Origin of the sequence: Streptomyces sp. ACA25 (genome assembly GCF_028200735.1) — a bacterium.
Taxonomy (GTDB): Bacteria; Actinomycetota; Actinomycetes; order Streptomycetales; family Streptomycetaceae; genus Streptomyces.
Genome location: NZ_JAQKPV010000007.1, coordinates 1 through 55806, shown reverse-complemented (window position 1 = coordinate 55806; position 55806 = coordinate 1). Strand labels below are relative to the sequence as shown.

Sequence of the window (55806 nt, the reverse complement as noted above, 5' to 3'; positions counted from 1 at the left end):
CTCCGGCCGACCTGGTGCTCTACGCCGCCGACCCCCGGCAGGACGTCGGGGTACTGGCCGACCCGCGTCGCGTGGTCCTGCGGGGGCGTGTCGTCGCCTGAGCGCGCGCGTCCGCGGACGCGGCCGGTGCGGCGGCATTTCGGACAAGCGGTCGAGTTTGACTCGTCCGGGTGAAGATCCGAGAAATTCGGCGGTTGATCGGTTTGAACCGTCAACGATGGCGTGGTCCCGATCGCGGGGCAGGTGGACGCACCGTCCGCCTGCCCCGCGACGCCATTCCTCTGTGGGGGTCCACACGTGCATCACTCTGCTTCCCGCCGCTCCCGAGCACACCGGGCGGCCGTCCTGCTCACCACCGCCACGCTGCTGGGCATCACCGCCCCGGCGTACGCGTCGCAGAGCGACCAGGACCACCAGGGCTCCGCGAGCGCCGCGGTGCTGCGCGCCGACCTGAACGTCGCGCTTCTGAACAAGGCGACCGAGCTGCCGCTCTCGGTCGCGCTGAACGAGGTCTCCGCCCCTCAGGGGGAGGGCACCGCCGAGAAGACGGTGCTGACCGCGGCGCTGGACGGGGTGGACCGGGGCCGTCCCTTCGAGATGCTGCGCGCCGACATTGCCTCGGCCCGTGCAAGCTCGGACGCCGGCCTGGCCTCGGCGGAGGTGCAGCTCGCCGACGTCGCGGTGCATGTGCCCGGCCTGCCGCTGCTGTCCGTCATCGAACTCGAGGCCGTGCAGGCGAAGGCCAGCTGTGCCGCCGGTGAGGCACCGGCCGCCGAGGCGAATGCTCTGGGCGCGGTGCGGGTTCTCGACCAGGAGGTCACGCTGACCGCCGGCGGAGCCACCGAGGTCACGGTTCCGGGCGTCGGAGAGGTGCGGCTGGAGCTCTCCTCCCGGACCACGACGGAGGACACCGCGGCGGCCGCCGCTCTGGAACTCGAGGTGTCCGTGAATCCGCTGGACCTCAATGTGGCCGAGGTCGACGGACGGATCGCGCTGGCCGAGGTCAGCTGCACGACCCCGGCCGGGCTCCCCGACGAGTCCGGTGAGTCCGGTAACCCGGGCGACTCCGGGGACCACGAGGAGACGGAGCAGCCCGTGGACACGGAGGGCGAGGGACCCCGCACCCGGACCGGGGCTCAGGAGGAGGCCGAGGAGACGAACCTCGCCGCCACCGGCGGTGACTCCACCACCCTCTACGCCTCCGGTGCCGCCGCCGCGCTGCTCGGCGCGGGCGGCCTGCTGCTGTTCCTCCGCCGCCGGGCCGCCGCAGCCCGCTCCGCTGCCGGCAGCTGACGGCACCGGGGGGGCCTCCGCTTTCCGGGCCGGGGCGCCCGGAAAGCGGAGGCCGGTCTGCTGCGGCCGGTCCGGCGGCCGCCGGCAGGCCTGCCCTACCCGGCGCTGCCGTCATGACCCGACCGGGAACCCGTCCCCGGTGCATCGCCCGCCGCCGTGACCGCAGCCAGGAAGGCGTCGGTGGTCGCCCGGTCCCGGACCGCCAGCCGCAGCCACTGCGGCCCGAGACCGGGGAAGGTGTCACCGCGGCGCACCGCGAAGCCCTGCTCCCGGAGCCGCAGCCGCAGTGCTGCCCCGTCCGGGTGACGCACCAGCACGAACGGGGCCCGGGCCGCCACCGCCGCGGCCCGTAGCGGGACCGCCCCGGGCAGCCGCCCGAGGTGCTCCAGCAGGTAGTGGCGGTCGGCCGCCGTCCGCCGGGCCGCTGCCTCGGCCTCGGCCAGCGCTCGCGGGCCGCAACAGGCCTCGGCGGCGGCCAGCGCCGGACTGCTGACCGGCCACAGCGGCTGCCCCCGGGAGAGCCGGGTCACCAGATCCGTGTCCGCCAGCAGGTAGCCGACCCGCAACCCCGCCAGCCCCCAGGTCTTGGTGAGGCTGCGGAGCACCACCAGACCCGGCAGCGAGCCCGCCAGCCCTGCCACCGATTCGCGCTCCCCGGGGACGGCATCGATGAAGGCCTCGTCCACCACCAGAACCCGTCCCGGGCGGGCGAGCGCGGCCAGGTCCGCGGCCGGGTGGAGGACCGAGGTGGGATTCGTGGGATTGCCGACGACCACCAGGTCCGCCTCCGCGGGTACGGCAGCCGGATCGAGGCGGAACCCCTCCTCCTCGCGCAGGACCACCCGGCGCACCGGCAGTCCTGCCGCCCGCAGCGCCGCCTCCGGCTCGGTGAACTGCGGATGCACCACCACCGGATGCCGGGCGGCCACCCCCCGGGCGAGCAGCACGAAGGCCTCGGCCGCCCCCGCGGTGAGCAGTACCCGGTCCACGGGAAGGCTGTGCCGCCGGGCAACCGCGCGGCGGGCGGCCCGTCCGTCCGGGTAGGCGGCCAGCCCGTCCAGCGAAGCGGTGATCCGCTCCCGGAGCCAGGCCGGGGGAGTGCCGGTACGGACGTTGACCGCCAGGTCGGTCAGGGCCGCGCCGTCCTCCCGTACCTCTGCGTCCCCGTGATGGGACAGGTCGGGCTCCTGCTCAGTGCGCGTGGACATGATCACCATGTGTGTGGTGGTGTCCGTCGTCGTCGGGGTGGTAGTGCGGCTGCTGCGGCGCCCCGACCTTGTCCTCGAAGCCGGGCAGCGCGATCCGGTAGACGCAGGTGTCGCAGTTCATCCGGATGTCACCCTCCACCGCCTCCCGGTACCGGCGCATCACGAGGTCCGCCAGCTCCTCGGTGGGGCCGATGACCGCGGCCTGCAGGACCTCGGTGCCGGCGTGCGCCTGCGCCCAGTCCTGCGCCTGGCGCCGTACCCGCTCCGGCAGGATTCCGGTGAAAAGGAAGTACGGCAGCACCACGACCCGCTCGGCGCCCAGTCTGCGGCAGCGCTCCAAGCCGGCCGGCACATCGGGAGCGGCGAGGGAGACGAACGCCGTCTCCACTCCCGCGTACCCCCGGCCCTCCAACAGCAGCCGGGCGGCCTTGTACACCTCCGCGTTCGCGTCCGGGTCGGTCGATCCCCGGCCGACCAGCAGCACGGTGGTGCCGGCCCGGTCGCCCGGCCCGCCGCCCGCCCCGGCCAGCGCCTCGTCCACCCGCCGCTCCAGCACGCTCAGCAGCGCCGGGTCCGGCCCCAGAGGGCGGCCGTAGGAGTACCGGACGGCCGGGTGCCGCTCCTTCTCCCGGGCCAGGGCTGCCGGGATGTCGCCCTTGGCGTGCCCCGCCGAGACCAGCATCAGCGGTACGGCCGCGAACCGGTGGGCGCCCTGCCGGACGAGTCCGGCGACGGCGTCGGCCAGGGGCGGTGGGGACAGCTCGATGAAGCCGCCCGCCACCGGCAGGCCGGGGTTCCGCTCGCCCAGATCATGGACGAAGGAGCGGAAGGCGTCGGCTCCGGCCTCGTCGCGGGTGCCGTGACCGGCGATCAGCAGCGCGGGCAGGGATGTCACAGGGTCTCCTTCGGGTGCTGTGCGTACAGCAGTGCGTTGACGGCGGCGGCGGCCACCGCCGAGCCGCCCTTCTCCGAGATGTTGCTGACGGCGGGGAGACCGGTGGCGCGCAGCGCCGCCTTGCTCTCCGCAGCGCCGACGAACCCCACCGGAAGTCCGATGACCAGGGCGGGTTCGGCCTCCAGCGCGAGCAGCTCGAACAGGGCGGTCGGCGCGCAGCCGATCACCCACACCGCGCCGGGCCCCACCTGTTGCAGCGCCAGACGCACGGCGTGCGCGCTGCGGGTCAGCCCCGGGGCGGCGACCGCTTCGGCCAGCCGGCAGACGGTCCGGCGGCGAGTGATGCCGGCCGCCACCATTGCGACATCGGTGACCACCGGGGCCGCGTCCCGGTGCAGGGCGGTGTGCGCGGCCCGCAGCCAGTCCTCCTCGGTGACCAGGTCGGTGAGGTAGTCCGGGTCGGCGCTGGAGTGGATCACCCGTTCCACCACCGCCCGGGTGAGCGGGGGCAGGCCGGAAGTGTCGATCCGGGACCGCAGGATGCGGTACGACTCCTCCTCGATGGGGTGCACGGTGCGGTTCATGACAGCTCCTCGATCGCGTCCACCGGGCACACTTCGATGCATTCGGAGCAGCCGGTGCACAGGTCGTCCCGGACGAGCAGCCGCCCGCCCAGGGGGCGGATCGCGTGCACCGGGCAGGTCAGCAGGCAGGCACCGCAGCCGGCGCAGCGGCCGGTCACCGTCACGGTGACGGCACCGGAGGCGGCGGGTGTTCCGGGCGGACCGGTCACAGGCCCTCCTGCCAGCGGTAGCCGCGCGGGGTCACCATGCGTCCGGCGACCGTGCGGCTCGCGGAGTTCCCCACGGTGACCACCGTCATCATGTCCACGCTCTCCGGGACGAGGCCGCTGAGCGTCGTCACCGTGACCCGTTCACCGGGCCGGGACGCGTTGCGCACCACTCCGGCGGGGGTGTCCGGCGCGCGGTGCCCGGCGAGGATGTCCAGGGCCTTCGGCAGCTGCCAGTCCCGTCCCCGGCTGCGCGGGTTGTAGAACGTCACCACCAGGTCGGACTCGGCCGCCGCGCGGACCCGGCGCTCGATGACCTCCCAGGGCGTGTGCAGGTCGGACAGGCTGACGCAGACGTGGTCGTGCCCGAGCGGCGCCCCCAGGAGCGCCGCGGCGGCGAGCGCGGCGGTGACCCCCGGGACCCCGGTCACGTCGATATCGGCACCGGCTTCCGCGAGCGCGGGGGAGGCCATCGCGTACACCCCGGCGTCCCCGCTGCCGATCAGCGCCACGGCATGTCCGGCGCGGGCCTGCGCGACCGCGGTGCGGGCCCTTTCCTCCTCGGCGCCCAGCCCGGACTCCAGGACGCGGGTGCCGGGGCGCAGCAGGTCGCGGATCTGCTCGACGTACTGGTCGAGGCCGACGAGCACCGACGCGCGGCGCAGTTCCTCGCGGGCCCGCGGGGTCAGCAGGTCGCGGGCGCCGGGCCCCAGGCCGACAACGGCCAGCCGGCCGCGCGGACGGCGCCGGGCCACCGCACAGGTGGCCATCGCCGGCCGCCCCTCCGGCGCCGACTTCTGCTTGGGCACCACCAGTGCGCCGCCGGCCCCTGCGGCGGTCAGCGCGGCCGCCTCGGCGACGGACGGTGTGCCGACGGCCCGCAGCGGGTGTTCCGACGGATGCGGCACCTCGACACCGGCCAGCCGGTCGGCGGAGTACGTGGTGAGCGGCAGGCCGAGCCGCCGGGCCGCCTCCAGCAGCCCCGGCTCCCCGGCCTTGGCCTCGACGGTGGCCAGCCCGGCCACGCTCCGCGGGGAGAGCCCGGCACCGGCGAGCGTCCGCTCGAGCAGGGTGAGGATCTCGTCGGCCGGAACGCCCCGGCTGGCACCGACCCCGACCAGCAGGGACGGAGGGCGCAGGACGGCGGTGCGCCCCTCCGGCGGCAGCACCCGGTCCGTCACCGCCAGCGTGGCTCCCGCCGGCCCGGCGGGAGCCACGCCGGCGGGAGCCTTCGCGGGCGGCGCGGACAGCGAGGGGCCGAGCGGGGGCAGCGGCCACACCGCGTCCGCCCGCAGGGCCACCGGCTCGCCGTCCAGCAGGGCCCGGCCGACGGCGGCGAGCGCGCCCTCCACCGGCCAGCCCAGGGTGTCAAGGCCGGGGATGCCGACGGCGTCGGTGGCCGTGGTGACGACCGGCCGGCAGCCCGGCAGCACCCCTGCCACCGCGTGGGCCAGCTCGTTCGCGCCTCCGGCGTGGCCGCCGAGCAGGGACACCGCGTGCTGCTGAGCCTCGTCCACGCAGACCACCCCCGGGTCGGTGGTCTTGTCCGTCAGCAGCGGTGCCAGCAGCCGGACGGTCGCACCGGTGGCGAGGAAGCAGACCAGCTGCTCGCATTCCGCGAACGCGCGCGCGGCGGCGGCGCCCGCAGGCCCGGGATAGACCCGGGTGCGGTCCGGCCAGGCGGCGGCGAGCCGGTCGCGGGCGGCGGCGCCCGCCGCGGTCGCGGAGATGAGGCCGATCACGGGGCAGCTCCTTGAAGGCCGGGGCGGGTGCCCCACAGCACGAAGACGGGGTGGGTGGCGGCGAGGCGGGACACCTCGCCGGGGAGGGGGGCCAGCCGGGAGGAGTGCAGCAGCACCCCGTCCGTGTGGAGCCCGCCCGTGGCCAGGGCCTGCCGGGCGGCCGGCACCCGGTCCAGCGTGGCCAGCGTGACGACCACGCTGCGGCGCGCTCGGCGGGCGCAGACGTCGAGGATGCCGGGCAGCTCCCGGCCCCCGCCGCCGACGAACACCGCATCGGGGTCCGGGAGCGCCGTCAGCGCGCCGGGCGCGGTGCCGTGCACGACGTGCAGGTCCACGCCGTGGGCCGCGGCGTTGGCCCGGCAGCGTGCTGCGCCGTCCGCGCTCTGCTCCACCGCGGTGACCGCCGCGCCGAACCGGGCGCACTCCACGCCGACCGAGCCGGATCCGGCACCGACATCCCACAGCAGATCGCCGAGGCGCGGTCCGAGCCGGGCCAGCGCCAGGGCCCGCACCTCGGACTTGCTGATCATCGAGTCCCGGTGGCTGAACGCCTCCTCGGGCAGTGCCCAGCCCGCGGGCCCGGGCGGCGGCCCGGCGAGCGTGCGCTGTGCGGTGGCCAGGGTCCGGGACCCCGCGAGGCACAGCACCACGCTCACCGGGTCCGGCCAGGCCGTCCGGGCGGCCTCGGCCGGGGACATCCGGCGGATCCGCTCGCCGGGGGTGCCGAGCGCGGTGGCCACCAGCAGGGTGCGGTCCGCGCCGGCGCCGGCCAGCGCGGCCCCCAGCTCGGCCGGCCCGGCGCCCGGTCCGGTCAGCACAGCGGTCTTCGGGTGGGCGCGGCAGACGTGGACGGCGGTCCGCGGGTCCCGCCCGTGCGCGCTCACCACCACCGCGTCGTCCCAGGGCAGCCCGGCCCGGGCGAACGCCAGGGCGACCGACGGGACGGACGGCCGCACATGCAGCGCGCCGGGCCCGAACCGCTCGGCGAGGGCCCGCACGATGCCGAAGAATCCGGGGTCGCCGGAGGCCAGGACCACGACCCGGGCGGAGTGCCCGCCGGCCGCCGCGAGATGCGCCGCGATGGTGTCCAGCGCCGGGGCCAGCGGCCCCAGTTCGACGCGCGCGGTTCCCGGGGGCAGGCCGGCCGCCGCGAGATGACGGCGGGCCCCGGCCACCAGGGTCGCGCCGCCCACGTCCGGCGGCGCGCCGGGGGCGGTCCCGGTCCCGATGACGGTGATCACGGCAGCAGCCCTCCGTCCTGCGGCGGGGTGGAGGCGATCACGGTGCGGCCGGTGAAGTCGACCATGGCCGCCTCCGCCGTCACCCGGTGACCGGTGAAGCGGGACAGCACCGCGGCGACCCGGCGGCACAGCTCCGCGCCGGCGTCCGGGAGCAGCCCGGCGGCCTCCCACACCTCGAATGCGTGCCGCGCGGTGTTCGCCCCGGCGACCGCGGTGGCCACGGACTCCGGACCGCCCACCGCGCGGGTGATCCCGGCCAGCACGCCGGGGTCCACCTTCGAGCGGGTGTAGTGGGTCATCAGCACCCCGGACGCCAGCTTCGTCAGCTTCCCCGCCATCCCGACGAACACCACGCGCGGCACCCCGAGCTCCACGGCCCGGCGCAGCGCCGCGCCCGTGAAATCCCCGACCTCGATGAAGCAGACCGGCGGCAGCTGCGGCAGCAGCTCCCGTGCGCCCTTCTCGGTGCGCCCCCCGGTGCAGAGCACCACCGCGGGCTGCTGCTGCGCGGCCGCCACCGCCACCGCCTGTTCGACGCTGGCGCGCCAGGAGGCCGTGGAGAACGGCCGAACGATCCCGGTGGTGCCGAGGATCGAGATGCCGCCCAGGATCCCCAGCTTTCCGTTGGTGGTCTTCCGGGCCCGCAGCTCGCCGTCCGGCACGCTGATCGTCACCTCGACCCCGTGGGCCGCGGTGTCGATGACCTCGTTCACGGCCGCGCTGATCATCCGGCGGGGCACCGGGTTGATCGCCGGCCCGCCGACCTCCAGGCCCAGCCCCGGCCGGGTCACCACACCCACGCCGACCCCGCCGTGCAGCACCAGCCCGGCGGTCTCCCGCCAGCAGACGGTGGCGGTGAGCTCCGAGCCGTGGGTGACGTCCGGGTCGTCGCCGGCGTCCTTGACCACCACGGCTTCGGTGCGGCCGGGCCGCAGTTCCGCGGAGCGCTCGACGGCGAACGTCACCCGGCGTCCGGACGGCAGGGCGACCTCCACCCAGGGCTGGGGGGAGCCGGTGGTCAGGTGCAGGGCGGCGGCCCGGGCCGCCGCCGACGCGCAGGTGCCGGTCGTCCACCCGGTCCGCAGGGCGCGCGGGCGCTGCTTCATGGTTCGCGGCAGGTCCGGTTCCCGCAGCTCCGGCCCCTCGGCGGGCTCGCCGCTGTCAGGCATCGCCGGTCCTGGTGGCCCGCAGCGCCCGCCGGGCGGCCGGGTCCGCGCGGCGGAAGCCGTGGAAGTGGCCCGGGTGATACAGGTGGGAGCGGGTTCCGGACGCGGACAGCGCCGGCCCGACGAGGAACAGGGTGTGCTTCCACAGCCGGTGTTCCTTGACGGTCTCCTCCAGGGTCCCGACGGTGCAGTGCAGCAGCAGCTCCTCGGGCCAGGTGACCTGGTAGGCGATGATCACCGGGGTGCCGGTGGGGTAGCCGCCCTCCAGCAGCTCCGCCGCGAGCTGTCCGGAGCGGGCGGCGGACAGGAACAGCGCCATGGTGGTGCCGTGCCGGGCGAACTCCCGGACCTCCTCGCCCGGCGGCATCGGGGTCTTGCCGCCGCCGAGCCGGGTGAGGATCACCGACTGGGCCACCTCGGGGATCGTCAGCTCGCGCCCGGCGAGGGCGGCGACCGCCGAGAACGACGACACCCCGGGGATGATCTCCACCGCGATGCCCAGCTCCCGGCAGCGGTCCACCTGCTCCTGGGTGCCGCCCCACAGCGACGGGTCGCCGGAGTGCACGCGGGCCACCCGCAGGCCGTCCCGCCGCGCCTCCTCGTAGACCGTGAGGACGTCCTCCAGCGCCATGCCGGCGGAGTCCAGGACCCGGGCGTCCTCCCGGGCGTGCTCCAGTACCTCCCGCTGGACCAGGCTGGCGGCCCAGATCACGATGTCCGCCTCGGCGATGGCCCGGGCGGCCCGGAAGGTGAGCAGGTCGGCGGCGCCCGGTCCGGCACCGACGATGGTGACCCGGCCGCCTGTGCCGGGGCCGTCCGGGCCGACGGGTCGTGCGGACGCGGCGGGGTTCGCGTTCCCGGTGCTCACAGTTTTCCTCCTCGGGTGTCCCGGCGGGCCGGGGCGATCAGGGTGGAGAGATACGGGAGCGTGCCCCCGGTGGGCTCGGCCGCGGAGCGGATCGACTCGCCGGGCAGGCCCAGGGCCGAACCCCACACGGCGCCCTCCGTCCGTCCGGTCTCCCGGAGCACGGCCGCCACCTCGGCCGCGTGCCTGCCGAACTTGTAGGCCACCACGGTCCCCGGTCCCCGCAGCGCCTGCCGCAGCGCGGCGGACCCCGCGGTCACCGGCACCAGCGTCAGCGGCTCGGTGCCCTCGGCCAGCACTGCCCCGCTGCGGGCCGCGAGATCCTGCATCGCGGTCACCCCCGGCACGGTCTCGACCCGGACGTCCGCCAGCAGCCGGCGCACCGTCTGCGCGAGGTAGCTGAACGTGGAGTACACGTTCGGGTCACCGATCGTCGCGAACGCCACCGTGCCGTGCTCGCGGAGCAGCCCGGTCACCCGTTCGCCCGCCGCGTCCCAGGCCGCCTCGCGGCGCGCGGCGTCGCTGCGCTCGTTCAGCGCGAAAACGACCTGAACCACCTTCGCCGGGTCCACGTAGTGCAGGACGGTGGCCTCCGCGCGGCCCATGCCCGCGTCCTCCATCACCGGGACCACCACGGCACCGGCCGCGCGCAGCACACCGACGCCCTTGACGGTCACCAGCTCCGGGTCGCCGGGGCCCACCCCGACGCCGGTCAGCAGATACTCGCCGCTCATCCCGCACACCTCTCCACGAAGCGCTGAGCGAGGGACGGCTCAGCTGCCCAATGCACATGCAGGTACGAGGCGTGCACGTTCCCCCGCACGAAGCCCTCGACCCGCCGTTCGGGACGGACCAGCCCCCAGGCGGGGGCCTCACCGGCGCCCGGCTCGACGGCCGTCCGGTGGAACTCGTGCCCGCGCACCCGGGTCCCCGGAGCGGCCAGCACGCTGTCGCCGACGGCGACCGCCTCCCGGTACCCGAGCGTCAGCCGGCCGGTCATCCGGGCGGATGCTGCCAGCAGTCCGCACATCGGGGCCCCGTCCAGCTCCCGGGTCAGGTAGAGCAGTCCGGCGCACTCCGCCGCGAGCGGCCCGCCGAAGCCGGCCACCGCCGCCCGCAGCGGTTCGTTCGCCGACAGCCCTGCGGCGTGCTCCTCGGGGAAGCCGCCGCCGAGGACCAGACCGCGGGTGCCGGCCGGCAGCGCCTCGTCGCGCAGCGGGTCGAACGTCACGACGTCCGCTCCGGCCGCCCGCAGCAGCTCGGCCTGCTCGGTGTAGGAGAAGGTGAACGCCGGACCGCCCGCCACCGCCACCACCGGACGGGCCCGCCCGGTGGCGGTGGCCGGCCGGACGGCGGGAGGTGCCCAGGGCTCGTCCGGCAGTGCGGGGGCGCTGCGGGCCAGGCTGAGCAGCGCGGGCAGGTCGCAGCCGGACCGGATCCGGTCGGCCAGCGCCGTGACCGTGCCGGTGGCCTCGGGGCGGCGCTCCGCCGCGGGCACCAGCCCGAGGTGGCGCGCCGGGGTGTGCAGCTCCTCGGCCCGGCGCAGGACGCCGAGCACCGGCACCCCCGACTCCTCCAGTGCCTCCCGCAGGAGCTCCTCGTGCCGGTGGGAGCCGACCTTGTTGAGGATCACCCCGCCGATCCGCACCCCGGTGTCCCAGGAGGCGAAGCCGTGCACCAGCGCGGCCACCGACCGGGACTGGGAGGAGGCGTCCACCACCAGCACCACCGGTGCCCCCAGCAGCTTCGCCACCTGGGCGGTGGACGCCAGCTCGCCGTGCCCGGCCGCGCCGTCGTACAGGCCCATCACGCCCTCGACGACCGCGAGCTGCGCACCCGCCGCGCCGTGCGCGAACAGCGGTGCCATCAGTTCCGGCCCGCACAGGTACGGGTCCAGGTTGCGGGCCGGCCGGCCGGTGGCCAGCGCGTGGTAGCCCGGGTCGATGTAGTCCGGGCCCACCTTGTGTCCGGACACGGTGAGACCGGCGGCGGAGAAGGCGGCCATCAGGCCGGTGGCGACGGTGGTCTTGCCGCTGCCGGAGGCCGGGGCGGCGATGACCAGACGGGGGAGCGGAGCGGTCACCACTCGATGCCCCGCTGGCCCTTCTGGCCGGTGTCCATGGGGTGCTTGACCTTGCCCATCTCGGTCACCAGGTCGGCGGCGCCGAGCAGCGCCTGCGGCGCGTTGCGACCGGTGATCACCACGTGCTGGGCGCCGGGACGGTCCCGCAGCACGGACACCACCTCCTCGGTGTCCACCCAGCCCCAGTGCATCGGGTACGCGAACTCGTCCAGTACGTAGAGCCGGTAGGTCTGCGCGGCGAGGTCCCGCTTGACCTGTGCCCAGCCCTCCCGGGCGGCTTCCTCGCTGGATGCGAGGTCGCGCTGCACCCACGACCAGCCCTCGCCCATCTTGTGCCAGGCCACGGAGCCGCCCTCGTCGGCGGCGCCCAGCACGCGCAGCGCCCGCTCCTCGCCGACCTTCCACTTCGCGGACTTGACGAACTGGAACACCCCGACCGGCCAGCCCTGGTTCCAGGCCCGCAGGGCGAGTCCGAACGCGGCGGTGGACTTCCCCTTACCGGTGCCGGTGTGGACGATGACGAGCGGCCGGTTGCGGCGCTGCCGGGTGGTGAGCCCGTCGTCGGGCACGGTGCTCGGCTGTCCCTGTGGCATTACGCGGCCCTCCGCAGGTCGTTGACGAGCGCGGACACGGTGTCCGCGCGGAGTTCGGCGAGCGTCACGGCCGGGCCGCCCAGCTCTTCGGCGAGCACACCCGCCAGTCCCAGCCGGACCGGACCGGACTCGCAGTCGACGACTACCGACGCGATGCCGTCGTTTGCCAGCAGGCGCGCCGCCCGCCCGGCCCGGGCCACCGGCTCGGGCCCGCCGGTGGCCCGGCCGTCGGTCACGGTGAGCAGCAGCGGGCGCCGGGAGGGGTCGCGCAGCCGCTCCACCCGCAGCACCTCACGGGCCTTCAGCAGCCCGGCGGCCAGCGGGGTGCGGCCGCCGGTGGGCAGCCGCTCCAGCCGGGCCGCGGCCGTGTCCACGGAGGAGGTGGGCGGCAGCGCCAGTTCGGCCTCCGCCCCCCGGAAGGTGACCAGGCCGACCTTGTCGCGGCGCTGGTAGGCGTCCAGCAGCAGGGACAGCACGGCACCCTTCACGGCGCTCATCCGCTGCCGCGCGGCCATCGACCCGGAGGCGTCCACGACGAAGAGCACCAGGTTCCCCTCGCGGCCCTCCCGGACCGCCTCGTGCAGGTCGTCGCGCCGGATTTCCAGCCCGGGACCGGAGCGCCGGCGGGCCCGCTGGTGCGGGGCGGCGGATCGCACCGTGGCGGCCAGGTGCAGCTTCGTCAGCCGCCCGCGGGGCCGCCGGGAGCCGGTGGTGCGGCCGGTGGCCGCCCGGGCCCGCGACCGCCGGCCGGCCGCGCCCTCCCCGATGCCGGGGACGCTCAGCGTGCGGGCCCGGAACGGCTCGGCGGCGGGCGCGGGAGCCCGGTCGCCGCCGGGGGCGGATCCGCTGCCCTCCTCGCCCTGGGACTGCCCCGGGACAGCTGCCCCCGGACCGTCCTGCGGCGGCTGCCCGTCCGGGCCGTCCGGACCTCCGTCCTCGGGTCCGTCGCCGTCGCCGTCGCCGTCGCCGTCGCCGTCGCCGTCGCTGTCGCCGCCGGGACCGTCCGGGCCGGCGTCGGGGCCGTCCGGATCCGGATCGTCCCCCGTGCCGTCTCCGCCGGCGTGCTGCTCCAGCGTCTCGTCGAGCTTGTCCTCGTCCAGGCCCGGAGCGTCGAAGGGGTTGCGGCGCCGGCGGTGGGGGAGGGCCAGCAGCGCGGCCTGCCGCACGTCCTCGGCGAGCACCGCGTCCCGTCCGGCCCAGGCAGCCAGCGCGGTCGCGGTGCGCGCCATCACGATGTCGGCTCGCATGCCGTCCACCTCGAACGCGGCGCAGGTCGCGGCGATCTGCCGCAGCGCGGCGTCGCCGAGCCGTACCTGCGGCAGCAGTTCCCGGGCGGCGGCGATCCGCCCGCGCAGCGCGGACTCCTCGGCCGCCCAGCGGGCTGCGAACTCCTCCGGGCCGGCGTCGAAGGCCAGCCGCCGGCGGACGACCTCGACGCGTTCGTCGGTGTCCCGGGAGGCGGCGACCTCCACCGTCAGGCCGAACCGGTCCAGCAACTGCGGGCGCAGCTCGCCCTCTTCGGGGTTCATGGTGCCCACGAGCAGGAAGCGGGAACTGTGCCGGACCGAGATCCCCTCCCGTTCGACGTACGAGGCGCCCATCGCGGCGGCGTCCAGCAGCAGGTCCACCAGATGGTCGTGCAGCAGGTTGACCTCGTCGACGTAGAGCACGCCGCGGTGCGCGTCGGCCAGCAGACCGGGCTCGAAGGCCTTCACGCCCTCCGACAGCGCCCGCTCGATGTCCAGCGCGCCGACGAGCCGGTCCTCGGAGGCACCGACCGGCAGCTCCACCATCCGGGCCGGGCGCACGGTGCGCGGGCCCGCTGTGTGCGGTCCGTCCGGGCAGCCGGGGTCCGGCGCTCCCGGGTCACAGGAGAACCGGCAGCCCGGAACGACCGGCACCTCCGGCATCAGCGCGGACAGGGCACGGACCGCCGTGGACTTGGCGGTTCCCTTCTCACCGCGCACCAGGACGCCGCCGACGGCCGGTGACACGGCGTTGAGCAGCAGGCCGAGGCGGAGGCCGTCCATGCCGACGATCGCGGTGAAGGGGTACGGAACGCTCATGGGGTGATCACTCCTTCGAAGGGCCGGCGGCGCCCGGGGCCCGCCGCTTCCCGGGAATCCGCCCGGCGGTCCGTGGGCCGGACCCGGCCGGCCGGGTTGCGGCCGGAACTCATGCCGGACTCCCCGGACCGCCGTCCGCCTCACCCTCGAGGTCGCCCTCGAGCGCGAGATAGGTCTGCCGGAGCTGCTCCAGCGTCTTCGGATCCGGCTCCGCCCACAGGCCACGCTCGGCGGCCTCCAGCATCCGTTCGGTGATGCCGCGCAGCGCCCAGGGGTTGGACTTCTTCATGAAGTCCCGGTTCTCCGGGTCGAAGACGTACTCGCTCGCGAGCTTTTCGTACATCCAGTCGTCGACCACGCCCGCGGTCGCGTCGAAGCCGAAGAGGTAGTCGACGGTCGCGGCCATCTCGAAGGCGCCCTTGTAGCCGTGCCGCCGCATCGCGGCCATCCAGCGGGGGTTGACCACCCGGGCCCGGAACACCCGGTGCGTCTCCTCGCCGAGCGTCCGGGTCTTCACCTGGTCCGGTACGGCGGAATCCCCCACGTATGCCTCCGGCGAGTCGCCGGTCAGGTGCCGCACCATGGCGACCATGCCGCCGTGGTACTGGAAGTAGTCGTCCGCGTCGGCGATGTCGTGCTCCCGTGTGTCGACGTTCTTCGCCGCCACCTGGATCCGACGGAACGCGGCCTCCATGTCACCGCGGGCCGCCCGTCCGTCCAGATCCCGGCCGTAGGCGTACCCGCCCCAGACCGCGTACACCTCGGCCAGGTCGGCGTCCGAACGCCAGTTGCGGGCGTCGATCAGCGGCAGCAGACCGGCGCCGTAGGCGCCCGGCTTGGAGCCGAAGATGCGGGCCGTGGCCCGGCGGCGGTCGCCGTGCCCGGCGGTGTCCTGGTCCGCGTGGGCCCGTACGTGGTTCCGGTCGGCCGGTTCCTCCAGCTCCGCCACCGCCCGTACCGCCTCGTCGATCAGGGCGATCACGTGCGGGAAGGCGTCGCGGAAGAACCCGGAGATCCGCACCGTCACATCGATGCGCGGGCGGCCCAGCTCCGGCAGCGGGATGATCTCGAAGCCCGTCACCCGCCGCGAGGCGTCGTCCCACACCGGGCGGCAGCCCAGCAGGGCCAGGATCTCGGAGATGTCATCGCCCTGGGTCCGCATGCACGAGGTGCCCCACACGGTGAGGCCCACCGACGCCGGGTAGCTGCCGTGGTCGGCCAGGTGCCGGGCCAGGAGGGAGTCCGCCAGGGCGCAGCCCACCTCCCAGGACAGCCGTGAGGGGATCGACTTGGGGTCCACCGAGTAGAAGTTCCGCCCGGTCGGCAGCACGTTGACCAGCCCCCGGGTCGGTGACCCGGACGGCCCGGCCGGGACGTAGCCCCCGTTCAGGGCGTGCAGGACGTTCCCGATCTCGTCCCGGGTGCCGGCCAGCCGGGGTACCAGCTCCTCGGCCGCGAACTCCAGCACCGCGACCGCCCCGGGCAGTTCGGTGCCGAGCACCTCCGTCACCACATTCCGCACCGCCGGAAGCGCCCAGTCCCGCTCCTCCATGCCGAGGACCAGCCGGCGGGCCAGCTCCTCCAGCAGATCGACGGCGTCCGAGGCGGTGCGGGCCGGGCCGGCGGCCAGCGAGGTCAGCGCCTCGGGCACCGCCAGCCGGGCACCCGGCTCGGCGAGCAACTCCTTCTCCACCAGCCCGGCATGCTCGGCCAGCACTGCCCGGAGGCCGGGCAGCGCGCCCCCGACCCCGCCCCACATCTGTGCCGAACGCAGCACGGCAAGTACCAGGTTGACGCGCGGCTCGCCCACCGGGCCGTCGCCCAGGATGTGCAGGCCGTCGCGGATCTGCACGTCCTTGATCTCGCACAGCCAGCCGTCGACATGCATCACGAAGTCGTCGAAGGAATCCTCGTCCGGCTGCTCGTCCACGTGCAGGTCGTGGTGCAGCTCCGCGGCACGTACCAGCGTCCAGATCTGACTGCGCACCGCCGGTGCTTTCGCCGGGTCCAGGTCGCACACCAGCGCGTACTCGTCCAGCAACTGCTCCAGCTTCGCCAGGTCGCCGTAGGAGTCGGCGCGCGCCATCGGCGGCACCAGGTGGTCCACCACGGTCGCGTGCCCTCGACGCTTGGCCTGCGTGCCCTCGCCCGGGTCGTTGACGATGAACGGGTACACCAGCGGCAGTTCGCCGAGCACCGCGTCCGGAGCGCAGCCGGCCGACAGCCCGAGCCCCTTGCCGGGCAGCCACTCCATCGTGCCGTGCTTGCCCAGGTGGACGACCGCGTCCGCGCCGAAGGTGTGGTCCAGCCAGCGGTAGGCGGCCAGGTAGTGGTGGGAGGGCGGCAGGTCCGGGTCGTGGTAGATGGCGATCGGGTTCTCACCGAAGCCCCGCGGCGGCTGGATCATGACCACCGCGTTGCCGAACTGCAGGGACGCCAGCACGATGTCGTCACCGTCCACGTACAGCGAGCCGGGCGGCTCGCCCCAGTGCTCCCGCACCGCGTCCCGCAGCCCGGGGTCCAGGGCCGCGAACCACTCCTGGTAGTCCCGCAGCGGTACGCGGGCGGGCGCGGAGGCCAGCTGCTCCTCCGTCAGCCACTCCACGTCGTGCCCGCCCGCGGCGATCAGCCGGTGGATCAGCTCGTCGCCCTCGCCGGGGTATCCGGGCACCTCGTAACCCGCCGCCCGCAGCGCGTCCAGCAGCCGCACCGCCGAGGCCGGGGTGTCCAGGCCGACCGCGTTGCCGACCCGGGAGTGCTTCGTCGGGTAGGCGGTGAAGACCAGGCCGAGCCGCTTGGTGCGGTTCGGGGTGTGCCGCAGCGCCGCGTGCCGCACCGCGATCCCGGCGACCCGGCGGGCCCGCTCCGGGTCCGCCGCGTAGGTGAAGATCCCGTCGCCGTTCTGCTCCTTGAACGAGAACGGCACCGTGATCAGCCGGCCGTCGAATTCCGGAATCGCCACCTGCATGGCGGCGTCCATCGGTGACAGCGCCGCGTCCGAGTCCTCCCAGGCCGCCCGCGAACCGGTCAGGCACAGGCCCTGCAGTACCGGCACGTCCAGCTCGGCGAGCGCCCCGATGTCCCAGGCCTCGTCGTCCCCGCCCGCCGAGGCGTCACTCGCCCGGGTGCCTCCGGAGGCCAGCACCGTCGCGATCAGCGCGTCCGCCCGGCCCAGCAGCCGGTACAGCTCCGGGTCCGCTCCCCGCAGCGAACCGCAGTAAACGGGCAGTGCGTTGGCGCCGCGCTCCTCCAGCGCGTCACACAGTTCGTCGATGAACGCCGCGTTCCCGGACAGCTCGTGAGCCCGGTAGAACAGCACCCCTACGGTGGGCCGGCCGGGGCGCTGCTCGCGCTCCCCGCGCACTCCGAAGGCGGGCATCCGCCGCGGCTCGGCGAACCCCTGGCCGGTCAGCAGCACCGTGTCGGACAGGAAACGGGTCAGCTCCGCCAGGTTCCCCGGTCCACCCTCGACGAGGTACTTCAGGGACTCCGCGACGACACCGGCCGGCACCGTCGACTCGGCCATCAGCTCGGCGTCCGGCACCGACTCACCGCCCAGCAGCACGGTGGGGATCCCGGAGGCCCGCAGCGCGGCGATGCCGTCCTCCCAGGCGCGTTTGCCGCCCAGCAGCCGCAGTACCACCACGTCCACCCCCTCCAGCAGCGCGGGCAGCTCCCCGGCCACCTCGACCCGGACCGGGTTGGCGATGCGGTACGGGGCGCCCGACGCCCGGGCGGCGAGCAGATCGGTGTCGGCGGTGGACAGCAGCAGAACGGTGGTACCCGTGCTCATGGCGCTCCCGGAGGTACGAAGGGGAGGCCGCTCGGGGCGCCCTCCTCGATGAGCCGCAGCAGTGCCGCGGTGTCGGCGTGTTCCTCGATGAGGTCTCCCAGCCTCTCGAGCTGTTCCTCGCGCAGTCCGGCGAAACAGGTGTGGGGTGCCGGGACGAAGGCACGGCCCGCCTCGGCGGCGACCCGCCGCAGAAACGCCCGGCGGAAGCTGTCGCTCTCCAGGGAGCCGTGCCAGTGCGTCCCACGGACGGCCCCGGACCGGCAGCCGTCCAGGAAGGGCTCCCCGCCCCGCACCTCGGCCACACCGTGGTGGATCTCGTAGCCCTGCACCGGTTCGCCGAACTCCTCGCCCGAAGGCCGGGCCAGGGTCTTCTCGGGGCTGAAGCGCACCCGGACCGGCAGCAGACCCAGCCCGCGGACCGTCCCGGCGCGGGACTCCACCTCGTCCTCGATCCGTTCGCCCAGCAGCTGGAAACCGCCGCAGATGCCCAGCACCGGCCGGCCCTCGGCGGCCCGCCGGGAGAGCGCAGCGGCCAGGCCTCGGTCACGCAGCCACTGCAGGGCCCGCACGGTCCCGCGGGTACCGGGGATCACCACCAGGTCGGCGTCCGCCAGCTCCTCGGCCCGGTCGGTGAACCGGACGGCCACGCCGGGCTCGGCGGCCAGCGCGTCCACGTCGGTGAAGTTGGACATCAGCGGCAACGGCAGGACCGCGACCCGCAGCACCTCGGCGCCGTACGGCGCGGCAGCGGTGTTCTCCCGGAAAACGCCGCGCGGGGACAGACCCAGACCGTCCTCCTCGTCGATGCCGAGCCCGTCACGATGGGGCAGCACCCCCAGGAACGGCCGCCCGGTCAGCCGGCTCAGCATCTCCAGCCCCGGCTCCAGGAGCGACACATCGCCGCGGAACTTGTTCACCAGATAACCCGCGATCAGTTCCTGGTCCCCGGCGGACAGCAGCGCTGTGGTGCCGAAGAACGAGGCGAACACACCACCACGGTCGATGTCGCCGACCACCACGACGGGCAGCCGCGCCGCGCGGGCCAGCCCCATGTTGACGATGTCTCCCTGCCGCAGGTTGATCTCGGCCGGACTGCCGGCGCCCTCGCAGATCACCGCGTCATGAGTGGCGCGCAGCTCGGCCAGGCAGTCGGTCACCGTCCGCAGCAGCCGGCCGCGCCGCTCCTGGTGGTAGCCCCGCGCCGTCAGCTCCCCGGCGGGCTTCCCCAGCAGGACCACCTGGCTGCTGCGCTCACCACCGGGCTTGAGCAGCACCGGGTTCATCAGGGCGTGCGGCTCCACGCGGGCCGCCGCGGCCTGCATGGCCTGCGCCCGCCCGATCTCGGCACCCTCCCGCGTCACGTACGAGTTGAGGGACATGTTCTGGGCCTTGAACGGCGCGACCTTCAGACCCTGACGGGCCAGCCAGCGGCAGATGCCGGCGGTGACCACGCTCTTGCCGGCGTCCGAGGTGGTCCCCGCCACCAGCAGCGCGCCGGTCATCCCCGCACCTCCGGTCCCGCAGGCCCCGCGGCCCGACGTGACCGCCGTGCCCGCAGGGCGGCGACGGCCGGCCGGGCACCTGTGGTGACCAGCAGCGAGAGCAGGCCCACGCGTCGCGAGAGCCGAACGGCCCGCTCGATGTCCGCGGGGGCGACGGCCCGGCCCGCCGGGTTGAGGACCGGGCGGTGCTCGGCCCGGCCGCCGTAGGACAGCGCACCGCCCAGCCGGACGCCCAGGGCGCCGGCGAAGGCGGCTTCCACCGGACCGGCGTTGGGACTGGGGTGCCGGGCCGCGTCCGCCCGCCAGGCCCGGACCCCGCCGCGCGGGTCGGGCCCGGCGGCGACGGCAAGCGCCGCGCCGAGCCGGGAACCGGGCAGCCCGGCGGCGTCGTCCAGCCGGGCCGACGCCCAGCCGAACCGCAGGTGGCGCGGCGAACGGTGACCGACCATCGCGTCCAGGGTGTTGACGGCCCGGAACCCGGCCAGCCCGGGAACCCCGGCGACCGCCCCCCAGACCAGGGCTCCCACCACGGCGTCCGAGGTGTTCTCGGCGACGGACTCGACGACCGCGCGGGCGAGCCCGTCGGCGTCCAGCGCCTGGGGGTCCCGGCCGCACAGGCGGGGGAGCAGCTCCCTGGCACGGTCGAGATCTCCCTCGCTCAGCGCGGCGGCCACGTACCGCGCCTCCCGGGCCAGGCTGGTGCCGCCCAGCGCCGCCCAGGTGGTGAGGGCGGTCAGCGCGGCCGGCGCGAGGGCGGCGGGGCCCCGGCACTGCCGTGCGGCACGGGAGGCCACTGCGGACAGGGCGGCGGCGGTGAGGACCGTTCCGCCGGCGCACAGCGCGGTGTACCGGACTCCGGCGGCCCGCTGGTCTCGCCACATGCCACGTTCGGCAGCCGCGGCGGCCCGCCCGAAGGCGGCCACCGGGTGGCCCCGGCGGGGGTCGCCCAGGAGCAGGTCGGCCAGATAGCCCAGGCCCATGCCGTACGCAAGTGTGTGATGCGCACGCATGTGGTCAGCCCGCCGTCGCACCTCGTGCGGGCAGGGGACAAGGAGGAGGTGGTGACGAGGGCAGGTAAGAGCTGCCTGGCATGGCGATGGTCCTCACTCAGGGTCCGCGCCCTGGCTCGACTCGACCGGCGGCGAGAGTCTCCTGGCTCCCGGATCCGCGCATCCCCCGGCCTTCCAGCCCGTAACTCCGGGCCGTGACGTTCGGGTTGGGGGAGCGCTCCCCGGTGACAGTGGCGGGACCGCGCCGGATTCGCACCGGCTTCCTCTCCTGCCGCCGTATTGGCTCAGGAGAGTCCACCACGCGCGGCGAGGGGCGTCAACTCCGCCTTGACCTGCGACGGAAGGTGTGAGCAGTCCCACGGCCGGCCTGGATCCCCCGCCCCGGCGGCGGGCGGCCCGGCAAGGTGACAGGACACCAGGACCCGGTGCCGCACACCGCGGCCGACCGGACCGGGCGGGCCACAGGGGAGAGAGCCGGGCCTAGGGTGAGCAGCGCAACGAACGCCGAAACCGGCGCGGTGTCCCGCCCCGACCGGGGGACACCGGCGCCCGTGGCGCCGGGAACGGAAAGGGCGAGGCATGAGTGACCCACGGATGAACAGCCCGGAGCTGCGGACCGCGTGGCGGGAACTGGTGGCGGCGGCCCGCCGAACCGTCGCCGACGGCCTCGTCGTCGGCACCTCCGGCAACCTCTCGGTGCGGCTGGGCGACATCATCCTGGTCACCCCGACCGGAGTCCCTTACGACCGGCTCGGCCCCGAGGACCTGCTCGCCGTCGACCGGGACGGCCGCCGCAGGGCCGGCACCCTGGAACCGACCAGCGAACTGCCCCTGCACCTGGCCGTCTACCGCAGCACCGACGCGGCGGCGGTCGTGCACACCCACGCGGTGCACGCCACCGCCGTTTCCACGCTCGTCGACGAGCTGCCGCCCATCCACTACCTGGCGGCCGTGTTCGGCGGCCCCGTCCGGGTCGCGCCCTACGCCACCTACGGCTCCGAGGAACTCGCCGCGCACCTGCTCACCGCGCTCCGCGACCGCAGCGGCTGCCTGCTGCGCAACCACGGCACCCTGGTGTACGGCCGCAGCCTCGAGGAGGCCTGCGCGAACACCGCGCAGCTGGAATGGATGTGCCGGGTCTGGCTCGCCGCCTCCTCCGTCCCCGGCCGCACCCCCAGTCTGCTGCCCGCGGCCGAAGTCGGCCGGGTGGCGGAGAAGCTGCGGTCCTACGGTCAGCCGCGCGGCGGCTGAGCACGGCCCCCCGCGCAGGTGCGTCCCGCCCTGTCCGCCGACCGCGTCCCGCCCGCGCGTCCGGTCGCCGCCCCGGCGTGATGCCTGCATCCTGGGAGATATGCGTCGGCGAACCTCGGCGGCCCTGGCCGCGACAGCTCTGTTGGGTGCCGGGGCGGCTGCGGTCGCCGCCGGCCGGATCGCCGGTGGCGCCGCGCTGCGCACCCACCCCGAACGCGGGGAGCCGGCCGGGTTCCACGGCCCGGAGCTCACCGTGCACAGCGTGGAGTCCGACCGGATCGCCCTCACCCGCACCCTGGCCACCCTGCGCCCCGGCCGGTACGGCATTTCCGGCCGGACCTGCCGTGCCGTCGTCGGGCCGGTACTCGACGAACCCGGTGAGGCGGACACGGTGGTGCGCCGCCTGGAGCGGATCAGCCACGGGGACCTCACCGCCGGCACGCGGGTGAAGCTCACCCCGCAGCTGTACGAGGGGGATCCGCACTCCGCTCTGGGCATCACCTGCGCGGACGTGGACATCCCCGGTGCGGACGGAAAGCTGCCCGCCTGGTTCGTGCCCGGCCACCGGGACACCTGGATCGTCACCCTGCACGGGCTCGGCTCGGGCCGGGAGCATCCGCTGAACGTTCTCCCCTTCCTGCAGCAGCACCGGTTCCCCGTGCTGCTGCCCGCATACCGGGGCGACCTTGGCGCCCCGCCCCTCCCGGACGGCCTGAGCCGGCTCGGCACCCAGGAGTGGCGGGACGCCGACGCGGCCGTCCATTACGCCGTGCGCTTCGGAGCCCGGCGGGTGCTGCTGTACGGCTGGTCGGTGGGAGCCGCCATGGCCCTGCACACCGCCGCCCGCTCCGCGCTGCGCGACCGGATCGCCGGGATCGTCCTCGACTCACCGGTGCTCGATCCTGCGGCCACCCTGCGGGCGCTGGCCGCGGACCGCGGCGTCCCCCGGCCACTGCTGCCGCTGGCCGTCGCCGCCGCCCGCGCGCGCATCGCCTTGGACCACGCCACCCCGCCGGACGCGGACACCCGGCCGGACGGGGCACCCCGTCCCATGCTGCTGGTGCACGGCCCCGCGGACTCCGTCGCCCCCTGGGATGTCTCCCGCCGGTTCGCCGACCGGCACCCCGCCAACGTCACGCTGCACAGTGTCGCCAACGCCGGGCACGCCGCCATGTGGAACGCCGGCCCGAGCAGTTACGAGGAGGCGCTGCGCCGCTTCCTCACCCCACTCATCTGAGTCGCTGTACGGGGAGTTTGGGCTTTCGTGCCCTCAGCGGTGAGACTGCTTCCGTGACGTACTCTCCGCGCGAGCCCCGGCTGCATCTTCTTCCCGGAGTACCCGAAGTCCCCGGAGTGCCTGCACAACCCACCGCTGCCACGAAGGACGCCTCGTCGGCCGCCCGTCGCCGGCCCGCCCGGCCGCCAAGGGGTGCCCTCTCCCAGGAACAACTCGCCCGGCAGGCCAGGGCGTTCCTGTCCGATGCGGTGCGGCTGGCCCGCTGGGCGCACCGCACCGGCACCGCGCCCGGACCGGACCCCGGGGCGGCCTCCGGGGAGCTCGGCCTGACACCCGGCCAGGTACGCGACCACTGGAGCCGCGCGCGGCTCGCGGGACTGGTCGAGTACGGGGCGGACGAGGACGCCGAGGGCGGAGTCCGGGCGGGCTGGCGGCTGCGCGCCTGGGAACGCGACGACTCCGCCGTCCTGCGCGGCTGGGTCGCGCTCTTCGACGGCTGGTCGCTGGCCCGGTCCGCACCCGACGACGCCGACCCGCACGCGGTGGCCGAGGTGGTCAGCGCCGTCCCGCAACTCCTCTCCGTGATGCAGCTCTCCGACGGTCCCGTGACCGAGGCCGGACTGCGTGAACTGCTGCTGCAGCGGGTCGCCGAGCTGCGTGCCGAACGTGCCGAGGCCGCCACCGCCGGTGAGTCCGACGGCCCCGTGCCGGGCCAGGCACCCGGGGAGGAGGCGGAGCTGGTCCGGCTGCTCGGCTGGGCCCTGGACGCGCTGGCCGCCGTCGGCGCACTCAGCCTGCAGGAACGCGACGGCCTTCCGGCTCGGGCCCGGCTGACGGAGCTCGGCAGCTGGGCGACCTGGACCAAGCTGGAACACATCTGCATCGCCGCCCAGAGCCCGGTCGGCAACATCGAACAGTCCGCGGTGGGCATGCTTCGCGGCTGCGCCACCCTCACCCCCGGTCCGGCCCGCGCCGAGTACCGCGCCTGGCTCGCAGCCCGGACCACCGGACCGGCGGTCGCCGAACTGCTGGACGCCGCCCGGGGGGAGGACGCGCTGATCCGAGGGCTGGCCTTCGAAGCCCTGCGGGTCGTCGGCGCCCCCGCCCAGGACGCCGTCCGCGCCGTCACCGAGGAGCCCGCACTGCGCCCGTACGCCCTCCTGTGGCTCGCCGAGCAGGAGACCGGCGAGCCGGAGGACGGCACGGAGGCCCTCCTCACCGTGCTCACCCGCGAGGAGGCGACCTGGCTGTGGGTCGACACCGCCTCCGCCGCGCACGACCACGGCGCCGCCCGGCTGCTGCTCGACCACCTGGAGGCCGCGGTGCAGCCGACCGTCGGCGCACTGCTCCAGGAGGTCCGCACCTGCGGGCACCCCCGTACGGTGCAGGTCCTGCTGGCCCTGGCCGCCGTCCACCCGGAGCCCGCGGTCGCCCGCCGGATCCGGCGGGCAGCATTCCAGCTGCACACCGGAGGCTCGTGACGGCCCCCGGCCGTCCCGCCGCCCGGCCCCGGGCGGCGGGACGGCGGGTGGGGGAGGGCTTGCGCCGCGCCGTTAGACTGGCCGCATGGACATTCCGTTCCTCGTGCATTAGCGGGCATACCGCCGCGCGACGCCGGCCGGCCACGCTTCCTCGTCGCGCGCTCTCGCAGTCCCTGCCCGTACGCATCCCTGCCCTGGAGTTCTGTCCATGATCACCGCCACTGCCGTCGAGCTGCGCGCCGGCGCCCGTGTCCTCATCGAATCCGCTTCCTTCCGTATCGCCAAGGGTGACCGCATCGGCCTGGTCGGCCGCAACGGCGCCGGCAAGACCACGCTCACCAGGTGCCTGGCGGGGGAGGGGGTGCCCGCGGGCGGGACCATCACCCGCGGCGGTGAGATCGGCTACCTCCCGCAGGACCCGCGCACCGGGGACCTCGACTCTCTGGCCCGGGACCGCATCCTGTCCGCCCGTGGCCTGGACACGGTGCTGAACAAGATGCGGGAGAACGAGGACCGGATGGCGAACGGGCAGGGCGCCACCCGCGAGCGGGCCATGAAGAAGTACGAGCGCCTGGAGACCGAGTTCCTCACCAAGGGCGGCTATGCGGCCGAGGCGGAGGCCGCCACCATCGCGGCGAGCCTGGGGCTCCCGGACCGCATTCTCGGGCAGCAGCTGCACACCCTTTCCGGCGGTCAGCGGCGGCGTGTCGAGCTGGCCCGCATCCTGTTCTCCGACGCCGACACCCTGCTGCTCGACGAGCCGACGAACCACCTGGACGCCGACTCGGTGGTCTGGCTGCGGGACTTCCTGCGGACCTACCGCGGCGGCCTCGTGGTCATCTCCCACGACATCGATCTTGTCGAGACGGTCGTCAACAAAGTCTTCTACCTGGACGCCAACCGCTCGCACATCGATGTCTACAACATGGGCTGGAAGCAGTACCTCGCCCAGCGCGAGGCGGACGAGAAGCGCCGCAAGCGCGAACGCGCCAACGCAGAGAAGAAGGCGGCCTCCCTCAACTCGCAGGCAGACAAGATGCGTGCCAAGGCCACCAAGGCCACCGCGGCCCAGAACATGGCCAAGCGCGCGGAACGTCTGCTGTCCGGTCTGGAGGCCGAGCGGCGGCAGGACAAGGTCGCCAAGCTGCGCTTCCCCGACCCGGCGCCGTGCGGCAGGACGCCGCTGACCGCGGAAGGACTCTCCAAGTCCTACGGCTCGCTGGAGATCTTCACCGATGTCGGTCTGGCCATCGACCGGGGCTCCCGCGTGGTCATCCTCGGCCTCAACGGAGCCGGCAAGACGACTCTGCTGCGCCTGCTGGCCGGAGTGGAGAAGCCCGACACCGGCCGGGTCACGCCCGGTCACGGGCTCAAGATCGGCTACTACGCGCAGGAGCACGAGACGCTGGATCCGGACCGCACGGTCCTGGAGAACATGCGCTCCGCCGCCCCCGACATGGACCTGGTCGCCATCCGGAAGACCCTGGGATCGTTCCTGTTCTCCGGCGACGATGTGGAGAAGCCGGCCCGGGTGCTGTCCGGCGGTGAGAAGACCCGGCTGGCGTTGGCCACCCTCGTGGTCTCCTCGGCGAACGTGCTTCTCCTCGACGAGCCGACCAACAACCTCGACCCCGCGAGCCGGGAGGAGATCCTCGGGGCGCTGCAGACCTTCACCGGCGCCGTCGTGCTGGTCAGCCACGACGAGGGCGCAGTCGACGCGCTCCAGCCGGAACGCATCATTCTGCTCCCGGACGGCGTCGAGGACCTGTGGGGCCAGGACTACGCGGACCTCGTTGCCCTCGCCTGAACCCTCGCCCCAGCGGCTTGACCCTCGCGGGAGCAACCGCCCGCGGGCCGGTGCGAGCACCGGGTGCTGGCCGCGGCTGAGCACCGTGCGCAGAGAGATGTGGATCTTTCGGCCCACTCCCGGTCCCTCATCCGGATGAGATTGGCTGGTGCACCGGCGTGGTGCCTGGTGCGGGCCACGCCCCGTGCCGGGCTCGGCACCGCGCTGCTCCCTCACCCCTGCTGACCTGCTGTTTTCCCTCCGCTCCGGTGGCTCGCCCGCGGTGGATCGCTGCCCCGGAAGGCCTTCCGGGCGGCCGGAGGACGGCTGCCGAGCCCTGCCGGACTCGTACCGACCTCGCCGAATGGGTGGCCAGGAACCGGGATAGGGGTGATCATGAGAGTTCAAGAGCGCACTTCCCATGAGGAGGCACGGGTGGCCGAGACTCTGAAGAAGGGCAGCCGGGTGACCGGCCCCGCGCGCGAGAAGCTCGCGGCGGACCTCAAGCAGAAATACGAATCAGGTGCGAGCATCCGGGCCCTGGCCGAGGAAACCGGCCGGAGCTACGGATTCGTGCACCGGATGCTGAGCGAAGCGGACGTGAGTCTGCGGGGCCGCGGGGGAGCGACGCGGGGCCGGAAGGCTGCCTCGTCCTGACCCGGAGTGGGGCGGTGCCCCCCGGATGGTTACTCTTCAGTAGTCACTTGCTGCTGAGTAACTCCGGAGGGTCCCATGAGCCTGCTCGACAAGGACGGTGTGCGCGTCACCGTCGACGACGCAGTGGCCACCGTCACACTCGCCAACGGAGCCAAGCACAACGCCCAGACGCCCGCGATGTGGCGGGCCCTCACCGAAGCCGGGCGTGTCCTGCCCGGCAACATCCGCGTGGTCGTGCTGAGCGGAGAAGGCCCGTCCTTCTCCGCCGGCCTCGACCGCCGCGCCTTCAGCCCGGAGGGCATCGGCGGGGAGCTGGCCTTTCACGAACTCGCCCGCGCCGGTGACGAGGCACTGGACACCCGCATAGCGGAGTACCAGGAAGCCTTCACCTGGTGGCGGCGCAACGACCTGGTATCGGTCGCCGCCGTGCAGGGCCATGCGATCGGCGCAGGCTTCCAGCTCGCCCTCGCCTGCGACCTGCGAATCTGCGCCGACGACGCCCGGTTCGCCATGCGGGAGACTTCCCTGGGCCTGGTCCCCGACCTGACCGGCACCCAGCCCCTGGTCTCCCTGGTGGGCTACGCCCGCGCCCTGGAGATCTGCGCCACCGGCCGCACCGTGCAGGCCGAGGAGGCCGAGCGGATCGGCCTGGCCAACCTGGTGGTTCCCGCCGCGGATCTGCCGGCCGCCGCCGCCGACCTGGCCGCGGCGCTGCTCGCCGCCCCCCGGAACGCCGTGATCGAGACCAAGGCCCTGCTGCGAGGAGCATCCGACCGCACCTTCGACGAGCAGCGCGCCGCCGAGCGTGCCGCGCAGGCCCGCCGGCTGCGGGACCTCACGGGACTCAGCTGACCTCGGTGACCGTGACGGCAACGCGTTCCGTCCCGGCCGCCGCCACCGTGACCCGGCGGGCGTCCCGCACCACGTCGAGGATCCGTCGCTCCCGGGAGACGGTCAGCTGCACCTCCACCTGTCCGTCCTCGGCCCGGACGGCCCGCACCGCACCGACCGGGGACGCGGACAGACGCAGCACCCCCGGCACGGCCAGGACCGCCGCGGCGACCGCCGCGGCGACCCCGGACGGAGGCACCGCGGCGGGGCTCCCGGCGTCTTCTCCGGCCCTCTCCACGGCCTCTCCGCCGCCGGCCTCCTCTCCGCCTGCGGCGTCCCCGCTGACCCCGGTCCCGTCCGGAGCCTCGTCCAGCAGCCCGGTCACATGCAGGTCGACCGCTGACACCTCGAGCCCGATCCGCTGCTCGGCAGCGCGGGCCAGCGCCGTGCGCAGGTGCTCCGCCGACTCGGGCAGCGGACGGTCCGCCGCCGCGGCGAACTCCGCGGTCATGCGCAGCGGCCCGGGCGGCAGCGCGCTTGCCGGGCGCGGTGGCCGGGCGTCCTGCGGGCCCTCTGCAGCCGCCCGGGCCGCTTCCGCGTCCGCTTGCCCGGGATCCGCCAGGGCAAGCCGCAGGCTTCCGAGCCGGACCCCCGGCACCGCGCCGGCGGCCTCCCGCAACACGACCTCCGCGGCCCGCTCCGCCAGCCACGCCCCTTCCGCAGCCGGCCCCAGGGGCACCAGCCTCCCGAACTCCAGCTGCCGACGTACAGCCTGTGCCAGCTGTTCCGCGCCCATCTGATCAGCCACCTTCCTGTTTGCGCTGTCCAGGTGATTTCCCGTGTTCCGTGCAGATCGGCCGAGCCTGGGTACAGCATGGCGTAAGCACCGGTCGGCGGCTGTGCTTTCCCCCGTCCGGCCGGTCGTCCGACAGGAACTGCGATCGGGACAGGCTTACTGTTGCCTTGGAGGCGCAGAGAGCTACTGTCCCCCCGGAAAGGTGTGAAGTCAGTGACCGACACCGAGAACCGCAACAGCAACGACCAGGCCGCCCAGCGCCAGGGGGCCTCCGCCAGTGGCACCGTGCCTTCGGCGGACAGTCGCCGGGGCTCCGGCGACCCTGCGGGCCGCGGCCGGACAACCATCGCCGACGGCGTGGTGGCGAAGATCGCCGGGCTGGCGGCCCGCGACATGCCGGGAGTCCACGCCATGGGCGGCGGGATGGCGCGCACCTTCGGCGCCGTCCGGGAGCGGGTGCCCGGCGCGGGCAGCGGAAAGTCCGCCACCCGCGGTGTGCGGGCCGAGGTCGGTGAGGTGCAGGCCGCCCTGGATCTGGAGATCGTGGTGGAGTACGGCGCCGCGATCCCGAAGGTCGCCGGCGCGGTGCGGGAGAACGTCATCTCCGCGGTGGAACGGATGACAGGGCTGGAGGTCGTCGAGGTCAACATCGCAGTGAGCGATGTCAAGCTCCCCGACGAGGAGGACGACGAGGACGAGGATGCGGACCGGCCCCGGCTGCAGTAGCGGGATGACCCGGGGCGGCCGGACAGCGGACACAGCGAGTGGAGGAGCGGACGATGAGCATGGCCGTAGCCGGCATGATTGCCGGCATGGCGCTGGGGTTCGCCGGATACTTCGGCGGCTTCGGGGCATTCCTGCTGGTGGCAGCCCTGGGCGCCGTCGGCTTCGTAGCCGGCCGCCTCACTGAGGGAGACCTGGAGCTGGGAGACTTCTTCCGGGGCCGCGGTCACAACGACGAACGGCGGCGTTGAGTCACGTGGAAGCCGTGGTCAGACCGCCCGAACGGGGTTCCCTCCGGATCGCCGAGCGGGTCGTGGCCAAGCTCGCCGCCCAGGCCGCTCGTGAAGCGCTGCGGGCCGCGCCGCAGGCCTCCCAGGTCCCTCCCGGCCGTGCCCGGAAGCCCTATGCCAGCGTGTCGGTCCGCCGCCACCCCGGGCCGGACGGCACCGGAGGCATGGCACGCGTCCGGATCGCCGTGGAACTGGGCTATCCCTCCGACATCGGGGCCCAGTGCGGAGCCGTCCGCAGCCGGGTCACGGAGCGCCTCGGCGAACTGGCCGGCATGGACGTCCCGGATGTGGGAGTGGAAGTGGAGCGGCTGCACTCCGCCCACGCGGACGACGACAGCGGAGGGAGGGTCGGATGAGCCACCCCACAGGTGAACCGGGCGAGCCGTCGACGGGGCCGCCGACGCTCGAGAAGAAGCCCTCCGGCGCCACCGCGGCTCCGCTGCCCGGCGGAGGTCCCGGCGGCGGTGACGAACCGGGCACCACCGGACGCGACCAGCCTGCGGCCCGGGCCGAGGACGGAGCAGCCCGCCGGTTCTGGTCCTCCCGCCGGGTACCCGCCGGGATCGTTGCGCTGGTGCTGCTCGCTGCCACCGCCCTCCTGCTGTACGACGTGGTCGCGGTCCGTGCCGACCGCCCTGCGGGCCGCTGGCGCACCAACCTCGCCGACGCGCTCGCGACCCGGCAGCTGGACGACCCCTGGGTCGTAGCCGGTGCCGTGCTCGCGGTGCTGCTCGGCATCTGGCTGCTGGTACTCGCCCTCACCCCGGGGCTGCGCGGTCTGCTCCCGATGCGCACCGAGAACGATACGCACCGTGCCGGCCTGCATCGCAGCGCCGCGGCCCTCATCCTGCGGGACCGTGCCATGGAGGTCTCCGGGGTCCGCTCGGCCCGGGTCACGGTCGGACGGCGGCGGGTACGGGCCACAGCGCAGGTCCACTTCCGGGACCTGGACGAGGTCCGCTCCGATCTCGACGCCGCACTGCACAGCGGGCTCGACGAACTCGGTCTCGCCCGGCGGCCCTCGCTTGCCCTGCACGTCCGCCGGCCGGCGAAGGGCTGAGGGGAAGAGGAGACGATGCTGACAACCGTGAACCGTGTTCTGCTGGCGCTGACCGGCCTGCTGCTTTTCGGTTTCGGGGCTGCGGCCCTGGCCGGCGCGCTCGACCTGGCGGAACGCTGGGGCTTCAACCACCCCGACGGGTGGTCCTGGCGCACCCCGCAGGACGTCCTGCTCACCCGAACCGACCGCACGCAGTGGCGGGACGAGGGCTGGTGGTGGCCGGTGGTCATCGGCGTCCTCGCGGCTCTGGTCCTTCTCAGCCTGTGGTGGGCGCTCGCCCAGCTCCGCAGGCAGCGGCTGTCGGAGGTACTGGTCGACAGCGGGGACGGCGTGGGTGCCGTGCTGCGCGGCCGGGCCGTCGAGGACGTGGTGACGGCGGAGGCGGAGGCACTGTCCGGCATCGACCGCGCCCGCATCGCTCTGGAGGGCTCCCGTACCCGGCCGCGGGCCCGGGTACGGCTGCTGCTCGCCCCGCACGCCCAGCCGGCCGACGCCGTCCACCGGCTGCGCACCGAGGCTCTGGAACACGCCCGGGTCTCCGCAGGACTTGAAGGGCTGCCCTCCGACGTGCGCCTGCGTGCGGCCAGGCACGGAGCTGAGCGCGTCAGCTGAGGGAACGCTCCGGGGCGGCGTACGCTCGCGCTCCTCAGGCCCGGGCGCCCGCCACCGGAGCCCGGCCGGGGTCCGGGGTCCGGTCCGGCTCCGGAGGCGTTTCCGCGCCTTCTTGAGGGGGCCGCCGGTCCTTCAGCTCACGACGGAGCAGGAGCACCCAGCCGACGGGTACGAAAGCCGCGAACAGCCACCACTGCAGCGCATAGGCGAAGTGGGCGCCGATCCCCCGGTGACCCGGCGCCGGCAGTGTCTCCGGCACCGGGGCCTCCCCTTCCGCGGCAGTTTCCCCGGGGGAGGTCCCGGTCAGCTCCAGGTACCCGCCGAGCGTGGGGCGGCCCAGCTCGGCGGCCCGCTGCTCGCTGCTGACCAGCATCACCATGCCCTCCGGAAGACCGGCCCGTTCCCGGATACCGGAGTTCTCCGGAGTCTCGTCCCGCATCAGCCGGCCGCTCACCGTCACCTCGCCGGAGGGCGGAGCGGACACCTCGGGCAGCCGGGTGGGGTCGTCGCCGGCCGGGACCCAGCCGCGGTTCACCAGTACGGCGCTGCCGTCCTCCTGGATCAGCGGGGTCAGGACGTGATAGCCCATCGCGCCGGTACCGGGATGGGTGCGCTGCCGGGCCACCACCTCCTGCCCGGCGTCGTACGTCCCGGTCGCGGTCACCGTGCGGAACCGGTCCTCCTCCGCCGGGCCTCGGGCCGGGGCCGTGAGCTCCGCCATCGGCACCGGATCCGCGGCCAGGCTGCCGGCGACCAGCTCGTTGCGCTCCACCCGCTCCTGGTGCCGGTGGAACTGCCAGAAACCCGCCTGCACCATGGCCGGGATCAGAAGCAGGGCGACGAGGGTGAGAAGCACCCACTGCCGGGTGAGCAGAAAGCGGTACACAGCATGCGACGGTACCCGAAGCCGGTCACGGTCAGCTCTCCGGGGCCGGGGCAGGATCATGCGCCGGGGCCTGGGCCGGGATCTCCGCCCCGGAGGCCGGCACGATCTCACGCAGCAACTGGGTGAAAGCGGCCTCGTCGAGCACCGGAGTGCCGTGCTGACGGGCCTTGGCCACCTTCGCCGTCGGGGAGCCCGGATCGTTGGTGACCAGCAGGCTGGTGAGCCGGGACACGCTGCCCGCGATGTGCAGGCCCGCTTCGTGCGCCTGGTCCTCCAGCAGCTCCCGGTCCGTGGAGGTGTCTCCCGAGAAGGCCACCCGCATGCCCTGCACCAGCGGGCCACCGGCCTCGTACCGGCCGGGGTTGGGGAACCGGCACGGCGGACGCCGCTTGGCGTTGCGCCACGTGCGCCAGGAGTCCTGACGCACCTCCTCCGGGCCACCGGCCGGGGAGTCCGTCCAGTCGGTGATCGGCCGGCAGGCCAGCAGCGGCAGCCGGATGCCCTCCCGGGCGGCCCGGTGCAGACTCGGCCGGAACGTCTCGGCAAGTACCCGCGCGTCGTCCAGCGCGTGGTGAGCACGCTCCTGCCGCACACCGTAATACGCAGCCAGAGTCTCCAACTTGTGATTCGGCAGCGGCAGGGCGAGCTCCTTGGCGAGCGCAATCGTGCACAGCCGCTGCTCGACCGGTGCCACACGGTCCGCCCGCGCGTACTCGCGGGCGATCATGGACCAGTCGAAAAAGGCGTTGTGCGCGACGAGCACCCGGCCGGCCAGCCGATCGCCGAACTCCTCGGCGATCTCGGGGAAGAGCGGCGCATCCGCCAGCATCGCTGCCGTCAGCCCGTGGATCCAGGTCGGTCCTGGATCACGCCGCGGGTTGACCTGGGTGTACCAGCGGTCCTGCACCGCACCCCGGGCATCCAGCCGGTACACCGCCGCGGACACGATCCGGTCATGGCGCGCGAGGCCGGTGGTCTCCACGTCCACCACGGCGAAGCCGTCCGGGTAGCCCGAAGGCCAGGGCCGGTTTGCGGTCTGCTGCGCAGGAATGTCAACTGCGGCTGCCTGGTGGTCTTCGAGCATGGTTCACGAGGATACGGCTCGCTACCGACACCACACGCACCCCCCGTCCGCATCACGCCGCCCTCGGGCCCACCCGCCGCCCTCGGGCCACCCCGGAGGGCAGCAGCACGGCCCGGTGCATCCTCCGTTCGCGGACCGCCCGCGCACAGTCGGCCGGTGAAAGGTCCCGCGGTCTGACGTACGCTGCCCCTATCGGTACCCACAGCGGAGGAGAGCCCGGCATGCTGCTCGACACCTATGGTCGGACCGCGACCGATCTGCGGGTCTCTCTGACCGACCGGTGCAATCTGCGCTGCACGTACTGCATGCCCGAGGAGGGCCTGCAGTGGCTGGCCAAGCCGGACCTCCTCACCGACGACGAGATCGTCCGGCTGATCCGGATCGCCGTCACCGACCTGGGCGTCACCGAAGTGCGGTTCACCGGCGGAGAGCCGCTGCTGCGCCCCGGGCTGGTCTCCCTCGTCGAGCGCTGCGCCGCTCTTGAGCCGCGCCCGAAAATGTCCCTGACGAGCAACGGCATCGGTCTGGAGCGGATGGCGGGCGCACTGCGCGACGCCGGCCTGGACCGCGTCAACATCTCGCTCGACACCATCGACCCCGAAGTCTTCCAGCGGCTGACCCGCCGCAAACGGCACGCGGACGTACTGCGCGGCCTGGCCGCGGCCCGCGAGGCCGGCCTCACCCCCGTCAAGGTCAACGCCGTGCTGATGCCGGGACTCAACGACCACGAGGCCCCCGACCTGCTCACCTGGGCGGTGGAGAACGACTACGAACTGCGCTTCATCGAGCAGATGCCGCTGGACGCCCAGCACGGCTGGGAGCGCAGCGAAATGATCACGGCCGGAGACATTCTCGCTTCGCTGCGCACCCGCTTCACCCTCACCCCGGAGGGCGAGGACGAGCGGGGCTCCGCCCCCGCGGAGCGCTGGGTCGTCGATGGCGGTCCGCACCGCGTCGGCGTCATCGCCTCCGTGACTCGGCCGTTCTGCCGGGCCTGCGACCGCACCCGGCTGACCGCAGACGGCCAGGTCCGCACCTGTCTGTTCGCCCGCGAGGAATCAGACCTGCGCGGGGCGCTGCGCTCGGGCGCGAGTGACGACGAGATCGCGGCCTTCTGGCGGACCGCCATGTGGGGGAAGAAGGCCGGTTCCGGGCTGGACGACCCCGCCTTCCTTCAGCCGCAGCGGCCGATGTCCGCCATCGGCGGCTGACCGCTCGTCAGCCGGGCACGGCCGGATTTCCGGTTCCTGCACACTCGGCCGGGACTCTCATTCCGGCTCGGGGGGTTCCCGCTCCGCCAGTGGCACGACGTCCTTGAGGAAGTTCCGTACGCCGAGGAACTGCGAGAGATACTCCCGGTGTTGCTCGCACGCAAGCCAGGTCTTGCGGCGCTCCGGCGTGTGCAGTTTCGGGTTGTTCCAGGCCAGCACCCACACGGCGGGGGCACGGCATCCCTTGGCGGAGCAGATCGGGGTGTCGTTCACGGGTCCATCCAACACCCCGGGGAAGAACGCGGCGACGCCGGGCAGCCACGGGGGGAGCCGCCCGGCGTCGGTCCATCGCTCCGACGGGGGACGCGGAGCGCTCTTGAAGTATGACATGTGACAACCCGCCGGGTGCAGAAGAACAGCGCAATTGATCTGAGCCTGTCTTGAGCTTCCGACTGCCTGCTCAGCTTTCGGGCTGCTCCGTGTCACCCGTTCCGGGGCCTCGCTGTTCCGGCCGTGGACGCCCTCCGGGCGGGTGTTCCGGTGGGGGGTCTTCCGGACGAGAGCCTTCCGGATGTGCGGATCCCCCGGACGGACGCTGCGGAGGCCGAACCGGCAGCGCCGGACGCCGGTCGGCGTCGGTGAGGAAGGTCGAGGGAAGGGCGGGGGACTTCTCCCGCCCGGCGTTGGCGACCACCACCGCGACGTACGGGATCACCGCGCCCAGGAACAGCGTCGCGATCGCCAGCGGGCGGCTCACATTCCACAGCACAACCGTCAGAATCACCGACGCGGTACGGACCAGCATCGAGATGATGTAGCGCCGCTCCCGCCCCCGGACATCGTCCTCCAGGCTCTGCCGGGCACCGGTGATCCGGTACACGGGCGCATCGCTCCCACGGTGCAGCAGGCGCCTCAGGCTCATGCTCACCACCTGCGTTCTCGCCGGGCCGATGGAAGGAAGGGTGTGGGCCCGGACCCTTCCACCGTACGCCGGGGCCCCGCGCTCCCGGGCGGCGGGGGTGCGGGGCCCCGACGACAGTACGGTGCTCAGGCGCCGTGGAGCCGGGCCAGTTTGCGGCCCGCTTTCAGGTACACACCTTCGACCGGCTCCTCGACCCCCCCGAGACGCTCGGCGGCCACCTCGCTCAGCGGGCGCAGAGCATCGGACTCCGTCAGGACCGACGCGTGCTGGCCGGTGCCGGTCTCCAGCACCAGCCGCAGCGCGTTCTGTTTGGCCAGCCGGCGGGCAGCGGAAGCGCTCGGGGCGAACTCGAGGAGCTTGGTGAGCACGGCGGCGACGGTCTCACCACCGTGCTCAGCGAGGTCCACCTCGGGCAGCGTTCCCACCTCGGTGAAGCTCTTCTTCGAGAACTGTGCGGTGAACCCGGCCCGGGCCGCCATCGCCGCCTCGACGCCGTGCATCGCGGTGACGACCTCGCCGGCCAGGACCTTCTTCAGGTCCATCGGGTGCAGCGAGCGGTCCGCCATGCGGCCCGTGACCGTCCGGATCTCGGTGTCGGACCACTCGGTCCAGGCCCGCAGGTACGGCTCCATCAGCCGGTCCGGAATCGACATGATCTTCCCGAACACCTCGTCGGCCGCTGCGCGCAGACCGACGTAGTTGCCCTGCGACTTCGACATCTTGGCGCCGGAACCGTCGGTTCCCTCGATCAGCGGCATGGTGGCGATCAGCTGCGGCTCCATCCCGTAGATCTCCATCACGCGGCGGCCCATCTGCATGTTCAGCAGCTGATCGACGCCGCCCAGCTCGATGTCCGCGTCGATCTCGGCGGAGTCGATGGCCATCGCCACCGGGTAGATCAGCTCCGACATGGTGAGCCCGTGACCCCCCTCCAGCCGGGTGCGGAAGTCGTCCCGCTGCAACAGCGAGGAAGCCGGAACCTGCGTCAGGATGCCGATCAGCCGCGGCAGGGTGATGCCGGCCAGCCACTCGCTGTTGTGCCGGAACCGCACCTTGTCGAAGTCGAAGAACGGTTTGACCTGGTCGCGGTAGCCCGCGAGGTTCGCGGCGATGTCCGCATCGGTCAGCGGCGGACGTTCGCTGGACCGTCCCGACGGGTCCCCGATCTTCGCGGTGATGTCCCCGATGATCAGGGTGACATCGTGCCCCATCCGCTGGAAGCGGCTGAGCACGATCATCGGCACGGTGTGCCCGAGATGCACGTCGGCCGCCGTCGGGTCGATGCCGAGCTTGACGTGCAGCCCGCGCCCCTCCTCCCGGGCCCGCCCGATGTCCGCGGCCAGTTTCTCCACCGAGGGCAGGATCTCGACCGCGCGCGAGCCGATCAGCTCCGCCTGTTCCGCGGGCGACAGGTCGGTCAGGTCCAGATAGCGCCGTGACCCGGTCTCCTCCAGCAGCTCCCGCACCATGGTGTCGGAGGAGAGGTCCTGTGCCAGCAGCACACTGCCGCGCTGCACGGATTCGCCGAGGCGTGTCACGTTGCGTCCTGACGGTCGTCGGGTGAAGGGTGGGCGCGGACCATCCTACGGCGCCCGTCCCGGCCGCCCGGCCCTGCCGAGGCGGCACGGAACCGGGCGGCCGTCCCGTCCGGCGAAGGGGTGCCACGCGCGGACGGACCGGCTCGTCGGCATCCGGTGGTTTCCTGTCCCCGAAGACGGAAACCTGGGAGTGATGCGTGCTACCGACACTCCCTACGACAGGCCCCTCCGCCCCTCCGAGTTCGTGATGAGTTTCTCCTCCACCCGGCACGGCGCCCGGCTCGCCAGACTCCTGGTCGCGGAGCGCATGAACGCCTGGGGCGTCTCCTACGACAGCGAGGACTCCTCAGCGGTTGCACTCCTGGTTGCGGAGCTGGCGGCGAACGCCGTGGTGCACGGTCATCACCGGGGGTGGGACTTCCGGCTCCGGGTCACCCGGCGGCAACACGTCGTCCGGGTCGAAGTCACCGACACCCGGGCCGACCGCAGGCCCGCTCCCGCCTCCCCGCGCCCCTCCGACACCAGTGGACGAGGACTGCTGATCGTCTCAGCGATCGCCTCGCGATGGGGTGTGGCGGAGTGCGCGAGAGGCAAGACGGTCTGGTGCGAGTACGTCCTGTCTCACTGACGCCGGCCCGTGCGCACCGCCCGCTGTGGTGTGCTGCCGCCCGGCGTCTGTGCGGGCGGCCCCGCTGAGTGGGGGGCAGGTCGGTGCGGGTGTCAACTGCTGCAGCCGTGTTCCTGCTTGACCGCTGTCGCGAGGTTCTCGGCGAAGGCCTCGATCCGTTCCCGGCGTTCTGGTTCACTTGGTCCGGAGTGTTGCTGGGCGGTGAGTCGGAGCACGGTGTACTTCGCTTCCTCGCGTGGTTCGCAGAGGAAGGAGATGTTGACACCGGTGGCCCAGAGGACAGCCTCTTCGCCCTGGACCCGGGTCTCTATCTTTTCTTCTCTCCTGCTGTCGGCGAGCGTTGTCCGTTGCATCGGGTCCCGGTACTCGTCGGAGAAGGAGACGCCGACGTTCAGCGCTTGTGAGGAATCCACGGTGACCGTGCAGATGTCGTAGCCCTCATAGCTTCCCTCGCTCGACTGCGCAAGCGTCTTCCCCGGAGGCAGCAGCGGTTGCAGGAGGCCTGGGTCAATGTTCAGACCGCACAGCTCGCTGGGTGCCGCGTAGTCGTAGGTTTCTTCGTCGGCAGTGCAGCCCAGAAGTGCGAGGGCTGCCAGCGGAAAGAATAAAGTCGAAGCGCGCATGGGGGAGATTTCTTCTCTGAGTGGATCGTGGGGGACGTTGTCGGGGGCTTGCTCGGCTCAGCGATGTGCTGGGGCGGCCCACGCCGATGCGGCCCTGTGGCCAGGCGTCGCAGTTGTACTTCTCCTTGAGGCCGTTCACGGAGTAACCGGTGAATGCTTCGCTCCACTAGTTTGTTTCATGGGATCTCCTTCGTTCTGAAATAAGGAGACACTCGTGCTGATAATGCGTCGGAAGTCGACGCTGATGGTGCACCAGTCGTAGGATCAGCAAGAGCGAAGAGCGCATTCGAGAAGAAGTCCATATCCGGTTCAGATGTGTGGATCCCGTCAGGGTTCCAGCTTGTCTCGGCCTTGCCGAGACTTGCCTCGTGATTCACGGCTGCGACGCGGTGCAGAGCCGCTCCGCAGTCCAGCCCGCCGGCTTCGGGGCCGCTGCGACGGCGGAGCCGGACCCCGCCTGTTCGAGCGCTCGGGACATTCCCGGCCGCAGCTGCGTGCCGCTTCCCTGACGGGCGTCAAGTTTTCGTCCCGGACCTCCGGAGACCAGTAGTCCGGAGACCACTCGCCTTCGGCCGGGAGAGGGCCGGCACAGTCCACCCAGGGGTGTCCGCTACTTTCCGTGGTCATCTGCTGTCTTCCCGGCATTCACCGTGACGGAAAGTGGAGTGCCGACTCCCTCAAGTGACGTGTGCACCGGACCAGTTTGCACCAGCGCGCTTCCCCCGGAGACCGAGTACCGCGGCTGACGGCGCGGATTGGCAGGAAGGTGAACACCGCGGGGGCGGGCGGTTCCCCGGGTGGCAGGGAGGAGGCAGCCCGCCCGCCCCGGACGGTGCGGCGGGCTTCGGCCCGGGGATGTCGGTGGGGGCCCGGGAAGAGGGCCCGGTGCGTGGTCGCGTGACCGGCTGACGCGGTGACGGGTCGCATCTGCCGAGCGATGCGGATCATCTGCCGCCCGGTCGGCGCCAGGCGGGATGAGGGCCCGCAGCGGCTCTGCGACCACCCTTTTCAGCCGTGATCTGCCCACGGGACAGGGCAGTTGTCATATTCCGCCGCCTTCTGCGAGCACCCTGCCGGGGAACCGCCCCACCTGTCACCTGCTGTGCAATACCGCATGTACCGGCCCGGCAACGGTGCGTGGGGAAGGCGGGCTGGTCAGGCGGCCACCCGATGAGCAGGCTCGAAGGTATGAACGACGAATCGCCCCGTGCTGAGCTCTCGGTACTTCCCGGGACGTTCGACATGATGTTCACCTCCACCCGGCGTGGTGCGCGGCTGGCGCGCCTGCTGGCCGTGGAGCGGCTCGACGCCTGGGGAATCCCTTACGACAGCGCGGCCTCCGGTACGGTCGCGCTGCTGGTCGCCGAGCTGGCGGCCAATGCCGTGCGGCACGGGCAGATACCGGGCCGGGACTTCCGGCTGGGCCTCACCGTCGAGCCGGCCGGACGGCTCGACGGGGTGCTGGTACGGATCGAGGTCTCGGATGCCCGCTCCGAGCGCAGGCCGCGGCTCGTCCCTGCGGCCTCCTGCACAGCCGACCTGTACGACCGCACCCGCACGGACACCGGCCCCGTGCCTGTGGCCGGCGCTTCCGCGTGCTCCGGCGGCCGGGGGACGGTGACCGCGGACTCGCGTGATCTGGCGGAGAACGGGCGGGGCCTGCTCCTCATCTCGGCCCTGTCCTCCCGGTGGGGCGTCGCTGACCGGGAAGTCGGGAAAACCGTCTGGTGCGAGTGCGTTCTCGAGCCCGGCCGTCTGTAGGGATCCCACAGGCACTGCCGGGTGCCCCTGTCGCGGCCCGATCCCCGGCTTCCGCTGCCCGGAGGCTAGCGTGGGGCGGAGTATCCGACTGGGAGAACCTCAGAGAAAGGGTGGTCTCTTGAGCCGCTCTGTACTCGTCACCGGAGGCAACCGCGGCATCGGGCTCGCCATCGCTCGTGCCCTTGCCGACGCAGGCGACCAGGTCGCCGTCACGTACCGGTCCGGTGAGCCCCCCGAGGGGTTCCTGGCCGTGCGGTGCGACATCACGGACCCGGAGCAGGTGGAGCGGGCCTACAAGGAGGTCGAGGAGAAGCAGGGGGCGGTCGAGGTACTGGTGGCCAACGCCGGCGTCACCCGTGACCAGCTGCTGCTGCGCATGTCCGACGAGGACTTCACCTCTGTCGTCGACACCAACCTCACCGGCACCTTCCGGGTCGTGAAGCGGGCCTCCCGCGGCATGCTCCGTGCCCGCGGGGGGCGCATCGTGCTGATCTCCTCCGTGGTCGGTCTGCTGGGTTCGGCGGGGCAGGCGAACTATGCCGCGTCCAAGGCAGGGCTGGTGGGGTTCGCCCGGTCCCTCGCCCGCGAGCTGGGTTCGCGCAACATCACCTGCAACGTGGTCGCCCCGGGCTTCGTCGACACGGACATGACGCGGGTGCTCAGCGACGAGCAGCGGGAGAAGATCGTCAAGCAGGTGCCGCTGGGCCGCTACGCCCAGACCGCGGAGGTCGCTTCCGCGGTGCGGTTCCTGGCCTCGGAGGAGGCCGCATACATCACTGGTGCCGTCATCCCGGTTGACGGCGGATTGGGCATGGGACACTGACACATGAGCGGAATTCTGGCCGGTAAGCGCATTCTCGTCACCGGGGTCCTCACCGACGCCTCGATCGCCTTTCACGTCGCCAGGCTTGCCCAGGAGGAGGGCGCCGAGGTCGTGCTGACCGGCTTCGGCCGGATGAGCCTGGTGCAGCGGATCGCCAAGCGCCTTCCCAAGGAGGCGCCGGTCATCGAGCTGGACGTGCAGAACGCCGAGCACCTGGACGGCCTCGCGGCCCGCGTCACCGAACACCTGGGGGAAGGCGTCGGGCTGGACGGCGTGGTGCACTCCATCGCCTTCGCTCCGCAGGACGCCCTGGGCGGCAACTTCCTGCACACCGAGTGGGACTCGGTGGCCACCGCGGTCGAGGTCTCGGCGTTCTCGCTCAAGTCGCTGACCACGGCGCTGCTCCCGCTGATGCGCGAGCGCGGCGGCTCGGTCGTCGGTCTGACCTTCGACGCCCAGTTCGCCTGGCCGAAGTACGACTGGATGGGAGTGGCCAAGGCGGCGCTGGAGTCCACTTCGCGTTACCTTGCCCGGGACCTCGGCGGGGACGACATCCGCTGCAATCTGGTGTCCGCGGGCCCGATCAAGTCGATGGCCGCCCGGTCCATCCCGGGTTTCGAGGAGCTCGCCGACGTCTGGAACCACCGCGCACCGATCGGCTGGGACCTCGCCGATCCGGAGCCCGCCGCCCGCGGGGTGGTCGCGCTCCTGTCGGACTGGTTCCCCAAGACCACGGGCGAGATCGTCCACGTCGACGGCGGTGTCCACATGATGGGGGCCTGAGCCCCCAACGGTGACCACGGCGGCCGTCCGCCGCCCGTCCCGCGCCCGCACGACCGGCGCGGGACGGTCAGGCCGACTCCTCCTCCGCCGTCACCGCGTGACAGGTCAGCGCGTAGGAACCGGCCTCCCTGGCCGCGTTCTCCGCCTCTCCGGCCCGGACCGCCTCCACCAGCCGGGTGTGGTCCAGATACCCCTCGTCGCGCAGCTCCTCGCCGACATTGCCGCGCAGAAAGTCCCGCAGTACGTCACCGAGGTCGGCGTAGACGGCTTCGAGGACCTCGTTGTGCGATGCCTTCACCACCGCCATGTGGAAGCTGGTGTCGGCCGCCACGAACCGCTCGGCCTCCCCACTGGCCCAGGCCTCCTCCCGCCGCTCGAGCAGGGTGTCGAGCTGCCGCATGTCCTCGTCCGTCCGCCGCAGCGCGGCGAGCCGGGCAGCGGTGGCCTCCAGGGTGCTGCGCAGCTCCGCGACGTGCCGTGGGTCCGCGTCGGCGAATCGCCGGTGCATCACCCCGGCCAGCTCGCTGGTGGCTGTCACGAAGGTGCCCGAGCCCTGCCGGATGTCGAGCAGGCCGTTGTGTGCCAGGGCCCGGATCGCCTCCCGGACTGTGTTCCGGGCCACTCCGAGCTGTTCGACCAGCTCCGGCTCGGTCGGGATGCGCGAGCCGACCGGCCAGGCACCTGACGTGATCTGCCCGCGCAGCTCGGTGATCACCTGGTCGGCGAGCGCGGAGCGGCGGGGGGCGGTCAGTGACATAGCTCTCCAGGGGTGCGGACGATCCAGCTGGCGAGGATTCGTCCCATGATTCTATGGTGAAGGGGTCGCGTTGTTCTAAGGAAGCCCATGCCAGTGCCGGATCACGACCGTGTTCTCCTCAAGGATTCACCCTCCGGAGGGAACCACACCACTCGCACCCGTTCCTCGGTGCCGGCCGGAGCGCTCGGGCTGGTGGCGGCCGGGCTGTTCCTCGCCGCCCTCAACCTGCGTCCGGCGATATCCGGTCTGGGCCCGCTCCTGGAGGAGGTCCGGTCCGGCCTCGGGATGAACGCCACGGTGGCCGGTCTGCTGACCTCCGTGCCCGCCCTGTGCTTCGCGGTGTTCGGCGTCACCGCCCCCCGGCTGGCCCGCCGCTTCGGACCGGTCGCCGTCGTGCTGGCCGGAATGGCCGCCGTCACCGCCGGGCTGGCCCTGCGCTCGCTCGCCGGCGGCACGGCCGTCTTCCTGGCGACCACCGCCCTCGCTCTGGCGGGCATCGCGGTCGGCAACGTCCTCATGCCGGTCATCGTGAAGCGGTACTTCCCGGACCGGGTCGGCACCATGACGGGCCTCTACTCCATGGCACTGGCGCTGGGCACCGCGGGGGCCGCCGCCTTCACCGTCCCGCTCACCCAGGCCCTCGGCGGCAACTGGCGGACCGGCCTCGGCATGTGGGCGGTGCTTGCTGCCCCGGCACTGCTGGTGTGGCTCCTGGTCCTGCTGCGTGACCCGGCCGGACGCGGGACGCGGAAGGCACCCGCGGATCCCGGCCCGGCCGCCGCCCCGGAGACCGTCGGGCCCGCGGGCCGGGGGCCCGCCGCCGAAGCCACCCGGATCCGCATCACCCGCTCCGCCACGGCCTGGGCACTTGCCGTCTTCTTCGGACTGCAGGCCACCGGTGCCTACATCACGATGGGCTGGATGCCCCAGATCTTCCGTGACGCCGGGGTGCCGGCCGCGACCGCCGGTCTGCTCCTCGCGGTGATCATGGGGATGGGCGTGCCGCTCGCGTTCGTCCTGCCCCGCGTGGCGGCCCGGATGCGGCATCAGGGCCCGCTGGTGGCGGCCCTGGGAGCCTGCGGGCTCGCCGGCTACGCGGGACTGTGGTGGGCTCCGGCGGAGGGCGCCTGGGCCTGGGCGCTGCTGCTCGGCATCTCCAACTGTGCCTTTCCGGTGGCCCTCACGATGCTCGGGATGCGCGCGCGGACCAGCGGGGGAGTGGCCAGACTGTCCGCGTTCGCCCAGTCCACCGGCTATCTGATCTCCATCCCGGGCCCGCTGCTGGTCGGTGCCCTGTACGACCGAAGCGGCGGCTGGCAGGCTCCCCTGCTCCTCATGGCCGTGCTCATGACCGCCCAGATCTGCGTCGGGGTGGTCGCCGGGAGGGACCGCTGCGTCGAGGACGGCGGCTGAGGTGCGAGACTGGCCGCATGCCCGCGCTAGAACCGAACCCCACCGGCGGACCGAAGAAGCTCGCGCTGATCCTGGGAGCGATGATCGGCATCAGCCTCGTCATCGCGGTGATCGCCAGTATCGCGGCACCCTGACGTCCGGGGATGGTGGGGCAGGCCCCACCATCCCTTAGGGGCCACGTTCAGGGGTGAGTGGGTGGGTGACCGGATGGGCTCCGCGACCGGGTTTCCGTAGGTTTGAAGCAGCTCGGAACGAGAAGCCACGAACCGGACGGAGGCGAGCGCCATGGCGTCCCCCACCTGCTGTGCCACGCGCCGCCCGCCGGCCGTCGGCCGCCTCCACCCCCGGCTGCCGTGGTGGGCTCCGGTCCTTCCCGTACTTGTCTTCGCGGCCCTGCTGTTCCTGCTGGTCACCGGCGCGGAGGCCGGGGCCGCCCCGGAAGCCGAGCCGGTTGCCCTGCTCCTGGAGTGGCTGCACCGCCTGCTGGTCCGCTGACCGGAGCGCCGGATGTCGTCCGTGCCGGTGAGCGATCCTCAACACCCTGCGACGGATGCCCCTGCTCGTGCGAAGCTGGGGCACATGAGCGCCGACGTTGCCCGCAGGATCGTTCTTCTCCGACACGCCAAGGCGGACTGGCCGCAGGTCTCCGACCATGAGCGGCCACTCGCCGAGCGGGGCCGAAAGGATGCACCGGCCGCCGGCCAGTGGCTGGCCACTGCCGGGGTCGTCCCCGACCTCGCCCTCTGCTCCACCGCAACCCGTACCCGGGAAACCTGGAAGCTCGCGGTCCCGGAGCTGCCGCAGCGCCCCCGGACCGTCTACGACGAGCGGCTCTACGATGCCACTGCCGGTGAGCTGATCGCCGTCATCAACGAGGTCGACGACGAGGTCACCGACCTGCTGCTGGTCGGTCACAACCCCGGCATGCACGCCCTTGCCGAGGCGCTGGCAGGGGCGGCGGAGCCGGACGCCCTCGCGCGGATGAACCGCAGCTCCTTCCCGACCGCGGCCATGGCCGTGCTGAGCCACACCGGCAGCTGGAAGACCGTCGAGCTCGGTACGGCCCGCCTCGTCAGTTACTGGAGCCCGCGCGGATAGCGAAGGGGGCACCTCCCCCCGCAGGCCACGGGCCGCAGGGGGAGGGCGACACGCCGCGGCCGGGTCCGCTCAGCCGCCTGCGGGGGCGTCCGCCGCCTCGACATCCTCCCGGGTGATCCCCAGGAGATACAGCACGGTGTCCAGGAACGGCACATTGACCGAGGTGTCGGCCGCGTTCCGCACCAAGGGCTTGGCGTTGAAGGCGACACCCAGTCCGGCCGCGTTCAGCATGTCGAGATCGTTGGCCCCGTCCCCGATCGCCACCGTCTGGGCCAGCGGCACTCCGGCTTCGAGGGCGAAGCGGCGCAGCCAGACAGCCTTCCCGGCCCGGTCCACCACCTCGCCGGTCACCCGGCCGGTGAGCTTCCCGTCCACGATCTCCAGGGTGTTCGCCGCGGCGAAATCCAGGCCCAGGTTCTCCCGCAGTGCGTCGGTGACCTGGGTGAACCCCCCGGACACGATCCCCACCTGGTACCCGAGGCGCTTGAGTGTGCGGACCAGGGTGCGGGCCCCCGGAGTCAGCCGGACCTCCGCGCGCACCTTCTGCACCACGGACTCGTCCAGCCCGGCGAGCAGTGCGACGCGGGCGTGCAGTGACTGTTCGAAGTCCAGCTCGCCGCGCATCGCCGCGGACGTCACCTCGGCGACCTGCTCCTCGCAGCCGGCATGCGCCGCGAACAGCTCGATCACCTCGTCCTGGATGAGAGTGGAGTCCACATCCATCACGACCAGGCGCTGCGCGCGGCGCTGCAGCCCGGAAGCGATCACCGCGACGTCCACCTTCCGCCCCGCGGCCTCCGTCGCCAGCTCGGTCCGCAAGGTCTCCGTGTCCACCCCCGACACGTCGAACTCCACCGCGGTCACCGGATACTTCGCGAGCCGGAAGATCCGGTCGATGTTGCCGCCGGTTCCGGTGATCCGCGCGGCGATGGCGGACGCAGCCTCCGCGGTCAGCGGGCTGCCGAGCACCGTGACATGTGAACGTCCGTTGCCCCTCGGACGGTTGTCACCGGTGCCCGAGATGATCTCCGCCTGCAGGTGCTGCGACTCCGCCCAGCTGTGGACGGTGGCCCGCACCTCACCCTCGGTGGCCCGCACCGGCGCGGTGACCAGGGCACACAGTGTGATCCGGCCGCGGGTGACCAGCTGTTCCAGGTCCACGACGTCCACCGCGTAGGCGGCCAGGGTGTCGAGGAGCCCGGCGGTGATGCCCGGCCGGTCCTTGCCGAAGATCTTCACGAGCAGGGTGGGGTCATCCGTACCGGGCTGCTGCCCCGCAGGGCCGTCGGAGGGCAGTGGCGCATGCGAAGGGATCATGGTGCCACCACGGTAGCCGGTGCCCTCTGCCCTCCGGTGTCCTGTCCGGCCTCCGGACAGGACACCGGACCGAACGTCACGGCCCGGCTGACACTCTGCACCAGCTCCGTGACTTGTCGGGGGTCGGCTTCCCGATGAGCCGGGGTGCCTGGAATAGTTCCCCACCGACGTTCACCATCCCAAGGCCCCTGTCGCGGGGGTCACTCGGGGGACAACTTTGTGGGGCATGGAGTGCCGGAACTCGTACTCGAATTGAACGGACAGACCTGGGCTTTGGACCCGACCCGGGCGTACCGCCTGGGCCGGGATCCCGAAGGTGACCTGGTGCTTCAGGACGCCAGGGTGTCGTGGCGGCACGCCACCGTGCGCTGGGGCGGCCAGAGCTGGATGGTGGAGGACCACGGCAGTACCAACGGAACCTATGCGCAGGGCCGGCGCGTACAGCAGCAGGAACTCGGCCCCGGATCGGTCGTCCATCTCGGCAACGCGACCGACGGCCCGCGGCTCACCTTCACCACCGCGGGCGCCGTGGCACCGCAGCAGGCGCCGGCGGCAGCCATGTCGGGGGCCCCGCCCTCGTCGCCACCACCCTCCGACCGGCCCGTCGTGGCGGCGCCGCAGGGGGGCGGACCCGGACGGAGCGCGACCACCTTCCACCAGCTGTCCGTCGGCCAGGTCACGCGGATCGGCCGTTCGCTGGAGAACGAGCTGGTCGTTTCCGACCTGCAGGTCTCACGGAACCACGCCGAATTTCTCGCCACCCCCGACGGCCGGTTCGAGATCCACGACCTGGGCAGTCACAACGGCACCTACGTCAACGGTCAGCAGCTGCCCAAGAACGGGCGGCAGGACCTCAGCCAGAACGACACCGTGGGCATCGGCCACTCCACCTTCCGGCTGGTGGGCACGCGGCTGCAGGAGTTCGTCGACACCGGCGAGGTCTCCTTCTCGGCCCGCCACCTCACGGTCAAGGTCAACAACGACCGGCTGACGATCCTCAACGACGTCTCCTTCGGCGTGCCGGAGAAGTCTCTGGTCGGCGTCATCGGCCCTTCCGGTTCCGGTAAGTCCACCCTGCTGCGCGCCCTCACCGGCTACCGGCCCGCCTCCTACGGTGAGGTGCTGTACGACCACCGGAACCTCTACACCCACTTCGCCGAACTGCGGCACCGCATAGGTCTCGTGCCGCAGGACGACATCCTGCACACCGCGCTGCCCATTCGGCAGGCGCTGCGTCTGGCCGCCGAGCTCCGCTTCCCCGGCGACGTCGGGGAAGCCGAGCGGAACGCCCGGGTGGAGGAAGTCCTCCTCGAGCTCAAGCTCGACCATCACGCGACCAAGCGGATCAACGCGCTCTCCGGCGGTCAGCGCAAGCGGGTCTCGGTCGCTCTCGAGCTGCTCACCAAGCCCTCCCTGATCTTCCTGGACGAACCCACCTCGGGTCTGGACCCGGGGATGGATCGCGATGTCATGCAACTGCTCCGCGGGCTGGCGGACGACGGCCGTACTGTTCTCGTCGTCACCCATTCGGTGGCCGAGCTCGGTCTGTGCGACCGGGTCCTGGTACTGGCACCGGGCGGAGGCGTCGCCTACTTCGGACCTCCGGACGAGGCGCTCAACTTCTTCGGCTACGAGACCTGGGCCGATGTCTTCTCCGCCTTCGAGAACTACCGCGACTACGACTGGATGGGCCGCTGGCGCGGTTCGCAGCACTACCAGATGTACGCCGCCGACCTCGACGCCGTCCAGGCCCAGACCGCCCATTTCGCCCCGGCTGCCGCGAGCCGGCAGAAGGCCCAGTCGTGGGGCTCCCAGGTCTGGACCCTGATGCGCCGCTATCTGGCGGTGATCGCCGCGGACCGGGGTTTCCTCGGCCTCACCGTGGCGCTGCCGGTGATCCTCGGCCTGGTCAGTGTGGTCATCCCGGCCGAGCACGGGCTCGGCTACGGGCCGACGGCCAGCGCCCAGCGCAACGGGGACGCCAGCATCATCCTGCTGGTGCTGGTCATCGGCATGTGTTTCGCGGGCTCCGCCAACGCTGTCCGAGAGCTGATCAAGGAACGGGTGATCTACGAACGTGAACGGGCGGTCGGGCTCTCCCGCTCCGCCTACCTCATGTCCAAGGTCTTCGTCCTGGGCATGGTCACCGCGCTGCAGGGTGTCATCCTGGCCACCATCGGCTTCCTGCCCCGTGAAATGCCGCAGTCGGGCATCATCTTCACCAACTCGCCGGCTATTGAGATGACCATCGTGATCGTGGCCCTCGGCCTCACCTCGATGATGATCGGCCTGCTCATCTCCTCGCTCGTGCGGACCTCCGAGATGACCATGCCGCTGCTGGTGATGATCTCCGTTGTGCAGCTCGTCTTCACCGGAGCACTCTTCGCCGTGCACGGCAAGCTCGGTGTCGAACAGCTCGCCTGGTTGATGCCGTCCCGCTGGGGGCTGGCAGGGACGGGCGCCACCGCCGACCTGAACACCCTCACCAGGAACCCGGCGGATCCGGACCCGGACCGGCTCTGGGACCATGACGCGGCCGTCTGGCTGCTCGACGTCAGCATGCTGCTCGCGCTCGGCGTCGCCTGCGGCTTCCTGGTACTGCGATTCCTCCGTCGCCACGAACCGGAAGTCATGCGCGACTGACCCGGGACTCCGCGGGCGCCGCCCGGAGACTGGAACCCCTGTTCTCCGGCCGGCCCCCGGGACGCCGGCCGGAGCCGCCCCGCCGCGCCGGACAATTGACGGGCGGCGGGCAGAACCCCCGGTCGCACGGATTCGAACATCGCCGCAAGGTGCGGTACACCCGTGTCGTCCGGCCGGTCCGCGCGTTGAGCAGCGTGCGACTCCGGGGTCGGAGTCGCTGCACTGTTTAACTCAGGAGGATTTTCTTCATGAAGACTGCCAAGAAAGCTGCGTTCGTCGTTGCTGCCGCCGGTGCCGCTCTGGGCGCCGCCGCCGGTGCCGCCAGCGCGGACAGCGGTGCTCAGGGCTACGCGGTCAACTCGCCCGGTGTGGGGTCCGGCAATGTGATCCAGCTTCCCGTGCACGCGCCGGTGAACCTCTGCGGCAACACTGTTGACGTCATCGGTGTGCTGAACCCGGCCTTCGGCAACTTCTGCGCCAACAACTGAGCAGCACTCCCGCCCGCGACCCGGTCTTGCCGGTGAAGCGGTGAGGGAGCAGGGTCCCGCGGACCGGAGTCCGCGGGACCCTGCTTTCCGCCTTCCGGGCCGGCCGTGGCTCCGGACCGGCCCGGAAGACAGGAGGCTCAGCCCTGTTGCCGCTCGCGCTCCTCCAGGTAGGAGTTGTACGCGGCCACCCGTGCCCGCCGTGCCGTGCGCTCCACCGGACGCAGCAGTCGGTCCCGTGCACCGATCTGGCCCGCGCTCACCGCCCTGCCGTGCTCCGGATCCGTGGCGATGGTCACCAAGGCACCCACCCGCTGTGCCAGCTCCAGAACCCGGACGGCCCGCGGCGGATACCCCGGAGCCAGCAGTCGACGTTCCCGCTCCGTCCGTGCCCGGTAGGCATCCAGCTGCGCACGGGCCACCGGCCCGGCACCCGCCACATCCAGCTCCGCCAGGTCCGCGGTCACGTCCCGCAGCACTTCGGCGAGCTCCCGCTCGGCTTCACCGAGCGAGGGCACATCGGCCGGCGGTGCCTGTCGGGAGGGAAGACACCGCCACACCACCTCAGTCAGCACGTCACCCGCCGGACCCGCCTCCCTGACCTCCGGCACCAGCCCCAGGGAGGCTCCTTGGGCCGGCACTGCTTCCCCGGCGGTCAGAGCGGCCTCGTTGAACGCGGGAGGGCCGGAGAGTCCCAGCGGGTGCCCCGGAACGGGCAGGGCCACCCGAAGCCCCACCACCCCCAGCGTTCGCAGACGGCCCAGTGCCAGGGTCAGTCCCACCGGCCCGGCCTCGTCCGGCAGACCCACGACCCGGTGCACCGAGTCGGACCCCACCACCCGCTGCGCCGCCTCGTCCGGTGACACCCGGCCGGCGAGGAGGGCGTTTCCCCAGGCGGCCAGCCGCCCGGCACGTGGTTCATGAAGCATGACCTCCACCTTAGGGAGCGGAGTCAACAGACCGCCTGACGGCAGCGGCGGAAGCAGCGTGGCGTACTTTTGTCACGGGACTGTGCAGCACACGCAGTCAACGCCAACCGCAAGGGGAGAGACCGCGCGCATGAGCGATGTACTGGAGCTGGTGGACGTATCCGTGGTCCGCAACGGACGGGCTCTGGTGGACAAGATCTCCTGGTCGGTCGCCGAGGGCGAGCGCTGGGTGATCCTCGGCCCCAACGGCGCGGGCAAGACCACCCTGCTCAACGTCGCCTCCAGCTACCTCTTTCCCACCAGCGGCACCGCTCATGTTCTCGGTGAGAAGCTCGGCGGCGTCGATGTCTTCGAGCTGCGGCCCCGGATCGGCATGGCCGGCAGTGCACTCGCGGACAAACTGCCCCGGTCGCAGACCGTCCTGCAGACCGTTCTCACCGCCGCCTACGGCATGACCGCGGGCTGGCAGGAAAAGTACGACGAGATCGACGAGCGGCGTGCGCGGGCCTTCTTGGACCGGCTCGGCATGAGCGAGTACCTCGACCGGACATTCGGCACTCTCTCCGAAGGTGAGCGCAAGCGGACGCAGATCGCCCGCGCGATGATGACCGACCCCGAGCTGCTTCTCCTGGACGAACCTGCCGCCGGGCTGGACCTCGGTGGTCGCGAGGACCTGGTACGCCGCCTCGGGCGGCTCGCCCGCGATCCCTATGCACCGTCGATGATCATGGTCACCCACCATGTCGAGGAGATCGCTCCCGGCTTCACCCATGCCCTGCTCATCCGCCAGGGAGCGGTTCTGACCGCCGGGCCGGTCGACTCGACACTGACCTCCGCGAACCTCTCCCGCTGCTTCGGCCTGCCGCTGGTGGTGGAGCGCCACGGCGACCGCTGGACGGCGCAGGGCCTTCCTCTGGCCTGATCTCACGGCTGTCCCCTGTTCTCAGAGTGCCGACGGCCCTACGATGGGTTGCGTGGATATGTGGGTGTGGTGGCTCATCGCGGCAGGCGGCCTGGCAATTCCCCTGGTGCTGACGGCGATGCCGGAGTTCGGCATGGTGTCGGTCGGTGCGCTCGCGGCAGCGCTCGCCTCAGGGATCACCGATAACGTGGCGCTGCAGGTCGTGGTGTTCGCTGTCGTGTCCACCGCCCTTGTCCTCGTCGTCAGGCCGATCGCCCGGCGTTCCCGTGCCCAGCGCCCCGAAGTGAGCACGGGAATGGACGCCTTGATGGGCAGGTCGGCCGTTGTGGTCGAACGGGTGGACGGCACTTCCGGCCAGATCAAACTCGCCGGCGAAATCTGGTCCGCCCGTTCCCTGGACACTGCCGAGACCTTCGAGGCCGGCAGTCAGGTCAGCGTCGTCGAGATCGACGGAGCGACCGCTGTCGTGATGTGATGGCGGTCCGTCACCACGCCGGTGACACCGCACCTTTCAGCCCTTCCCGACGCAGGGGGTACACCGATGGACGCCATCATCATTGTGCTGGTCATCCTGGTGGTGCTGGTATTCATCGCACTGGTCAAGACGATCCAGGTGATTCAGCAGGCCAGCGCCGCCATCGTCGAACGCTTCGGCCGCTACACCCGCACACTGAACGCGGGCCTCAACATCGTCGTCCCGTTCATCGACACCATCCGGAACCGCATCGACCTGCGTGAGCAGGTCGTCCCGTTCCCCCCGCAGCCGGTGATCACCCAGGACAACCTCGTCGTGAACATCGACACGGTCATCTACTACCAGGTGACCGACGCCCGTGCGGCGACCTACGAGGTCTCCAACTACATTCAGGCCATCGAACAGCTCACCGTCACCACCCTTCGTAACATCATCGGTGGTATGGACCTGGAGCGGACCCTGACCTCCCGCGAGGAGATCAACGCGGCCCTCCGCGGGGTGCTCGACGAGGCCACCGGCAAGTGGGGGATCCGCGTCAACCGGGTCGAGCTCAAGGCCATCGAGCCGCCGACCTCCATCCAGGACTCGATGGAAAAGCAGATGCGTGCGGACCGTGACAAGCGGGCCGCGATTCTCCAGGCCGAAGGTGTGCGGCAGTCGGAGATCCTCCAGGCAGAGGGTTCCAAGCAGTCCGAGATCCTGCGAGCCGAGGGTGACGCGAAGGCCGCAGCCCTGCGTGCCGAAGGTGAGGCACAGGCGATCCGCACCGTGTTCGAGGCGATCCACGCCGGAGACGCCGACCAGAAGCTCCTCTCCTACCAGTACGTGCAGATGCTGCCGAAGATCGCTGAAGGCGACTCGAACAAGCTGTGGATCGTGCCGAGCGAGATCGGTGAGGCATTGAAGGGTCTGGGCGGCAACCTCAACAAGATCACCGGCAATGGCGGCGGCGGCGACAGCGACGACGCCCGCCCCCGGCTGGACAAGCCCGTCCGGGAGCAGCCCCGGCTGGACTGATGTCCGAGGGGAGCCGCGGCGTGCGGGTGCCCGGCGCCGCCGGACGGCTGCCGACGGAGGGAGGGATCTGCCCGGACCCTTCCCACCGCCGGTGCTCGGCGGCTCGCGGTGCCGTACCGTTCGCCGATGGAGTCGGCCCGGAGCTCAGGCCGGCTGAGAAAGCCTCGGCCACTCCGGCAGCGCAGCGTCGCCACCCAGCCCCAGCGCCAGCAGCAGAGTCTCCGCGGGCGTCGGCTCGAAGGGCTGCACCACAAGACGCATGCCTGCCTGCGCCGGAGTGCGGTCGGCTTTCCGGTGATTGTCGCGCGCGCAGGCCGCGACGGTGTTCAGCCAAGTGTCGCCACCCCCGCGCGACCGGGGCACAATGTGGTCGATCGTGGTCGCCCGCCCGCCGCAGTAGGCGCAGCGGTGCCGGTCCCGGACCAGAACTCCCCGCCGCGACCACGAGGCCCGTTGTCGGAACGGCACCTGCACGTACCGCCGCAGTCTGATGACCTGGGGGACCGGCAGATCCACCGAGACCGCCCGCACCCGGAGGCCGGGGTACGCCTGTTCGACCTCCGCCTTGCGCTGCATCACCAGCACCACCGCCCGGCGCAGCGACACCGTGGACAGCGGTTCGAAACTCGCATTGAGCACAAGGGTCTGCCGCACCCGCCACCTCCCTGCTCCTGCCCGCCCCCGTGGCGGGATTTCTCCACTGTGCCGTTGCCCTGCGGACAGGACAATGCAATTACCTGTGGCTGAACGGGGGAAGAAGGCGGCGGGGCGCGGCCGACCGCCCGGATCAGCCCTCGGCCGGTATCTCGTACTCACCGATCAGCTGCGCCCGGCCGATCGTGTGGAAGCGGAGCATGAATCCGACCTTCGCGGGCGGTGCGTCGGAGTCCGGCCCGAGCCGCTCCGTGTCCACGGCGTAGACGGTGAACACATAGCGGTGGGGCCCGTCGCCCGGCGGAGGCGCGGCACCTCCCCAGCCCTGCGTGCCGAAGTCGTTGCGCACCTGCACCGCGGCCGACGGCAGGCCGTCCCGGTCCGCGTTCCCGGCTCCGGCCGGAAGCTCGGTCACCGACGCGGGAATGTCGAACACCGACCAGTGCCAGAATCCGCTGCCTGTCGGTGCGTCGGGATCGAAACAGCTGACGGCGAAGCTCTTGGCCCCCTCGGGGTGGCCCGTCCATCGCAGATGCGGAGAGGTGTTCCCGCCGGCGTGGAGCTGGTTCTCCTTCAGCGGCAGACCGTCGAGCACATCGTCGCTCAGAACCGTGAAGGACGGTACGGGCGGATGGAAGTCGTGCGGGAGCGGACGCCGGGCCGGCACGGACATATCAGGACCTCCTCGTCGAATGGATCACTGGCCACCACCAGCGTAGTGATCGCGCGCGGAAGGCTGGCACGATGGCCGGGTGCATTCACGGATCAGAACTCACCACTCGCGCGGGCAGTTTCACGTCCTGCGCATGCTGCTCGCGTTCCTCACCGGAGCGTCACTGCTGCTCCTCGCCGGCTGTGACCTGCAGGGCGACTCCCCTCGCAGTGCCGCGACGGGCATACCGTCCGCGAACGGGACACCTTCGTGGGCGCAGGGGATGGAGACGGTCACTCCCGGAGAGCTCCCACGGCAGGCTCGCGAGACCATCGATCTCATTACGGAGGGCGGCCCGTTCCCGTACGACCAGGACGACACCGTCTTCATGAACAGGGAACGACGCCTGCCCCAGCAGGACCGTGGCTACTACCGGGAGTACACCGTGGATACGCCGGGCCTCAGCCACCGGGGGGCCCGCCGTATCGTGACCGGCGACGGCGGGGAGTTCTACTACACCGAGGATCATTACGACTCGTTCAAGGCAGTGGTGCAGCGATGAGCAACCCCGAGCAGGCAGACGAGGGACTGTCCCGGACATCCGGAGGGAGCGCCGCCCCCGGGGTCCATCACCGGCCGGCAGTACGCGCGGCGTCCGCCGTCACCGCGGCACTGGCCGCGGCCGAGCAGGCCGGGCAGCGGGGAGCGGTCCTGGACCTCGCCGGAGTGATGGGCAAGGAAGAGTTCCTGGACCGCTGTGCCCGCGCGCTCGAGTTCCCCGACACGTTCGGGAGGAACTGGGATGCTCTCCATGACGCGCTGACCGACCTCTCCTGGTGGGGACCGCCGGCCGGCTGCGTGATCCTCGTTCCGCACTGGGACGACTTTCAGCAGGCCGCACCGGAGAGCGCCGGTACCGCGCGGGAGATCTTCACCGAGGCGGTCGCTTCGTGGCAGGAGCGCGGCCGGTCCATGACCTTCCTGCTGGGATGATCATGGACCCGGCGCTGCACCGTGACGTTCTCGAACGTCCGGGGCTGGAGGTTGCCCCGGACCTGCTGAGCCGAATTCTGGTCCGCGACGCACCGAGCGGAACGATCGAGGTGCGGTTCATCGAGGTGAAGGCGTACGCGGGGCAGGCAGATCCCGGGTCGCACGCCTGCCACGGGGCCACGCCGCGCAGCTCCGTCATGTTCGGACCCCCTGGCCACGCCTACGTCTACTTCACCTACGGCATGTCACGTCGGTCAGCATGAACCTTCCCCTTCCTGATCTGAGCCGCTCCGTAGAGGAAGTCGCTCCCCTCCTGCTCGGATGCCTGCTCCGCACGCGGGCCGACGAGGGTGAAGTTGTGGCGCGCATCACAGAGGTGGAGGCGTACGAGGGGGAGGCTGATCCTGCCTCGCACGCCTACCGGGGACGCAACGAACGTAACGCTGTGATGTTCGGCCCGGCAGGGCGCCTCTACGTGTACCGCTCTCACGGTCTGCATTGGTGCGCCAACGTCGCCACCGGGACGGACGGCATCGCCTCGGGCGTCCTCCTTCGGGCAGGCAGGGTCATCGAGGGTGAAGACCTGGCGCGCAAGCGACGGGGGGAGAAGGTCGAGAGCGCGCGCCTTGCCCGAGGTCCGGGGAACTTCTGCCAGGCACTCGGCATCACGGCAGAGCACAGCGCCGCAGACCTGCTGACGGGCACCTCGGTCACGTTGTCCGGAGGTGAGCCGGTACCTACTGCGCTCATCCGTGTTGGTCCTCGGGTAGGGGTCAGCAGAGCCCACAACTGGCCGCACCGGTTCTACCTCGCCGATGATCCGACGGTCTCGGCGTACCGACTGAGCCCGAGAGCCAAGCCGTCCGGCTGAGTCGTCGATCCGCTGCGCGCCTCGCTCGCGGTCTGTCGGGGCGCTTCTGGAGCGATGGCGGTTCGACGGTCGGTCGCCACTCGCCGCACCGGCCCAGGCAGCGCAAGTGATCAAGGAGGCGCTTGACTCACGTCTGCCGAAGTCGTAACGTTGGTCGAGTCGCCTGAAGTGAAGCGCACCAGGACCCTGTCCTGGAGGACCAAGATCATCGGGACTTGGCCGGAGCGCCGCTTGAGCGGCATCCACACGAAGAAGACTGCTGCTGGGACTGCTTTTCGATGTGCGAAAACAGTGCCACCGGTCCGATTAGGAACCGGGCAGGGAATCGGCTAACGTATGGACACGGCGAA

57 protein-coding genes, 1 pseudogene and 1 riboswitch (1 of these 59 only partly in view) are annotated in these 55806 nt (G+C 72.4%); of the genes and pseudogenes, 31 read left to right on the top strand and 27 right to left on the bottom strand.

The genetic code is table 11. From position 1 onward, the window contains the following. A protein-coding gene (locus PJ985_RS12850) for an amidohydrolase family protein (RefSeq protein WP_271683838.1) crosses the window boundary here: on the top strand, positions 1–101 show its final stretch. The gene continues 991 nt to the left of window position 1, outside the view; 101 of the gene's 1092 nt are visible here — the last part of the coding sequence; its start codon lies beyond the left edge, outside the window; its stop codon occupies positions 99–101. Between the two features lie 196 nt (positions 102–297). Continuing rightward, positions 298–1293, top strand: coding sequence for an SCO1860 family LAETG-anchored protein (locus PJ985_RS12845; RefSeq protein WP_271683837.1), 996 nt, complete (start codon positions 298–300; stop codon positions 1291–1293). Positions 1294–1388: 95 nt separating this feature from the next. Here the strand turns inward: PJ985_RS12845 and cobC are convergent, their stop codons facing one another. The 15 genes from cobC to PJ985_RS12770 all read right to left on the bottom strand — a co-directional run bounded on the left by cobC (position 1389) and on the right by PJ985_RS12770 (position 20247). Beyond that, positions 1389–2501, bottom strand: a complete 1113-nt coding sequence (gene cobC / locus PJ985_RS12840; RefSeq protein ID WP_271683836.1) for an Rv2231c family pyridoxal phosphate-dependent protein CobC — start codon at positions 2499–2501, stop codon at positions 1389–1391. Further along, positions 2485–3396 (bottom strand): sirohydrochlorin chelatase, encoded by a 912-nt coding sequence (locus tag PJ985_RS12835; RefSeq protein ID WP_271683835.1) that lies wholly within the window; start codon positions 3394–3396, stop codon positions 2485–2487. Before PJ985_RS12835 ends, cobC begins: the two co-directional genes overlap by 17 nt. Then, on the bottom strand, positions 3393–3980 hold the full coding sequence (locus PJ985_RS12830) for a precorrin-8X methylmutase (protein ID WP_271683834.1): 588 nt from the start codon (positions 3978–3980) through the stop codon (positions 3393–3395). The genes PJ985_RS12835 and PJ985_RS12830 overlap by 4 nt, the downstream gene beginning before the upstream one ends. Beyond that, positions 3977–4189: a 4Fe-4S binding protein gene (locus PJ985_RS12825; protein WP_271683833.1), complete on the bottom strand. Its 213-nt coding sequence runs from the start codon at positions 4187–4189 to the stop codon at positions 3977–3979. Before PJ985_RS12825 ends, PJ985_RS12830 begins: the two co-directional genes overlap by 4 nt. Further along, positions 4186–5928, bottom strand: coding sequence for a precorrin-3B C(17)-methyltransferase (cobJ, locus tag PJ985_RS12820; protein WP_271683832.1), 1743 nt, complete (start codon positions 5926–5928; stop codon positions 4186–4188). The genes PJ985_RS12825 and cobJ overlap by 4 nt, the downstream gene beginning before the upstream one ends. After that, complete coding sequence (gene cbiE / locus PJ985_RS12815; protein WP_271683831.1) at positions 5925–7169, bottom strand: precorrin-6y C5,15-methyltransferase (decarboxylating) subunit CbiE; 1245 nt, start codon at positions 7167–7169, stop codon at positions 5925–5927. Before cbiE ends, cobJ begins: the two co-directional genes overlap by 4 nt. Then, complete coding sequence (locus PJ985_RS12810) at positions 7166–8338, bottom strand: cobalt-precorrin-5B (C(1))-methyltransferase (protein ID WP_271683830.1); 1173 nt, start codon at positions 8336–8338, stop codon at positions 7166–7168. The genes cbiE and PJ985_RS12810 overlap by 4 nt, the downstream gene beginning before the upstream one ends. Further along, positions 8331–9122, bottom strand: a complete 792-nt coding sequence (cobM, locus tag PJ985_RS12805; protein WP_271684032.1) for a precorrin-4 C(11)-methyltransferase — start codon at positions 9120–9122, stop codon at positions 8331–8333. Before cobM ends, PJ985_RS12810 begins: the two co-directional genes overlap by 8 nt. 77 nt (positions 9123–9199) lie before the next feature. Next, entirely contained in the window at positions 9200–9934 is a 735-nt protein-coding gene (cobI, locus tag PJ985_RS12800; protein ID WP_271683829.1) for a precorrin-2 C(20)-methyltransferase, read from the bottom strand. Next, entirely contained in the window at positions 9931–11283 is a 1353-nt protein-coding gene (locus PJ985_RS12795) for a cobyrinate a,c-diamide synthase (protein WP_443033475.1), read from the bottom strand. The genes cobI and PJ985_RS12795 overlap by 4 nt, the downstream gene beginning before the upstream one ends. Continuing rightward, positions 11280–11876: a cob(I)yrinic acid a,c-diamide adenosyltransferase gene (gene cobO / locus PJ985_RS12790; protein WP_271683827.1), complete on the bottom strand. Its 597-nt coding sequence runs from the start codon at positions 11874–11876 to the stop codon at positions 11280–11282. Before cobO ends, PJ985_RS12795 begins: the two co-directional genes overlap by 4 nt. Further along, entirely contained in the window at positions 11876–13942 is a 2067-nt protein-coding gene (locus PJ985_RS12785; RefSeq protein ID WP_271683826.1) for a putative cobaltochelatase, read from the bottom strand. Before PJ985_RS12785 ends, cobO begins: the two co-directional genes overlap by 1 nt. Before the next feature lie 109 nt (positions 13943–14051). Next, entirely contained in the window at positions 14052–17735 is a 3684-nt protein-coding gene (cobN, locus tag PJ985_RS12780; protein ID WP_271683825.1) for a cobaltochelatase subunit CobN, read from the bottom strand. After that, complete coding sequence (locus tag PJ985_RS12775) at positions 17732–19237, bottom strand: cobyric acid synthase (protein ID WP_271683824.1); 1506 nt, start codon at positions 19235–19237, stop codon at positions 17732–17734. The genes cobN and PJ985_RS12775 overlap by 4 nt, the downstream gene beginning before the upstream one ends. After that, positions 19234–20247 (bottom strand): cobalamin biosynthesis protein, encoded by a 1014-nt coding sequence (locus PJ985_RS12770; protein ID WP_271683823.1) that lies wholly within the window; start codon positions 20245–20247, stop codon positions 19234–19236. The genes PJ985_RS12775 and PJ985_RS12770 overlap by 4 nt, the downstream gene beginning before the upstream one ends. A gap of 136 nt (positions 20248–20383) precedes the next feature. Further along, positions 20384–20512, bottom strand: a riboswitch (cobalamin riboswitch). A 314-nt stretch (positions 20513–20826) separates the two neighbouring features. Between PJ985_RS12770 and PJ985_RS12765 the strand changes: the two genes are divergently transcribed. From PJ985_RS12765 to PJ985_RS12740, 6 genes are all read left to right on the top strand, one after another. Next, positions 20827–21498: a class II aldolase/adducin family protein gene (locus PJ985_RS12765; RefSeq protein ID WP_271683822.1), complete on the top strand. Its 672-nt coding sequence runs from the start codon at positions 20827–20829 to the stop codon at positions 21496–21498. A gap of 100 nt (positions 21499–21598) precedes the next feature. After that, positions 21599–22735: an alpha/beta hydrolase gene (locus tag PJ985_RS12760; protein WP_271683821.1), complete on the top strand. Its 1137-nt coding sequence runs from the start codon at positions 21599–21601 to the stop codon at positions 22733–22735. Between the two features lie 116 nt (positions 22736–22851). After that, the gene (locus PJ985_RS12755; RefSeq protein WP_271683820.1) at positions 22852–24216 is read left to right on the top strand and encodes a hypothetical protein; all 1365 of its coding nucleotides are present in this window, start codon (positions 22852–22854) and stop codon (positions 24214–24216) included. Between the two features lie 208 nt (positions 24217–24424). Beyond that, the gene (locus PJ985_RS12750) at positions 24425–26023 is read left to right on the top strand and encodes an ABC-F family ATP-binding cassette domain-containing protein (protein WP_271683819.1); all 1599 of its coding nucleotides are present in this window, start codon (positions 24425–24427) and stop codon (positions 26021–26023) included. A 414-nt stretch (positions 26024–26437) separates the two neighbouring features. After that, on the top strand, positions 26438–26659 hold the full coding sequence (locus PJ985_RS12745) for a helix-turn-helix domain-containing protein (protein WP_271683818.1): 222 nt from the start codon (positions 26438–26440) through the stop codon (positions 26657–26659). Positions 26660–26734: 75 nt separating this feature from the next. After that, complete coding sequence (locus PJ985_RS12740) at positions 26735–27511, top strand: enoyl-CoA hydratase/isomerase family protein (RefSeq protein WP_271683817.1); 777 nt, start codon at positions 26735–26737, stop codon at positions 27509–27511. Here the strand turns inward: PJ985_RS12740 and PJ985_RS12735 are convergent. Beyond that, positions 27504–28286, bottom strand: coding sequence for a hypothetical protein (locus PJ985_RS12735; protein WP_271683816.1), 783 nt, complete (start codon positions 28284–28286; stop codon positions 27504–27506). The two genes, PJ985_RS12740 and PJ985_RS12735, sit on opposite strands and share 8 nt — an antisense overlap. A 285-nt stretch (positions 28287–28571) precedes the next feature. On the opposite strand from PJ985_RS12735, the gene PJ985_RS12730 reads away from it, so the two are divergent. The 5 genes from PJ985_RS12730 to amaP are packed head-to-tail and all read left to right on the top strand — an operon-like array spanning position 28572 to position 30971. Continuing rightward, on the top strand, positions 28572–29012 hold the full coding sequence (locus PJ985_RS12730; protein WP_271684031.1) for an Asp23/Gls24 family envelope stress response protein: 441 nt from the start codon (positions 28572–28574) through the stop codon (positions 29010–29012). A 53-nt stretch (positions 29013–29065) separates the two neighbouring features. Continuing rightward, positions 29066–29260 carry a hypothetical protein gene (locus PJ985_RS12725; RefSeq protein WP_271683815.1) on the top strand — a complete coding sequence of 65 codons (195 nt, stop codon included), beginning with the start codon at positions 29066–29068 and terminating at the stop codon, positions 29258–29260. 14 nt (positions 29261–29274) lie between these two features. After that, on the top strand, positions 29275–29655 hold the full coding sequence (locus PJ985_RS12720) for an Asp23/Gls24 family envelope stress response protein (protein WP_443033474.1): 381 nt from the start codon (positions 29275–29277) through the stop codon (positions 29653–29655). Continuing rightward, positions 29652–30359 carry a DUF6286 domain-containing protein gene (locus PJ985_RS12715; RefSeq protein WP_271683814.1) on the top strand — a complete coding sequence of 236 codons (708 nt, stop codon included), beginning with the start codon at positions 29652–29654 and terminating at the stop codon, positions 30357–30359. Before PJ985_RS12720 ends, PJ985_RS12715 begins: the two co-directional genes overlap by 4 nt. 15 nt (positions 30360–30374) lie before the next feature. Beyond that, on the top strand, positions 30375–30971 hold the full coding sequence (gene amaP, locus PJ985_RS12710) for an alkaline shock response membrane anchor protein AmaP (protein ID WP_271683813.1): 597 nt from the start codon (positions 30375–30377) through the stop codon (positions 30969–30971). 34 nt (positions 30972–31005) lie between these two features. Here amaP and PJ985_RS12705 read toward each other — a convergent pair whose 3' ends face one another. Together PJ985_RS12705 and PJ985_RS12700 are read right to left on the bottom strand one after the other, a co-directional pair. Then, complete coding sequence (locus PJ985_RS12705; RefSeq protein WP_271683812.1) at positions 31006–31857, bottom strand: SURF1 family cytochrome oxidase biogenesis protein; 852 nt, start codon at positions 31855–31857, stop codon at positions 31006–31008. Between the two features lie 31 nt (positions 31858–31888). Further along, positions 31889–32941, bottom strand: a complete 1053-nt coding sequence (locus tag PJ985_RS12700; RefSeq protein ID WP_271683811.1) for a DEDDh family exonuclease — start codon at positions 32939–32941, stop codon at positions 31889–31891. A gap of 221 nt (positions 32942–33162) precedes the next feature. Here PJ985_RS12700 and moaA point away from each other — a divergent pair, with 221 nt between their 5' ends. Continuing rightward, positions 33163–34152: a GTP 3',8-cyclase MoaA gene (gene moaA / locus PJ985_RS12695; protein ID WP_271683810.1), complete on the top strand. Its 990-nt coding sequence runs from the start codon at positions 33163–33165 to the stop codon at positions 34150–34152. A 57-nt stretch (positions 34153–34209) separates the two neighbouring features. Here the strand turns inward: moaA and PJ985_RS12690 are convergent, their stop codons facing one another. The 3 genes from PJ985_RS12690 to tyrS form a co-directional block, all read right to left on the bottom strand. Next, positions 34210–34425 carry a hypothetical protein gene (locus PJ985_RS12690; protein WP_271683809.1) on the bottom strand — a complete coding sequence of 72 codons (216 nt, stop codon included), beginning with the start codon at positions 34423–34425 and terminating at the stop codon, positions 34210–34212. 187 nt (positions 34426–34612) lie between these two features. Continuing rightward, entirely contained in the window at positions 34613–35074 is a 462-nt protein-coding gene (locus tag PJ985_RS12685; RefSeq protein ID WP_271683808.1) for a DUF3099 domain-containing protein, read from the bottom strand. 125 nt (positions 35075–35199) lie between these two features. Beyond that, positions 35200–36612: a tyrosine--tRNA ligase gene (gene tyrS, locus PJ985_RS12680; RefSeq protein WP_271683807.1), complete on the bottom strand. Its 1413-nt coding sequence runs from the start codon at positions 36610–36612 to the stop codon at positions 35200–35202. A 193-nt stretch (positions 36613–36805) separates the two neighbouring features. Here tyrS and PJ985_RS12675 point away from each other — a divergent pair, with 193 nt between their 5' ends. Then, complete coding sequence (locus PJ985_RS12675; protein ID WP_271683806.1) at positions 36806–37240, top strand: ATP-binding protein; 435 nt, start codon at positions 36806–36808, stop codon at positions 37238–37240. Between the two features lie 92 nt (positions 37241–37332). Here PJ985_RS12675 and PJ985_RS12670 read toward each other — a convergent pair whose 3' ends face one another. Further along, positions 37333–37863, bottom strand: coding sequence for a hypothetical protein (locus PJ985_RS12670; protein ID WP_271683805.1), 531 nt, complete (start codon positions 37861–37863; stop codon positions 37333–37335). Between the two features lie 1188 nt (positions 37864–39051). On the opposite strand from PJ985_RS12670, the gene PJ985_RS12665 reads away from it, so the two are divergent. The 3 genes from PJ985_RS12665 to fabI all read left to right on the top strand — a co-directional run bounded on the left by PJ985_RS12665 (position 39052) and on the right by fabI (position 41230). Next, complete coding sequence (locus PJ985_RS12665; RefSeq protein ID WP_271683804.1) at positions 39052–39624, top strand: ATP-binding protein; 573 nt, start codon at positions 39052–39054, stop codon at positions 39622–39624. Between the two features lie 118 nt (positions 39625–39742). Beyond that, complete coding sequence (fabG, locus tag PJ985_RS12660; RefSeq protein WP_271683803.1) at positions 39743–40447, top strand: 3-oxoacyl-[acyl-carrier-protein] reductase; 705 nt, start codon at positions 39743–39745, stop codon at positions 40445–40447. 3 nt (positions 40448–40450) lie between these two features. Then, positions 40451–41230 carry an enoyl-ACP reductase FabI gene (gene fabI / locus PJ985_RS12655; protein WP_271683802.1) on the top strand — a complete coding sequence of 260 codons (780 nt, stop codon included), beginning with the start codon at positions 40451–40453 and terminating at the stop codon, positions 41228–41230. 67 nt (positions 41231–41297) lie between these two features. On the opposite strand, the gene PJ985_RS12650 is transcribed toward fabI, so the two are convergent. After that, positions 41298–41987, bottom strand: a complete 690-nt coding sequence (locus tag PJ985_RS12650) for a FadR/GntR family transcriptional regulator (RefSeq protein WP_271683801.1) — start codon at positions 41985–41987, stop codon at positions 41298–41300. A gap of 93 nt (positions 41988–42080) precedes the next feature. Here PJ985_RS12650 and PJ985_RS12645 point away from each other — a divergent pair, with 93 nt between their 5' ends. The 4 genes from PJ985_RS12645 (at position 42081) to PJ985_RS12630 (ending at position 44498) form a co-directional block, all read left to right on the top strand. After that, a complete protein-coding gene (locus PJ985_RS12645) occupies positions 42081–43400 on the top strand; it encodes a CynX/NimT family MFS transporter (RefSeq protein ID WP_443033483.1) in 1320 nt (439 codons plus the stop codon). Between the two features lie 17 nt (positions 43401–43417). After that, positions 43418–43534, top strand: coding sequence for an SGM_5486 family transporter-associated protein (locus PJ985_RS12640; protein ID WP_271683799.1), 117 nt, complete (start codon positions 43418–43420; stop codon positions 43532–43534). A 151-nt stretch (positions 43535–43685) separates the two neighbouring features. Beyond that, positions 43686–43895 carry a hypothetical protein gene (locus PJ985_RS12635; RefSeq protein WP_271683798.1) on the top strand — a complete coding sequence of 70 codons (210 nt, stop codon included), beginning with the start codon at positions 43686–43688 and terminating at the stop codon, positions 43893–43895. 84 nt (positions 43896–43979) lie between these two features. Next, positions 43980–44498, top strand: coding sequence for a SixA phosphatase family protein (locus tag PJ985_RS12630; protein ID WP_271683797.1), 519 nt, complete (start codon positions 43980–43982; stop codon positions 44496–44498). 69 nt (positions 44499–44567) lie between these two features. Here the strand turns inward: PJ985_RS12630 and serB are convergent, their stop codons facing one another. Beyond that, a complete protein-coding gene (serB, locus tag PJ985_RS12625; RefSeq protein ID WP_271683796.1) occupies positions 44568–45815 on the bottom strand; it encodes a phosphoserine phosphatase SerB in 1248 nt (415 codons plus the stop codon). Between the two features lie 231 nt (positions 45816–46046). Here serB and PJ985_RS12620 point away from each other — a divergent pair, with 231 nt between their 5' ends. Together PJ985_RS12620 and PJ985_RS12615 are read left to right on the top strand one after the other, a co-directional pair. Next, positions 46047–48458: an FHA domain-containing protein gene (locus PJ985_RS12620; protein ID WP_271683795.1), complete on the top strand. Its 2412-nt coding sequence runs from the start codon at positions 46047–46049 to the stop codon at positions 48456–48458. Between the two features lie 248 nt (positions 48459–48706). Further along, a complete protein-coding gene (locus PJ985_RS12615) occupies positions 48707–48946 on the top strand; it encodes a chaplin (RefSeq protein WP_271683794.1) in 240 nt (79 codons plus the stop codon). Positions 48947–49083: 137 nt separating this feature from the next. Here the strand turns inward: PJ985_RS12615 and PJ985_RS12610 are convergent, their stop codons facing one another. Continuing rightward, on the bottom strand, positions 49084–49872 hold the full coding sequence (locus PJ985_RS12610; protein WP_271683793.1) for a hypothetical protein: 789 nt from the start codon (positions 49870–49872) through the stop codon (positions 49084–49086). Positions 49873–50002: 130 nt separating this feature from the next. Between PJ985_RS12610 and PJ985_RS12605 the strand changes: the two genes are divergently transcribed. The 3 genes from PJ985_RS12605 (at position 50003) to PJ985_RS12595 (ending at position 52286) form a co-directional block, all read left to right on the top strand. Then, complete coding sequence (locus PJ985_RS12605; RefSeq protein ID WP_271683792.1) at positions 50003–50794, top strand: ABC transporter ATP-binding protein; 792 nt, start codon at positions 50003–50005, stop codon at positions 50792–50794. A gap of 43 nt (positions 50795–50837) precedes the next feature. Beyond that, positions 50838–51269, top strand: a complete 432-nt coding sequence (locus tag PJ985_RS12600; RefSeq protein ID WP_271683791.1) for an NfeD family protein — start codon at positions 50838–50840, stop codon at positions 51267–51269. Positions 51270–51335: 66 nt separating this feature from the next. Beyond that, positions 51336–52286 carry an SPFH domain-containing protein gene (locus tag PJ985_RS12595; RefSeq protein ID WP_271683790.1) on the top strand — a complete coding sequence of 317 codons (951 nt, stop codon included), beginning with the start codon at positions 51336–51338 and terminating at the stop codon, positions 52284–52286. 144 nt (positions 52287–52430) lie between these two features. Here the strand turns inward: PJ985_RS12595 and PJ985_RS12590 are convergent, their stop codons facing one another. Both PJ985_RS12590 and PJ985_RS12585 read right to left on the bottom strand, forming a co-directional pair. Beyond that, positions 52431–52940, bottom strand: a complete 510-nt coding sequence (locus PJ985_RS12590; protein WP_271683789.1) for an HNH endonuclease — start codon at positions 52938–52940, stop codon at positions 52431–52433. 133 nt (positions 52941–53073) lie between these two features. Beyond that, positions 53074–53613, bottom strand: coding sequence for a YbhB/YbcL family Raf kinase inhibitor-like protein (locus tag PJ985_RS12585; protein ID WP_271683788.1), 540 nt, complete (start codon positions 53611–53613; stop codon positions 53074–53076). Between the two features lie 133 nt (positions 53614–53746). On the opposite strand from PJ985_RS12585, the gene PJ985_RS12580 reads away from it, so the two are divergent. The 4 genes and pseudogenes from PJ985_RS12580 (at position 53747) to PJ985_RS12565 (ending at position 55456) form a co-directional block, all read left to right on the top strand. Next, positions 53747–54154: a ribonuclease domain-containing protein gene (locus PJ985_RS12580; protein WP_271683787.1), complete on the top strand. Its 408-nt coding sequence runs from the start codon at positions 53747–53749 to the stop codon at positions 54152–54154. Beyond that, entirely contained in the window at positions 54151–54585 is a 435-nt protein-coding gene (locus tag PJ985_RS12575) for a barstar family protein (RefSeq protein WP_271683786.1), read from the top strand. The genes PJ985_RS12580 and PJ985_RS12575 overlap by 4 nt, the downstream gene beginning before the upstream one ends. A 2-nt stretch (positions 54586–54587) precedes the next feature. After that, positions 54588–54830, top strand: a pseudogene (locus tag PJ985_RS12570) (DNA-3-methyladenine glycosylase); the annotation flags it as partial. A gap of 14 nt (positions 54831–54844) precedes the next feature. Further along, positions 54845–55456, top strand: a complete 612-nt coding sequence (locus PJ985_RS12565) for a DNA-3-methyladenine glycosylase (protein ID WP_271683785.1) — start codon at positions 54845–54847, stop codon at positions 55454–55456. The last annotated feature ends 350 nt before the right edge of the window (positions 55457–55806 follow it).

Coding starts and splice junctions, on each gene's coding strand:
- cobC (WP_271683836.1), bottom strand. CDS start 2,501: ATGTCCACGCGCACTGAGCAGGAGCCCGACCTGTCCCATCACGGGGAC.
- PJ985_RS12830 (WP_271683834.1), bottom strand. CDS start 3,980: ATGAACCGCACCGTGCACCCCATCGAGGAGGAGTCGTACCGCATCCTG.
- PJ985_RS12810 (WP_271683830.1), bottom strand. CDS start 8,338: ATGCCTGACAGCGGCGAGCCCGCCGAGGGGCCGGAGCTGCGGGAACCG.
- cobI (WP_271683829.1), bottom strand. CDS start 9,934: ATGAGCGGCGAGTATCTGCTGACCGGCGTCGGGGTGGGCCCCGGCGAC.
- cobO (WP_271683827.1), bottom strand. CDS start 11,876: ATGCCACAGGGACAGCCGAGCACCGTGCCCGACGACGGGCTCACCACC.
- PJ985_RS12785 (WP_271683826.1), bottom strand. CDS start 13,942: ATGAGCGTTCCGTACCCCTTCACCGCGATCGTCGGCATGGACGGCCTC.
- cobN (WP_271683825.1), bottom strand. CDS start 17,735: ATGAGCACGGGTACCACCGTTCTGCTGCTGTCCACCGCCGACACCGAT.
- PJ985_RS12775 (WP_271683824.1), bottom strand. CDS start 19,237: ATGACCGGCGCGCTGCTGGTGGCGGGGACCACCTCGGACGCCGGCAAG.
- PJ985_RS12770 (WP_271683823.1), bottom strand. CDS start 20,247: ATGCGTGCGCATCACACACTTGCGTACGGCATGGGCCTGGGCTATCTG.
- PJ985_RS12765 (WP_271683822.1), top strand. CDS start 20,827: ATGAGTGACCCACGGATGAACAGCCCGGAGCTGCGGACCGCGTGGCGG.
- PJ985_RS12760 (WP_271683821.1), top strand. CDS start 21,599: ATGCGTCGGCGAACCTCGGCGGCCCTGGCCGCGACAGCTCTGTTGGGT.
- PJ985_RS12750 (WP_271683819.1), top strand. CDS start 24,425: ATGATCACCGCCACTGCCGTCGAGCTGCGCGCCGGCGCCCGTGTCCTC.
- PJ985_RS12740 (WP_271683817.1), top strand. CDS start 26,735: ATGAGCCTGCTCGACAAGGACGGTGTGCGCGTCACCGTCGACGACGCA.
- PJ985_RS12735 (WP_271683816.1), bottom strand. CDS start 28,286: ATGGGCGCGGAACAGCTGGCACAGGCTGTACGTCGGCAGCTGGAGTTC.
- PJ985_RS12725 (WP_271683815.1), top strand. CDS start 29,066: ATGAGCATGGCCGTAGCCGGCATGATTGCCGGCATGGCGCTGGGGTTC.
- PJ985_RS12715 (WP_271683814.1), top strand. CDS start 29,652: ATGAGCCACCCCACAGGTGAACCGGGCGAGCCGTCGACGGGGCCGCCG.
- amaP (WP_271683813.1), top strand. CDS start 30,375: ATGCTGACAACCGTGAACCGTGTTCTGCTGGCGCTGACCGGCCTGCTG.
- PJ985_RS12700 (WP_271683811.1), bottom strand. CDS start 32,941: ATGCTCGAAGACCACCAGGCAGCCGCAGTTGACATTCCTGCGCAGCAG.
- moaA (WP_271683810.1), top strand. CDS start 33,163: ATGCTGCTCGACACCTATGGTCGGACCGCGACCGATCTGCGGGTCTCT.
- PJ985_RS12685 (WP_271683808.1), bottom strand. CDS start 35,074: ATGAGCCTGAGGCGCCTGCTGCACCGTGGGAGCGATGCGCCCGTGTAC.
- PJ985_RS12675 (WP_271683806.1), top strand. CDS start 36,806: ATGCGTGCTACCGACACTCCCTACGACAGGCCCCTCCGCCCCTCCGAG.
- PJ985_RS12670 (WP_271683805.1), bottom strand. CDS start 37,863: ATGCGCGCTTCGACTTTATTCTTTCCGCTGGCAGCCCTCGCACTTCTG.
- PJ985_RS12665 (WP_271683804.1), top strand. CDS start 39,052: ATGAACGACGAATCGCCCCGTGCTGAGCTCTCGGTACTTCCCGGGACG.
- fabI (WP_271683802.1), top strand. CDS start 40,451: ATGAGCGGAATTCTGGCCGGTAAGCGCATTCTCGTCACCGGGGTCCTC.
- PJ985_RS12650 (WP_271683801.1), bottom strand. CDS start 41,987: ATGTCACTGACCGCCCCCCGCCGCTCCGCGCTCGCCGACCAGGTGATC.
- PJ985_RS12640 (WP_271683799.1), top strand. CDS start 43,418: ATGCCCGCGCTAGAACCGAACCCCACCGGCGGACCGAAGAAGCTCGCG.
- PJ985_RS12635 (WP_271683798.1), top strand. CDS start 43,686: ATGGCGTCCCCCACCTGCTGTGCCACGCGCCGCCCGCCGGCCGTCGGC.
- PJ985_RS12630 (WP_271683797.1), top strand. CDS start 43,980: ATGAGCGCCGACGTTGCCCGCAGGATCGTTCTTCTCCGACACGCCAAG.
- serB (WP_271683796.1), bottom strand. CDS start 45,815: ATGATCCCTTCGCATGCGCCACTGCCCTCCGACGGCCCTGCGGGGCAG.
- PJ985_RS12615 (WP_271683794.1), top strand. CDS start 48,707: ATGAAGACTGCCAAGAAAGCTGCGTTCGTCGTTGCTGCCGCCGGTGCC.
- PJ985_RS12610 (WP_271683793.1), bottom strand. CDS start 49,872: ATGCTTCATGAACCACGTGCCGGGCGGCTGGCCGCCTGGGGAAACGCC.
- PJ985_RS12605 (WP_271683792.1), top strand. CDS start 50,003: ATGAGCGATGTACTGGAGCTGGTGGACGTATCCGTGGTCCGCAACGGA.
- PJ985_RS12600 (WP_271683791.1), top strand. CDS start 50,838: ATGGGTTGCGTGGATATGTGGGTGTGGTGGCTCATCGCGGCAGGCGGC.
- PJ985_RS12595 (WP_271683790.1), top strand. CDS start 51,336: ATGGACGCCATCATCATTGTGCTGGTCATCCTGGTGGTGCTGGTATTC.
- PJ985_RS12585 (WP_271683788.1), bottom strand. CDS start 53,613: ATGTCCGTGCCGGCCCGGCGTCCGCTCCCGCACGACTTCCATCCGCCC.
- PJ985_RS12580 (WP_271683787.1), top strand. CDS start 53,747: ATGCTGCTCGCGTTCCTCACCGGAGCGTCACTGCTGCTCCTCGCCGGC.
- PJ985_RS12575 (WP_271683786.1), top strand. CDS start 54,151: ATGAGCAACCCCGAGCAGGCAGACGAGGGACTGTCCCGGACATCCGGA.
- PJ985_RS12565 (WP_271683785.1), top strand. CDS start 54,845: ATGAACCTTCCCCTTCCTGATCTGAGCCGCTCCGTAGAGGAAGTCGCT.